Origin of the sequence: Peribacillus sp. NPDC097197 (assembly GCF_050278025.1) — a bacterium.
Lineage (GTDB): Bacteria > Bacillota > Bacilli > Bacillales > DSM-1321 > Peribacillus.
This window is the reverse complement of the sequence record NZ_JBNNST010000021.1, coordinates 1-56,065: the sequence shown is the minus strand read 5'-3', so window position 1 is coordinate 56,065 and position 56,065 is coordinate 1. Positions and strand designations below refer to the sequence as shown.

Sequence of the window (56,065 nt, the reverse complement as noted above, 5' to 3'; positions counted from 1 at the left end):
CACAGAACATGTACTCCTTGGACTTATTCGAGAAGGAGAAGGTGTAGCAGCCCGTGTGTTAAATAACCTTGGCGTCAGTTTAAATAAAGCAAGACAGCAAGTATTACAACTATTAGGTAGCAATGAGTCAGGTGGACATCAAGGTTCAACCGCCTCTAATGCAAGCACTCCAACCCTTGATAGTCTTGCTCGTGATTTAACGGCCATCGCTCGTGAAGACAGCTTGGACCCTGTCATTGGTAGAGGCAAGGAAATTCAGCGTGTCATCGAAGTGTTGAGCAGACGCACGAAGAATAACCCTGTATTAATTGGTGAGCCAGGGGTGGGTAAAACTGCTATTGCTGAAGGCCTAGCACAGCAAATCATCAATAATGAGGTTCCTGAAATCCTACGTGATAAACGTGTCATGACACTTGATATGGGGACGGTCGTAGCGGGGACGAAATACCGTGGTGAATTCGAGGATCGATTAAAGAAAGTGATGGACGAAATCCGTCAAGCAGGAAATATCATCTTGTTTATTGATGAATTGCATACATTGATTGGTGCTGGTGGGGCGGAAGGTGCCATCGATGCATCTAATATCCTTAAGCCATCATTGGCCCGTGGTGAACTGCAATGTATCGGTGCAACCACATTGGATGAGTACCGTAAATATATCGAAAAGGATGCTGCACTCGAACGCCGCTTCCAACCCATCCAAGTGGATGAACCAACAACAGAAGAGTCCATTCAAATTCTTAAAGGGTTACGTGACCGGTATGAAGCCCATCACCGTGTATCAATCACTGATGAGGCTATCGATGCGGCTGTTAAGTTATCTGATCGATATATTTCCGACCGTTTCCTTCCGGATAAAGCAATCGATTTAATTGATGAAGCAGGTTCGAAAGTCCGGTTGCGTTCATATACTACACCTCCAAACTTAAAAGAACTTGAAGTGAAATTAGATGAAGTCCGGAAAGAAAAGGACGCTTCCGTTCAAAGCCAGGAGTTTGAAAAGGCTGCATCGCTTCGTGATACGGAGCAACGCTTAAGAGAACAATTGGAAGAAACAAAGAAAACGTGGAAAGAGAAACAAGGGCAAGAAAATAGTGAAGTGACGGTGGAAGACATCGCACATGTCGTATCCAGCTGGACTGGAGTCCCGGTTACTAAATTGGCACAAACGGAGTCAGATAAACTTCTAAATATGGAATCTATTCTCCATGATCGTGTAATTGGTCAGGAAGAGGCTGTTATAGCCGTTTCCAAAGCAGTACGACGTGCAAGAGCGGGGCTGAAGGATCCTAAACGTCCAATCGGCTCATTCATCTTCCTAGGGCCAACAGGAGTCGGTAAAACGGAACTTGGTCGTGCATTGGCTGAATCCATGTTCGGTGATGAAGATGCCATGATCCGTATCGACATGTCGGAATATATGGAGAAACATTCAACTTCACGCCTAGTTGGTTCTCCTCCAGGCTATGTGGGATATGAGGAGGGCGGACAACTGACTGAAAAAGTACGTAGAAAGCCATACTCCGTCGTTCTACTTGATGAAATTGAAAAGGCACATCCAGATGTATTCAACATTCTTCTACAGGTCCTTGAAGACGGAAGATTGACGGATTCAAAAGGCCGTACTGTTGATTTCAGGAACACGATTCTGATTATGACATCGAATGTCGGAGCTTCTGCATTGAAGACTGATAAGTATGTAGGCTTCAATATTCAGGATACTGGTCAAGACTACAAAAATATGAAAGGGAAAGTGATGGAAGAATTAAAACGTGCTTTCCGTCCAGAATTCCTGAATCGTATTGATGAGACGATCGTCTTCCATTCATTAGAAAAGGATCATTTGAAACAAATCGTTACGTTGATGTCCAATCAGCTCATCTCCCGTTTGAAGGAACAGGAAATTTTCTTAGAGCTTACAGATGCAGCTAGAGAAAAAGTAGCATCTGAAGGATATGATCCGGAATATGGGGCACGTCCAATTCGCAGGGCACTACAAAAACATGTCGAAGATTACCTATCTGAAGAACTGCTCAAAGGAAATGTGAAAAAAGGGCAAACGGTCGTGATGGATGTCGTGGACAATAAATTTGCGGTCAGAAATGGCGATCCCGTCAACATAAGTGAATAAAGTCATTCTTTAACTTCGAGGTACACTCAGATTTCTCAGCAGTGTACCTCTGTTTTTATTCATGACGAAATTGTACCTAGAGGAACTACTCTATAAGATGAATCGAATAGAGAGTAAAAATAAATTTCTTAATAACTTTAAATAAGAAGGATTAAATAAAACCAATATATAATATCTTTTACATGAGTATTATGAGAAAGAGGAGTTACTATGGCAGCAAAAAAGAAAACGAAATTCATGTGTCAATCTTGTGGGTATGAGTCAGCAAAATGGATGGGAAAATGCCCTGGATGCGGGGAATGGAACAAGATGGTTGAAGAGACGGAGATTGTTAAGCCAGCTCGAAAGGGAGCATTTACCCATTCAGAAGTGAGGGGATCTGCAGAGCGTGAAAAGGCGACACCCATCACAACCATTCAGTCGGACAAAGAACCACGCATTACGACGGATTTGGCAGAATTGAATCGTGCACTTGGCGGTGGTATTGTCCAAGGATCACTTGTATTGATCGGCGGAGACCCGGGGATAGGCAAATCAACACTCCTTTTGCAAGTGTCTGCACAATTAGCTCATAAACAGAAGAAAGTATTATATATTTCTGGGGAAGAATCCATCAAACAAACGAAGTTAAGAGCGGATCGGTTAGGAGCGATGTCGGAGAACTTATTGGTGTATGCCGAGACCGATATGGACTATATCCAGCAGGCCATCCAAGAGGTAAAGCCAGACCTGGTTATCATTGATTCCATTCAAACCGTGTACCATTCGGAAGTGACTTCAGCCCCGGGAAGCGTTTCCCAAGTGAGGGAATGTACATCTTCTTTAATGCGCATTGCCAAGACCAATGGAATTGCCATTTTTATCGTGGGACATGTTACAAAAGAAGGGGCGATTGCCGGACCTCGTCTGCTTGAACATATGGTGGATACCGTTTTATATTTTGAGGGAGAAAGACACCATACATATCGGATAATCCGTGCAGTCAAGAATCGATTCGGTTCGACAAATGAAATGGGCATTTTTGAGATGAAGGAACATGGTTTGGAAGAAGTGGCGAATCCATCGGAAATCTTCCTTGAGGAGCGTTCCCAAGGTGCTTCAGGATCGACCGTTGTCGCCTCGATGGAGGGGACAAGACCAGTACTTGTCGAAATACAAGCCCTGATATCACCGACTAGTTTCGGAAACCCAAGGAGAATGGCCACTGGAATTGACCATAACCGAGTTTCACTTTTAATGGCAGTTTTAGAAAAGAGAGTCGGTTTGCTCCTGCAAAACCAAGATGCGTACCTAAAAGTCGCGGGGGGCGTTAAATTGGATGAACCAGCCATAGATCTGGCAGTTGCCATTAGTATTGCATCAAGTTTCCGTGACAAGTCCACGAATCCAGCCGATTGCATTATTGGTGAAGTGGGGTTGACGGGGGAAGTTAGGAGGGTCTCCCGGATTGAACAACGAGTTCAGGAGGCAGCGAAGCTCGGATTTGAACGGGTCATCATCCCAGCCAATAATATAGGGGGCTGGACTGCTCCAAAAGGCATCAAAATCATTGGGGTTTCATCAGTTTCTGAGGCGCTTCACCATACGCTAGGGGGTTAAGGATGACAGAGAAAAAAGGGTATGAGAAAACAAAGTTGGAGATTTTGCAAATTGTGGCCCCAGGCACACCTCTTCGAGAAGGAATTGAAAATGTATTAAGGGCGAATACGGGTGGATTGATTGTTGTGGGGTACAACGAAAAGGTACGAGCGATTGTGGATGGTGGTTTCCAAATTAACTGTGCCTGTACCCCAAGTACATTATATGAGTTGGCAAAAATGGATGGAGCCATCATTTTGAACGAGAAGGCCGACAAAATCATATTTGCCAATGCACAATTGGTCCCGGATAATAGTGCGCCATCTACAGAGACCGGAATGAGGCATCGAACAGCGGAAAGGGTAGCGAGGGAGACGAAATCATTAGTGATTGCCATTTCTCAGCGGAGGACTGTTATCACCCTATACCAGGGGAATTTTCGATATGCCCTTAAAGATATAGGAGTCATCCTCGCGAAAGCCAATCTGGCCATCCAGACCCTGGAAAAGTATAAGGTCGTGCTACAGCAGAGCATTTCGGTATTGGGAGCCCTCGAATTCGAGGAAATAGTAACGTACGAGGATCTTTTGCAAGTGTTCCACCGGTACGTGATGGTTCTTCGAATCAAAGCGGAGTTACTGACATACCTCAATGAACTGGGTACAGAAGGTAGGCTGATTCGCCTGCAGATGAATGAGATATTAGCAGATATCGAAACAGAAGGAAAATGGCTTATCAAAGATTACTCGTCCAATAAGGAAGATAATCCGGAGGAAACCATTCTTCGCCTTCAGGAACTTGCCATGCAGGAAAAGCTAGATGAGAGCATCCTGCTGAAGATACTGGGGTACCAGGGTCATATTCATGTAGATGCCCCTGTCCATGCCAGGGGGTACCGAATCCTTCATAAAATCCCCCGATTACCAGGTCTGATCATCGATAATCTAGTGAAACAATTTGATTGCTTTAAAGAAATCAATAAGGCGACGGTTGAGCAACTTGATGAAGTGGAAGGAATTGGGGAAGTTCGTGCGAATAAAATTAGAGAGGGTCTTCGGATATTAAAAAATCAACTTGTCACTAATCGAAGGATGTAAAGCGATCCACCACTTTCTAAATTTTCCTATTTTAGCTTGAAATTGAATAGTGTTTATTTTTGACACCCAAAACCCAGGATGCTAGGCTAAAATTACGATAAAGAGAAGGGACAATATGGATACATCACAGGAGTCCTTCAGGGAATTTCTTGATATATAGTGAAAACGAATTTTCAATGGTTTCATTTTTTTTGGATTGGTCAATAATGAGAAGAGGGAGGTGAAAGGGAATGTTAAAACGCATTATACAGGCATGTTTCTTAATAATTGGTGGGACACTTGGTATGCTACTTATTCCTGAATTATTAAGTGTTGTCCATGCAGATGATATTGCTTTATTAAACAATCCTTATGTTAGTGTACTGTTGGGTGCTATTATCTTTTATCTTATTACTTTTTGGGCAGTAGATCATGTGGTCTATTTTATGAAGTGGTTAGAAGAACAACTGGTTAAGTTTCCAATTACCGATATAATTTTTGGAAGTGTGGGCCTTTTAGTTGGTCTGCTTGCGGCGTTTTTAGTAGGGTCGGCCTTCAGTGCGATTCGAGTCCCCATTTTAAATACAGTCGTGCCTATTATTCTTACGCTTTTATTTGGATACCTAGGGTTTCAGGTCGGTTTTAAAAAGCGTGATGAACTGCTGAATCTTTTCTCCAAAAACAATAAGAAAAAAGCCTCTGACGGGGAAATGGCCGAAGAGGATGAGGAAGGCTACAGCAAACGGTTGAAGATCCTCGATACAAGCGTTATCATTGATGGGAGAATTGCGGATATTTGTCAGACCGGCTTCCTCGAAGGAACCATCGTGATACCTCAGTTTGTATTAAATGAGCTTCAACACATTGCGGATTCCTCTGATGCCTTGAAAAGAAACCGGGGTCGAAGGGGCTTGGATATCCTGAATAGGATTCAAAGAGACCTTCCGATTAAAGTGGAGATGTACGAAGGGGATTTCGAAGACATCCAGGAAGTCGATAGTAAATTAGTGAAGCTTGCCAAGATTTCAGGTGGCATGGTGGTCACTAATGATTTCAATTTAAATAAAGTATGCGAGTTCCAAAATGTAGCGGTCCTCAATATAAATGACTTAGCGAACGCCGTAAAACCCGTCGTACTACCCGGGGAAGAAATGAATGTACAGGTGATTAAGGATGGGAAAGAGCAAAATCAAGGTGTTGCCTATTTGGATGATGGGACGATGATCGTTGTCGAAGGCGGACGCGATTATATTGGAAAACGTATTGATGTCCTTGTGACAAGCGTTCTTCAAACATCAGCGGGTCGGATGATCTTTGCTAAACCTAAACTATTAGAAAAAGCATTATAAAGAAGAGTAGGAGAAACCGTTATGTTTTATGAAGTAGTGATACCTGCAGCCGGACAAGGAAAGAGAATGAAGGCCGGCAAGAACAAGCTTTTTATTGAACTATCGGGTACCCCGATCATTGTCTACACCCTTCGTGTCTTTGAAGAGGATCCAAACTGCCGGGGTATTTTCCTTTCGATAAACCCAACAGAAGAGGATTACTTCAAGGAAATGGTGGCTTCCTTCGGATTTAAGAAGGTCAAGAAACTCGTTGAAGGTGGTAAGGAACGTCAACAGAGCGTCCATAATGCATTGAAGTATGTGAGGGAAGAGATAATTCTAGTCCATGACGGGGCACGTCCTTTTATCGCCCAAGAGCAAATTAGTGAATTAACGTCCGCAGCCAGTCTCCATGGTGGAGCCATCATTGCAGTCCCCGTAAAGGATACGATTAAAAAAGCAAATGACAGGTCAGTCACGGAAACAGTGGAACGATCAAGCTTGTGGGCGGTACAGACACCACAAGCTTTTCGTGCATCCATATTAATTAACGCCCATGAAAAAGCGGAAGCGGAGTCGTATTTAGGTACGGATGATTCAAGCTTGCTAGAACGGATCGATGAACAGGTAGTCATTATTGAAGGCAATTATGATAATATTAAGATTACGACTCAGGAAGATTTATATTTTGCGGACGCGATTTTACATAAACAACAACTTGAAAAGTGAAGATAGGGGAGAATGAGATGTTTCGAATTGGCCAGGGATATGACGTACATCAGCTAGTTGAAGGTAGGCCTTTAATAATTGGAGGGATAACAATCCCGCATGAGAAAGGGTTACTTGGGCATTCAGATGCTGATGTATTGCTACATACGGTTGCAGATGCTTGTTTGGGTGCAATTGGTGCAGGTGATATCGGCAAGCATTTTCCGGATACCGATCCGGAATTTAAGGATGCTGATTCCGCTAAGTTATTGCAGTATATTTGGGCAATCGTCAAAAAAGAAGGTTATGAGTTGGGTAATGCAGACTGTACAATTATTGCCCAAAGCCCTAAAATGGCGCCGTATATTGAAGAAATGCGTGTAAGGATAGCAGAGCTTTTAGATGCTTCAGTGGATCAAATCAATGTGAAGGCGACTACGACGGAGAAACTTGGATTCACGGGCAGAAGCGAGGGAATCGCAGCACAGGCTGTTGTCTTGTTGGTTAAAACTAACTGATTGTCGTTTAGGTGGAAACCTTTATTCCCTTGAGGTTAAATGGTAAAATAGAACGAAGAAAAGAGAGACTGGGAGGTCTATATATATCATGAACAGCGATATTCGAGTTCGCTATGCACCAAGTCCGACTGGACATTTACATATAGGAAATGCGAGGACTGCTTTATTTAATTATCTGTATGCACGTCATAATGGTGGAAAATTCATTATCCGCATTGAAGATACTGACAAAAAAAGAAATATAGAGGGCGGCGAAGAAAGCCAACTGAAGTATTTAAAATGGCTTGGAATGGATTGGGATGAAGGCGTTGATATTGGCGGGGAGTTCGCACCGTATCGTCAATCAGAGCGGAACGACATTTATCAAGGGTTGTACCAAGAGCTTCTTGACAAAGGGTTGGCTTATAAATGCTATTGTACGGAAGAAGAGCTTGAAGCAGAACGTGAAGGACAGGTTGAAAGGAACGAAACACCCAAGTATTCCGGTAAGTGTCGTCATTTAACAGCGGAAGATCAAGCAAAACTAGAGGCTGAAGGCAGAAAACCGAGTATTCGATTCGCCGTTCCTTCGGGCAGAGTCCTTACTTTCAAAGATATGGTTAAGGATGATGTTTCATTTGAGACGGATGGCTTTGGCGATTTTGTCATTATCAAAAAAGATGGAATCCCGACGTATAACTTTGCGGTAGCGGTCGATGACCACCTAATGAAGATTTCGCATGTACTTCGCGGTGATGACCATATTTCTAATACACCTAAGCAATTAATGATTTATGAAGCATTCGGGTGGGAGCCTCCTGTGTTCGGACACATGACGTTGATCGTCAATGAAAGCCGGAAAAAATTAAGTAAGCGTGATGAATCAATTATCCAATTCATCGAACAATATGAAGAGTTGGGTTACTTGCCTGAAGCTTTATTCAACTTCATTGCTTTACTTGGATGGTCACCAGGCGGCGAGGAAGAGATCTTCCCTAAGGAAGAGTTCATTAAACTTTTCGAAGCGGACCGTCTATCCAAATCACCGGCCCTATTCGATAAGCAAAAACTCACTTGGATGAATAATCAGTATGTGAAGCAATTGGATGAGGAACGTGCAGTGCAATTGTCCATCCCTCACCTAGTGAAGGCCGGCAAGATTTCTGAAACACGTTCTCCGGAAGAAGAAGAGTGGGTGCGTGGTCTAGTTTCTCTTTATCAAGAACAGATGAGTTATGGGGCGGAAATCGTTGAACTTTCCGAACTATTCTTCAAAGATGATCTTGAATATGAGCCTGAAGCGAAAGAAGTCCTAGCGGAGGAACAAGTACCTGAAGTCATGGAAGCCTTCCTTAAAGAAATAGAAGGGCTTGAGGAATTTAAAGCTGACGAAATCAAGAAATCGATCAAAGCGGTACAAAAAAGCACAGGACATAAGGGTAAAAAGTTATTCATGCCAATCCGTGCGGCGGTGACTGGTCAAACTCATGGTCCTGACCTACCAAAAGCGATTTCCCTACTGGGCAAAGAAAAAATTAAACAACGCATTCTAAGTATTTAATATTAACAATTAGACAAAAATGTAATATAGTAATTAATAATCTTACAAAAGAACGCGTAGATAGGGAGAAGTAAGTAAACGAAGCTTATTAGAGAGAACCATAACCTGCTGAAAATGGTTCAAGCCTCTCGTTTTCCGAAATGCACCCTTGAGTCCTTTGCTGAACTAACCTCTAGTAGGCATAGGCGGAATGTCCTCCGTTACAGGATAAAAGTTGGGAATGGAACAAGTTGGCCTTTGGTCCTGCTATTCATTCCAAACAGAGTGGAACCGCGCTTCAAAGCGTCTCTGTCTATTTGGACAGAGACGCTTTTTTATATGCTTTAAAATAAGGGATGACTAAAAGGATATAGCATAGGGGGGAATCATCATGTTAAAGATGTTTAAAGAGGATATCGAAGTGGTTTTTGAACAGGATCCTGCAGCGCGTAGCTATTTAGAAGTTATTTTAACGTATGCAGGGTTGCATGCAATATGGAGTCATCGGATGGCTCATGTACTATACAAGAAAAAGTTCTTTTTCCTGGCCAGAAGTGTATCACAAATCAGTCGGTTTTTTACCGGGGTTGAGATTCACCCCGGGGCTACAATAGGTCGTCGTTTCTTCATCGATCATGGGATGGGGATTGTCATTGGTGAGACATGCGAGATTGGTGACAATGTCTCTGTCTTCCAAGGAGTGACACTTGGAGGAACGGGAAAGGAAAAAGGCAAACGTCATCCTACGATAAAAGATAACGTATTGATTGCCACGGGAGCCAAAGTGCTTGGCTCGATTACCGTCGGTGAAAATTCCAAAATTGGTGCAGGCTCGGTCGTTTTAAAGGAAGTGCCCGCTAATTCAACGGTGGTTGGCATTCCTGGAAAAGTCGTCATTCAAGATGGCATAAAAATCAAGAAAGATTTTAATCATTCAGATCTTCCTGATCCAATTGCTGACCGTCTAAAGGAAATGGATAGGGAAATTCATGCTTTGAAAACAGAGTTAGCAAAATGGAAGCAGCAAGAAAGGAGTTTATAAAAATGGCGATAAAAATATATAACACAGCGACTAGACAGAAGGAAACCTTCGTACCGATGGAAGAAGGAAAAGTGAAAATGTATGTATGCGGGCCTACAGTCTATAACTACATTCATATTGGGAATGCTAGGCCAGCAATCGTATTCGATACCGTGAGAAGATACTTGGAGTATAGAGGATACGATGTGCATTTCGTTTCGAATTTCACGGATGTTGATGATAAGCTAATTCGAGCTGCCAAAGAACTAGGGGAGGATGTCCCAACCATCTCAGAGCGTTTTATTCAAGCGTATTTTGAAGATGTTTCTGCTCTAGGTTGCAAAAAAGCGGATGAACATCCAACCGTAATGGAAAACATGGATACAATCATTGAATTCATTTCGACGTTGATTGAAAAAGGCTATGCGTATGAATCTGAAGGGGATGTGTATTTTCGGACTCGTAAATTCGATGGGTATGGAAAGTTGTCTCATCAATCCATTGATGAACTGCGGGTCGGAGCTCGTATTGAAGTCGGCGAGAAGAAGCAGGATGCACTTGACTTTGCCCTCTGGAAAGCGGCGAAGGCTGGCGAAATTTCTTGGGAAAGCCCATGGGGGATGGGGCGCCCTGGCTGGCATATAGAATGCTCAGCGATGGTTAAGAAGTACCTTGGTGATACGATTGATATCCATGCAGGCGGTCAGGATTTAGCTTTTCCCCATCATGAAAATGAAATTGCACAATCCGAGGCGTTAACGGGAAAATCCTTTGCGAATTATTGGATGCACAATGGATACATCAATATTGATAATGAAAAAATGTCGAAGTCATTAGGCAATTTTATTCTTGTTCATGACATCATACAGAAGTATGACCCACAAGTATTGCGTTTCTTCATGTTATCCGTACATTATCGTCATCCAATCAATTATAGTGAAGAAGTGCTTGAAAATGTAACGGCTGCTCTCGATCGCTTGAAAACATCCTATCAAAACCTGAAACATCGCCTTCAAGTAAGCGATGGGTTAACAGAAAATAATGAGGTATGGTTGCAGAAAATCGATGAACTGCACGAACAATTCATTAAGGAAATGGACGATGATTTCAATACGGCGAACGCGATATCCATTCTTTTTGAACTGTCTAAGCAAGCGAATTATTACTTGATGGAGAAGAATACTAACCAGGAAGTCATTAAAGCTTTTCTTGGTAAATTCCAAAATCTACTCTCCGTCCTGGGCTTTTCCCTTGAAGAGGAAGAGGGATTACTGGACGAGGAAATCGAGAGTTTAATTCAACAAAGGATTCAAGCTAGGAAAGACCGTAACTTTGGGTTGTCTGATGAGATTCGTGATCGTCTAAAGAGCATGAACATTATATTAGAGGATACCCCTCAAGGTACAAGATGGAAAAGAGGGTAACAGATGCTTCAATATGATAATAAGGTAGACGAAAAAATGTTAAATAGTCTTGCTCTAGCCTATATGGGAGATGCCGTATACGAAACCTACATACGGCATCACCTTATTCAAAACGGGGCAGTTAAGCCTAATCTGCTTCATAAAAAAGCGACATCTTTTGTATCGGCTAAAGCGCAGAGCAAAATCATTCACTTTTTTCTAGAGTCAGGTTGGTTATCAGAAGAAGAGACCGCTGTCGTCCGTAGAGGTCGTAATGCGAAGTCCGGGTCGGTTCCGAAGAATACAGATGTGCAAACGTATCGGTATAGCACTGCCTTTGAGGCGCTTATGGGCTTTCTGTATTTATCCGGCCGAATAGAAAGAATGGAAGACCTTGTTGAAAAATCAATTCAATTCATTGAAGAAGAAAAGGGGAAATAACCCATGAGTGAAGAATTTATCATTGGAAGAAACCCCGTCTTGGAAGCACTTCGCTCCGAACGGGATATTAATAAAATTTGGATATCAGAGGGCTCACAGAAAGGGTCCATGCTTCCGCTAATCGGACTTGCAAAAGAAAAAAAGGTATTCGTACAAATCGTACCTAAGAAAAAAATAGACCAAATGGTAGAAGGTATCCATCAAGGAGTCGTAGCGCAAGTCGCAGCTTACGATTATGTAGAGTTGGACGATTTATTTGCCAAAGCGGCTGAACGGGATGAGGCTCCCTTCTTCATGATTCTGGATGAAGTAGAAGATCCACATAATCTAGGGTCAATCATGAGAACAGCGGATGCGGTCGGAGCTCACGGAATCATCATTCCAAAGCGTAGAGCAGTTGGTTTAACGGCAACGGTTGCGAAAGCATCGACAGGGGCCATTGAGTATATTCCGGTTGCACGGGTCACGAATTTGGCAAGAGCAGTCGAAGAGTTAAAAGAACGCGGTGTCTGGATTGTGGGTACCGATGCGAAAGGTAGCGATGATTACCGGAACATGGACGGGAATATGCCTATTGGCCTTGTTATTGGAAGTGAAGGCAAGGGAATGGCACGGTTAATGAAAGAAAAATGTGATTTTCTAATTCGTCTTCCTATGGCCGGGAAAGTAACATCATTAAATGCATCGGTGGCAGCAGGTTTATTGATGTATGAGGTCTACAGAAAAAGAAACCCTCTAGGGCAATAACGAGATGAATATTCTGTTAGTGGACGGTTACAACATTATTGGAGCCTGGCCGGAACTGAGAGAATTGAAAGAAAGAGACCTTGCTGCAGCAAGAGACAGACTGATAGAAATGATGGCGGAATATCAGGCGTTTACTGGGTCCCGGGTCATTGTCGTATTCGATGCCCAATATGTCCAGGGAATAGCCCGTATTTTCAAGAATCATAAAGTCGACGTAATTTTCACGAAAGAAAATGAAACAGCCGATGAGAGAATAGAAAAGATGGCGATTGAACTGAATAATATCAAGACGCAGATTCAAGTGGCTACTTCAGACTTTACGGAGCAATGGGTCATCTTTGGCCAAGGGGCCCTAAGGAAATCTGCCCGTGAACTGCTAATGGATATGGAGGAAATTCAGGGAGAAATAAAAAAAGATGTCCAAAAAACAGCGGCGGTAAAACCTACGGCTAAAATTCCTTTAAGTGAAGAAGTAGCGGAAATATTCGAAAAATGGCGTCGGGGGAAAATTTGAACCATTGACGGGTATTTTTTACCTGCTGTATAATATTTCTATCTGAGTCAGGTCAGGGGGATATAATTTGGGTCTCAATTTCGGTATGAAACTGAACGAAAAGTATCTGCAGTTCGATGATGAAGAATTAATTGAGTTAGTACACACTGGAGACAGTGAAGCACTGGATTATCTGATTCAAAAGTATCGTAATTTTGTAAGAGCGAAGGCAAGGACATATTTTTTAATAGGTGCAGATAAGGAAGACATCGTTCAAGAAGGCATGATTGGTTTGTATAAGGCTGTCCGTGATTTTAAAGGCGATAAGCTTTCTTCTTTTAAAGCATTTGCCGAATTATGTATTACGAGACAGATCATTACCGCTATTAAAACAGCAACACGTCAAAAGCATATTCCGCTCAATTCCTATGTTTCCCTGGACAAGCCCATTTATGATGAGGAGTCCGACCGTACTCTCATGGATATTATATCGGGTACGAAGGTATTAGACCCAGAAGAACTGATTATCAATAAAGAAGAGTTTGACGATATCGAATTGAAAATGGCCGAGCTGCTGAGCGATTTGGAAAGAAAGGTATTAGCCCTTTATTTAGATGGGCAAACCTATCAGGAAATCTCAGAAGAGTTGAATCGTCATGTGAAGTCAATCGATAATGCCCTCCAGAGGGTGAAAAGAAAGCTCGAGCGTTATCTGGAAGTAAGGGAGATCAGTTTATAGTCCCTCCGCCTTTTCCGCTTTATTTCATCTGACACTAACTCCACTTGGATGATGCATTCACTTATGGTAGACATAGGCTGATAGAGTTGACATGGACTTAGGTGGCCTCACCTTGTTATTGACAATAAAAGCCAGCCGTGATAAGGTTTTATGGAAATAGTAGATAGGATAGGTGTATCAATTGCAAAAGAAAATCACACTAGCTTGCACCGATTGTGGTTCAAGAAATTATAATTATGAAAGCAATAAGTCAAACAACGCTGAACGACTAGAATTAAAGAAATTTTGCAGCACCTGTAATTCACATACGAATCATAGGGAAACAAAATAACCGTTTTATAAATAGATTGACAGAAGCAGTCTAATGCTTGGAGGATACATTCATGAAACGCTTAACCGAATTTTTCAGCGGAGTCACTCGTGAAATGCGTAAAGTAAGCTGGCCAAAACGTAAAGAATTAACCAAATATACAATCGTTGTAGTGACGACTGTGTTGTTTATGGCTTTATTCTTTTTAGTGGTCGATATGGGCATTTCCGAATTAATTCGCTTAGTTATTGAATAAGAGATTCGAAAATAAGGTATAATAGTGATAGAATAATATGTGTCAGCAGAAAAGCCCGGAAACGGGTTTTTTAATTTGTCTTTTTTAAGAAAAAGTTCAAACTCTAGCATTGCTGTTATTCTTTAGACAAGTCGGGATAGTGCAGGATGTTAATTTTGGCTAGATCGTTAGAAAATAAAGTTTCATAAAGAAAATGATTGATTGCAGGGAGGGAAGGACGTCACAGTCCTAAAAAATGGAAAAGAATTGGTATGTAGTTCACACCTATTCAGGTTATGAAAACAAGGTAAAGGCCAATCTGGAGAAGCGTGTTGAAACAATGGGGATGGAAGATAGAATCTTCCGCGTAGTAGTTCCTGAAGAAGAAGAAACCGAAGTCAAAGATGGCAAAACGAAAGTAACGAAGAAAAAGGTTTTCCCAGGATATGTACTGGTAGAAATTATCATGACCGATGATTCTTGGTATGTAGTCCGCAATACACCTGGTGTAACAGGTTTCGTAGGTTCATCAGGAGCGGGATCTAAACCGACAGCACTGCTTGATGAAGAAATAGAAGTTGTCCTTAAACGCATGGGTGTTGACGAAAGTAAATTTGACATCGACTTTGAAGTCGGCGACACTGTTCAAGTGAAAGAAGGACCATTTGCAACATTTGCTGGGCCTATCGAAGAACTTGATACAGATAAAGGAAAAGTCCGAGTTCTTGTTAATATGTTCGGCCGCGATACGCCGGTAGAACTAGACTTTAATCAAGTGGAAAAATTATAAACGGAAAAAAACTTGAAAAAGCCTTTTGGAAGTGGTAAAATTTCAAAGGTCAGTATGTTTCAAATTTTTAGGCCTCAACGATACAAGTATTCTTTATTAACATATAAAGAATTCAAGATGAGTGGGAGGGTATATCCCTATTACCACATCACGGACTTATAAGGAGGTGTGTCTCGTGGCTAAAAAAGTAATTAAAATGGTTAAATTGCAAATTCCTGCTGGTAAAGCGAATCCTGCACCGCCGGTTGGTCCTGCATTAGGTCAAGCTGGTGTAAACATCATGGGATTCTGTAAGGAGTTCAACGCTCGTACAGCAGACCAAGCTGGTCTAATTATTCCTGTTGAAATCACGGTATTTGAAGACCGTTCATTTACATTCATTACAAAAACTCCACCCGCTGCAGTACTACTTAAGAAAGCAGCAGGTATCGAGTCTGGTTCTGGTGAACCTAACCGTAAAAAAGTTGCTACAGTCAAGCGTGATCAAGTGCGCGAGATTGCTGAAACTAAAATGCCTGACCTAAACGCTGCAAACGTTGAAGCTGCAATGCGTATGGTTGAAGGTACTGCTCGCAGCATGGGTATTGTCATCGAAGACTAATCCATGTAATTGTTATTTGTTTCTACGGGGTTGCGATTGATACTCGCAACCTTTATTCGTGGGAGGTAATTCCGTTAAAACCACAATTTAGGAGGATTTATATCATGGCTAAAAAAGGTAAAAAGTATCTTGAAGCAGCTAAGCTTGTTGAAGTTTCAAAAGCATACGCTGTAACTGAAGCGATTGAAGTTGTTAAAAAAGCAAACTTCACAAAATTCGATGCGACTGTTGAAGTTGCTTTCCGTTTGGGTGTAGACCCTAAGAAAGCTGACCAACAAATTCGTGGAGCAGTTGTGCTTCCGAACGGAACTGGTAAAACTCAACGCGTATTAGTATTCGCAAAAGGCGAAAAAGCAAAAGAAGCTGAAGCTGCTGGTGCTGACTTCGTTGGCGAATCTGACTACATCAACAAAATCCAACAAGGATGGTTCGAATTCGACGTAATCGTTGCGACTCCTGACATGATGGGTGAAGTTGGTAAACTTGGTCGCGTATTAGGACCTAAAGGCTTAATGCCAAACCCTAAAACTGGCACAGTTACATTTGATGTAACGAAAGCTGTTAATGAGATCAAAGCAGGTAAAGTTGAATACCGCGTAGATAAAGCTGGTAACGTCCATGCTCCAATCGGTAAAGTATCTTTCGAAGATGCTAAACTAGTGGAAAACTTCACTACTATCTTTGATACATTAATGAAAGTTAAACCTGCGGCTGCTAAAGGAACTTACATGAAGAATATTTCTGTAACGACTACAATGGGCCCTGGTGTGAAAGTTGATTCTTCTTCTTTCAATAAATAATTTGACATTCCAAAACTATTGTTGTTATAATATGTTTTGTTGTGATAAATGAATATCATTTGTACCGAAGACAGTAGGTGCTCCACAAGAGCTTAATTCCCTGCCGAGGTAATTCGATAAAAATAGTCGTTGACTATGACCTTTGAAATTACTGCCTTCATGTCTGTATTAGAGATGAAGGCTTTTTCTTTGAAACGGTATAAATGTTTTCAAGCAAATCTACAGGAGGTGTAAGGATGAACGCAATTATTGAACAAAAGCAAACTATCGTTGCTGAGATTACTGGTAAATTAACAGCTAGCAAATCCACAGTTGTTGTTGACTACCGTGGATTGACTGTTGCTGAATTAACAGAACTTCGTAAGCAACTTCGTGATGCTGGCGTTGAGTTCAAGGTTTACAAAAACTCTTTAACTCGTCGTGCTGCTGAAAGTGCTGAACTTAGCTCTTTAAACGAATCTTTAACAGGACCAAACGCAATTGCATTCTCAAATGAAGATGTTATTGCGCCAGCTAAAATCCTTAACGATTTTGCGAAAAAACATGAAGCGTTAGAAATCAAAGCTGGAGTTATCGAAGGAAACGTAGCATCTGCTGAAGACATTAAAGCTCTTGCAGAACTACCTTCACGCGAAGGCCTACTTTCAATGTTGCTAAGTGTGCTACAAGCACCTATGCGCGGTCTTGCTCTTGCTACAAAAGCAGTTGCAGAACAAAAAGAAGAACAAGGCGCGTAAGCTAACCGCTTATCTTGCCTATTGATTCAAAAAAAACCAACCATTTCGAGGAGGAAATAACAATGACTAAAGATCAAATCATTGAAGCAGTTAAAAACATGACTGTTTTAGAATTAAACGACCTTGTAAAAGCAATCGAAGAAGAATTTGGCGTAACTGCTGCTGCACCTGTAGCTGTAGCTGCTGCTGGTGGCGCTGCTGCTGAAGAAAAAACTGAGTTTGATGTAGTTCTTACATCTGCTGGAGATTCAAAAATCAAAGTTATCAAAGCTGTTCGTGAAGCAACTGGTCTTGGACTTAAAGAAGCGAAAGAAGTTGTTGATAACACTCCAAAAGCAATCAAAGAAGGCGTTTCTAAAGAGGAAGCTGAAGAACTTAAAGCTAAACTTGAAGAAGTTGGAGCTGGCGTTGAAGTTAAGTAATCTTGCATAAACAAAAAGCTCGCTATCACTGGCGAGCTTTTTTCTCTTCATTTTTAAAGAAAAATGGTAGACGATTTAGTAAAGATGTACAAACTTTATGACAGGTAAGTATCCATTCTTCATATCTCTTCTCTCGTTAAATCTTCAATATTCCTTTCTGATAGGGGGAGATGACTCTGACAGAGCATTACTACTCACAAAAACCGGATGTCGAAAGCGATCCTAAATTTTGGGATTTTGTATTAAAAGGACGCACATTCCACTTTAAAAGTGATAATGGTGTTTTTTCAAAAAAAGAAGTTGATTTTGGTTCTCGTCTTTTGATAGAATCCTTCAATCTTAATAAAGCTGTAAAAGGGAATATTCTTGATGTTGGTTGCGGTTATGGCCCCATTGGAATATCAATTGCTGCGGCTTATCCCGAAAGAACGGTAGAAATGATAGATATAAATAGCCGGGCAGTTGAATTATCGAAGGAAAATGCCGCTACAAACGGAATCGCTAATGTTAAAGTGTACGAAAGCGACCGTTTTGAAAAGGTAGGATCTAAACAATTCGCTGCAATTCTTACGAACCCTCCCATTCGCGCAGGTAAAAGTGTAGTCCACGAAATTCTAGAAGAAAGTTATCGAAGTTTGGTGACTGGTGGAGAACTATGGGTTGTCATTCAAAAAAAGCAAGGCGCTCCTTCCGCCATGGATAAACTAGAGCTGTTATTTGGTAATGTCGAAGTGGCTGTAAAGAAAAAAGGCTACTACATACTATTATCCAAAAAAGTTTGACTCTAAATTTTCGCTATGTTAGTATTATAAAATGCATATATATAATTCCGTTACTATGCAATTTTTATACCATTGGTGTATAACCAATGGATAATATGGGAAAAATATATAAATAATAGTTCGTTTTATGAGAAATAGTGGTTTTTAAAATAAAAACCATTTTCTTTTTGTCTATGGATTAGATTGCTTTTTTCCGTGGCAAATAGATCCTTATAACGCTTGATTTAAGGGGTGAATCAGTTGACAGGTCAACTTGTTCAGTATGGACGACACCGCCAACGTAGAAGTTATGCAAGAATCAGTGAGGTTTTGGATCTTCCGAATCTGATTGAAATTCAAACGGCTTCTTATCAATGGTTTTTAGATGTAGGTTTAAAAGAAATGTTCCAGGACATTTCTCCTATTGAGGATTTTACAGGTAATTTGTCATTAGAATTCATCGATTACAGCCTTGCTGAACCGAAGTATTCTGTTGAAGAAACAAAAGAACGCGATGTTACGTATTCTGCACCACTTCGTGTGAAAGTGCGCCTTGTTAACAAAGAAACAGGGGAAGTAAAAGACCAAGATGTATTCATGGGTGACTTCCCACTTATGACTGAAACGGGCACGTTTGTCATCAATGGTGCTGAACGTGTAATCGTATCCCAATTAGTACGCTCACCGAGTGTTTACTATAATGGGAAAATGGATAAGAACGGTAAGCTAGGTTTCTCTGCGACCGTTATTCCTAACCGTGGTGCATGGCTCGAATATGAGACAGATGCCAAGGATGTAGTTTATGTTCGAATCGACCGCACTAGGAAATTACCTATCACGGTATTGATGCGTGCATTGGGCTTTGGAACTGATCAAGAGATCATTGATTTAATCGGTGATAATGAGTATCTTCGCAACACTCTTGAAAAAGACAACACGGAGAGTGTAGAAAAAGCATTGCTAGAAATCTATGAACGTCTTCGCCCGGGTGAACCACCTACAGTCGATAACGCGAAAAGTCTACTAGTATCCCGCTTTTTCGATCCAAAACGTTATGATCTAGCTAACGTAGGTCGCTATAAAATCAACAAAAAACTGCATATCAAGAATCGTCTATTCGGACAAAAGATCGCCGAGACTTTAATCGATCCTGAAACAGGGGAAATCATTGTCGAAAAGGGTACTTTGCTTGATAGAAGGACACTTGATAAAATTCTGCCTCATCTTGAAGCAGGAATCGGTTTTAAAACGTTCCACCCGTCTGGTGGCGTAGTAGAAGAAGAAACGCTTCTTCAACCAATCAAAGTCTTTGCTCCAAATGACGCTGAAGGCGAAAAAGTGATCAATATCATTGGTAATGCGTATGTAACCGATCAGGTTAAAAACATTACTCCAGCTGATATCATCTCTTCTATTAGCTATTTCTTTAACTTGCTTCATGGCGTGGGAATTACGGATGATATTGACCATCTAGGAAATCGTCGTCTGCGTTCCGTTGGTGAATTGCTGCAAAACCAATTCAGAATTGGTTTATCTCGTATGGAGCGTGTCGTGCGTGAAAGAATGTCTATTCAAGACACGAATACGATCACTCCACAGCAATTGATTAACATTCGTCCTGTTATAGCATCCATTAAAGAATTCTTTGGTAGCTCACAGCTTTCACAATTCATGGACCAAACGAACCCATTGGCCGAATTGACGCATAAACGTCGTCTATCTGCATTGGGACCTGGTGGTTTGACTCGTGAGCGTGCTGGTTTCGAAGTACGTGACGTTCATTACTCCCACTATGGCCGTATGTGTCCGATTGAAACGCCTGAGGGACCGAATATTGGATTGATTAACTCCCTATCAAGTTTTGCAAAGGTTAACCCTTATGGATTCATTGAAACACCATACCGACGTGTTGACCATGAGACAGGGAAAATTACGAGCAAAATCGATTACTTAACGGCTGATGAAGAAGATAACTACGTAGTTGCCCAAGCGAATGTTCGTCTATCCGATGATGGAACATTCCTTGATGATATGGTTGTTGCACGTTTCCGCGGTGAAAATACCGTTGTTCCGCGTGACCGCGTAGATTATATGGACGTATCGCCTAAACAAGTCGTATCTGCAGCGACAGCATGTATTCCTTTCTTGGAAAATGATGACTCCAACCGTGCCCTAATGGGAGCGAACATGCAACGTCAAGCAGTACCTTTATTACAACCAGAGGCACCAAGAGTTGGAACAGGTATGGAATATGTTTCAGCGAAAGACTCTGGGGCAGCTGTCATCTGTAAACACCCTGGTATCGTCGAACACGTGGAATCACGTGAAGTATGGGTACGCCGGGTAAGTGAGGTTGACGGTCAACAAGTAAAAGGAAACCTTGATAAATACCGTTTATTAAAATTCATTCGTTCTAACCAAGGAACGTGTTATAACCAACGTCCTATCGTTAGTGTTGGTGACAATGTTGTCAAAGGTGAAATTCTTGCCGATGGTCCTTCAATGGAAAAAGGTGAATTAGCACTTGGACGAAATGTATTAGTTGCCTTCATGACTTGGGATGGATACAACTATGAAGATGCCATCATCATGAGTGAACGTCTAGTTAAAGATGATGTGTACACTTCCATCCATATTGAAGAATATGAATCTGAGTCTCGCGATACGAAATTGGGACCTGAAGAAATCACTCGTGATATTCCGAACGTCGGAGAAGATGCGCTTCGCAACCTTGATGAGCGTGGAATAATCCGTGTCGGTGCTGAAGTAAAAGACGGTGACCTTCTAGTAGGTAAAGTAACTCCTAAAGGGGTAACGGAACTAACGGCGGAAGAACGTCTCTTACATGCAATCTTTGGTGAAAAAGCGCGCGAAGTACGGGATACATCATTGCGTGTTCCCCACGGCGGCGGCGGAATCGTCCTCGATGTTAAAGTGTTTAACAGAGAAGATGGCGACGAGCTACCACCTGGTGTAAATCAACTTGCACGTGTATATATCGTTCAAAAACGTAAAATACATGAAGGCGATAAAATGGCCGGACGTCATGGTAACAAAGGTGTAATCTCAAGGATCCTTCCTGAAGAAGATATGCCTTACATGCCTGATGGAACACCGGTTGACATCATGTTAAACCCACTGGGTGTACCTTCCCGTATGAATATCGGTCAGGTACTTGAGCTTCACTTAGGTATGGCAGCCCGTGCACTAGGCATTCACGTAGCATCACCGGTATTTGATGGAGCTACTGAGGAAGACGTTTGGAGTACGATTGAAGAAGCTGGCATGTCACGTGATGCAAAAACGGTACTTTACGATGGCCGTTCAGGTGAAGCATTCGATAACCGTGTGTCTGTTGGTGTCATGTACATGATTAAACTTGCACATATGGTCGATGATAAACTTCATGCTCGTTCAACTGGACCTTACTCCCTTGTTACGCAACAACCACTTGGTGGTAAAGCGCAATTCGGTGGACAACGTTTTGGTGAGATGGAAGTATGGGCACTTGAAGCATATGGAGCTGCTTATACATTACAAGAAATCCTTACCGTTAAATCAGATGATGTCGTGGGCCGTGTGAAAACATACGAAGCGATTGTCAAAGGCGAAAATGTCCCTGAGCCTGGTGTTCCTGAGTCATTCAAAGTATTGATTAAGGAACTTCAAAGCTTAGGATTAGATGTTAAAATCATGAATGCTGAAGACCGCGAAATTGAAATGCGTGATTTAGAAGATGAAGAAGACCCTAATCAGTCAGACAAATTAAGCCTAGATGCAGAAACAAAAGATATGGTTGCTACTGAAGCAGGAGCACCATCAAAAGAGTAAATAATTTAAATAAATAAATCTATATATTATCAGCTCTGACTGGCAGCAAGGTTTTTCTTTAAAGATCCTGCTGCCTTGTCGGAGTCTTATTGATTCAATCACCCATCATCCGGTTTAGATTGCCCGAATGAATGAAGGCAATCAGGGTAAAACCTGGAGATTAAAAGGGAGGTAGGCCCCTTGTTAGATGTTAATAATTTTGAGTATATGAAAATTGGTCTTGCTTCACCAGACAAGATTCGTTCTTGGTCTCATGGGGAAGTTAAAAAACCAGAAACAATCAACTATCGTACGTTAAAACCAGAAAAAGACGGTTTATTCTGTGAGAGAATTTTCGGACCTCAAAAGGACTGGGAATGTCACTGTGGTAAATATAAACGTGTTCGTTATAAAGGCGTAGTTTGTGACCGTTGTGGGGTTGAAGTCACGCGTGCTAAAGTCCGTCGTGAACGAATGGGTCATATTGAGCTGGCAGCACCAGTTTCACATATTTGGTATTTCAAAGGAATTCCGAGTCGTATGGGTCTTGTCCTGGATATGTCTCCACGGGCATTAGAAGAAGTTATTTACTTCGCATCTTATGTGGTAACTGAAACTGGCGATACAACTTTAGAAAAGAAACAACTTCTTTCTGAAAAAGAATATCGTACATACCGTGAAAAATACGGTAAGAAGTTCCAAGCTGCAATGGGTGCGGAAGCTATTAAAAAACTTTTACAAGACATTGATACGGAAAAAGAAGTAGAAACGTTGAAAGAAGAGCTTAAGACAGCTCAAGGACAACGTAGAACTCGTGCAATCAAACGCTTGGAAGTATTAGAAGCCTTCCGTAATTCTGGTAACGAGCCTTCATGGATGATTCTTGATGTGCTTCCAGTTATACCACCAGAACTTCGTCCAATGGTTCAATTAGATGGCGGTCGTTTTGCGACATCTGACTTAAATGATCTATATCGTCGTGTTATTAACCGTAACAATCGTTTGAAAAGATTGCTTGATCTTGGCGCTCCAAGCATTATCGTCCAAAATGAAAAGCGTATGCTTCAAGAAGCCGTTGACGCTTTAATCGATAATGGACGTCGTGGTCGCCCAGTAACTGGCCCGGGTAACCGCCCATTGAAATCTTTATCACACATGTTAAAAGGTAAACAAGGTCGTTTCCGTCAGAACCTTCTTGGTAAACGTGTCGATTACTCTGGTCGTTCTGTAATCGTAGTTGGTCCTAACCTGAAAATGTACCAATGTGGTCTGCCGAAAGAGATGGCGATTGAATTATTCAAACCATTCGTTATGAAGGAACTCGTTCAAAGAGGATTAGCTCATAACATCAAATCTGCAAAACGAAAAATTGAACGACTATCTCCTGAGATTTGGGATGTACTTGAAGAAGTCATTAGGGAGCATCCAGTATTACTTAACCGTGCACCAACTCTTCATAGACTTGGTATTCAAGCGTTTGAGCCAACATTGGTTGAAGGCCGTGCAATTCGTTTGCATCCGTTAGTATGTACAGCATATAACGCTGACTTTGATGGTGACCAAATGGCCGTCCACGTTCCTTTATCTTCTGAAGCTCAAGCTGAAGCACGTATGCTAATGCTTGCTGCCCAGAACATCTTGAATCCTAAAGATGGAAAACCAGTCGTTACTCCTTCTCAAGATATGGTATTAGGTAACTACTACCTAACATTAGAAAGAGAAGGCGCTATCGGTGAAGGTATGATCTTTAAAGATACTAGTGAAGCGTTGCTTGCATACCAAAATGGTTATGTTCACTTACATTCTCGTTGCGCAGTGCATGCATCATCACTGAATAATGAAACGTTCACGGAAGAACAAAACAGCCAGCTTCTAATCACTACCGTTGGTAAATTGGTCTTTAATGAAATTTTGCCAAAATCATTCCCATATATTAACGAACCTACACGTTATAACTTGGAAACTAAAACTCCAGAGAAATATTTCGTGGAAAAAGGCGCTAATATCCCTGAATTGATTAAAGCACAACCAGCTATTGATCCATTCAAGAAGAAAATTCTTGGTAATATCATTGCGGAAGTGTTTAAACGTTTCAAAATCACCGAAACATCTAAAATGCTTGACCGGATGAAAAATCTTGGATTCAAATATTCGACAAAAGCAGGTATCACTGTTGGTGTAGCTGATATTGTTGTATTAAAAGAAAAACAAGAAATCATTACGGAAGCTCAAACAAAAGTGGATAACGTCCTAAAACAATTTAGACGTGGTCTAATTACCGAAGATGAGCGTTATGATCGCGTCATTTCGATCTGGAGCGCAGCAAAAGATACTATTCAGTCTAAACTGATGAAATCTCTTGACCGACGCAATCCGATCTTCATGATGAGTGACTCCGGTGCCCGTGGTAATGCTTCCAACTTCACGCAGCTTGCGGGTATGCGTGGACTGATGGCCAACCCGGCTGGACGTATCATCGAATTACCGATCAAATCAAGTTTCCGTGAAGGTTTAACAGTGTTAGAGTACTTTATCTCTACACATGGTGCTCGTAAAGGTCTTGCCGATACAGCCCTTAAAACTGCCGATTCTGGTTACCTTACACGTCGTCTAGTAGACGTAGCCCAAGATGTTATCATCCGTGATGATGACTGTGGAACAGACCGCGGCTTGAAAATTTCTGCCTTGAGAGAGGGAACAGAAATAATCGAGCATCTTGAAGAACGTTTAATTGGCCGATATGCAAGAAAAGCCATTAGACATCCAGAAACAGATGAAGTAATTGTGGCTGAAAATGACCTTATCACTGAGGATCTAGCAGCTTATATTGCATCTCTAGGTATTGAAACTGCATGGATTCGCTCTGCCTTTACATGTAACACCAGTCATGGTGTATGTAAGAAATGTTACGGACGTAACTTGGCTACCGGTCAGGAAGTTGAAGTGGGAGAAGCAGTTGGTATCATTGCTGCCCAATCAATCGGTGAACCTGGTACTCAGTTAACAATGCGTACATTCCATACAGGTGGGGTTGCCGGAGACGATATTACTCAAGGTTTACCTCGTATCCAAGAAATATTTGAAGCGAGGAACCCTAAAGGTCAAGCAGTTATTTCTGAAATTGAGGGAACTATCGTTTCAATCAATGAAATCCGCGATAAACAACAAGAAATCGTGGTCCAAGGTGCGGTTGAATCACGTACTTATACAGCGCCATACACAGCGCGTTTAAGAGTGTCTGTTGATACTTTCGTTCGTCGAGGCGAGGAGTTAACAGAGGGTTCTATCGATCCTAAAGAATTGTTGAAAGTTACGGATGTTCTTACTGTTCAGGAATACTTACTTCATGAAGTACAGAAAGTATACCGGATGCAAGGGGTAGAAATCGGCGATAAACATATCGAGGTTATGGTTAGACAAATGATGCGTAAAGTTCGTGTTCTTGATGCAGGGGAAACTGAAGTTCTTCCAGGTACGCTATTGGATGTTAACCAGTTCACCGTGGCAAACACAAACGCATTGCTAACCAGCAAGCTACCTGCTACAGGTCGTCCTGTATTACTAGGAATTACAAAAGCATCACTTGAAACGGATTCCTTCTTGTCTGCAGCATCATTCCAAGAAACAACTAGAGTATTGACTGATGCAGCAATTAAAGGAAAACGCGACGAATTGCTTGGACTGAAAGAAAATGTTATCATCGGTAAACTTGTTCCAGCTGGAACAGGTATGCCTCGCTACAGAAAAGCTAACCCTGTTGTCGTAGAGAATCCTGAGACAGTATCGGTTGACTAAAGGATAATTAGACCCAGCTCATATAAATACTGAAGAACTTGATCCCCCTAACGATAATGGGGGATTGAGGTTCGGATTAAATGAGCTGGTTTCTTTTTATTAATAAAGAGTAATCAGTTAAAAATTAGTTATGATAGAACCAATTTGGTAGACTTAAAAACCTATAGAATGATTTAACTGGAAAACCTTTTGCTTAAATAATTTTTTGAAACAAGTTGACAGCATCTGACTAAAAATGATACTATAGCAAAGGTGCTCCTATGTTACCCTGTAACTTTGGAGGATATGGACCATGTCTTATGAAAAAGTAATACAGGCAAAGTCAGTGGTTATAGGAACGAAACAAACAGTTAGAGCTTTGAAGAACAATTTAATTCAAGAAGTTATCATCGCTGATGATGCAGATATATACTTGACTGGGCGTGTTGTTGAGACCGCTAAACTAGTGGATGTTCCTATCACATATGTTGATTCGATGAAAATGCTTGGAAAAGCATGTGGTATTGATGTCGGAGCAGCAACTGTTGCCATTAAAAAGTAAAAATGTTTTTGCAATACTATTTGCAAGGACTTTGTTTTTACCCATTTATGAACCACCTGGATGTGTGGTACTAGACATGAAATTGCGAAGGGAGGAAAAATGTAATGCCTACTATTAATCAATTAGTGCGTAAAGGACGCGAGTCTAAAGAGGTTAAATCTAACTCTCCAGCACTTAACAAAGGCTACAACAGCTTTAAGAAAGCACAAACTAACGTATCATCTCCGCAAAAACGTGGTGTTTGTACTCGTGTGGGAACTATGACACCGAAAAAACCAAACTCCGCTTTACGTAAATATGCGCGTGTACGTTTAACTAACGGTATCGAGGTAACAGCTTATATCCCAGGTATCGGTCACAACTTACAAGAACACAGCGTGGTACTAATCCGCGGTGGACGTGTAAAGGATTTACCAGGGGTACGTTACCATATCGTACGTGGTGCTCTTGATACAGCAGGAGTTAACAATCGTATGCAAAGCCGTTCTAAATACGGTACTAAGCGTCCGAAAGCAGCAAAAAAATAATCCGAGAAAGGAGGAAATATAATGCCTCGTAAAGGACCCGTAACAAAAAGAGATGTATTACCAGATCCAATTTATAAATCTAAACTTGTGACTCGCTTAATCAACAAATTAATGGTTGATGGACAAAGAGGAAAATCACAAAAAATACTTTACTCTGCATTTGAGTTAATTAAAGAACGTACTGGCAATGAGCCAATCGAAGTGTTTGATCAAGCACTTAAAAACATCATGCCTGTATTAGAAGTAAAAGCACGCCGTGTGGGTGGAGCTAACTACCAAGTACCAGTTGAGGTACGTCCAGACCGTAAATCAACTCTAGGTCTTCGTTGGTTAGTAAACTACTCTCGCCTTCGTGGAGAAAAAACGATGGAAGAGCGTTTAGCTTTCGAAATCATGGATGCTGCAAACAACACTGGAGCAGCTGTTAAGAAACGTGAAGATACGCACAAAATGGCAGAAGCTAACAAAGCATTTGCTCACTATCGCTGGTAAGATCAATAACAATAAAATCCTTATAATAGGAAGGAGAAAGACAAATGGCAAGAGAGTTCTCCTTAGCAAATACTCGTAATATCGGTATCATGGCACATATTGATGCTGGTAAAACGACTACAACAGAACGCGTTCTTTACTATACTGGTAAAATCCACAAAATTGGTGAAACACACGAAGGTGCTTCACAAATGGACTGGATGGAGCAAGAACAAGAACGTGGAATCACGATCACATCCGCTGCAACAACTGCACAGTGGAAAGGTCACCGCGTAAACATCATTGATACACCGGGACACGTAGACTTCACAGTTGAAGTTGAACGTTCTCTACGTGTACTTGATGGAGCTGTAGCTGTACTTGATGCCCAATCAGGTGTTGAGCCTCAAACTGAAACAGTTTGGCGCCAAGCTACAACATACGGTGTACCACGTGTCGTATTCGTTAACAAAATGGACAAAATCGGTGCGGATTTCCTTTATTCAGTAGGAACTATCCACGATCGTTTGCAAGCAAACGCTCACCCGGTCCAATTACCAATTGGTGCTGAAGATAATTTTTCCGCTATCATTGACTTAATTGAAATGAAAGCTCATTTCTACTCAAATGATTTAGGAACTGATATCACTGTTGGTGAAATTCCTGCAGAACACCTTGAATTAGCTGAAGAGTACCGTGAGAAATTAATCGAAGCGGTGGCTGAAGTTAATGAAGACTTAATGGAAAAATACCTTGGTGGCGAAGAAATCAGCATTGCTGAATTAAAAGCTGCTATCCGTACTGCAACCGTTAATGTTGAATTCTTCCCAGTTATCTGTGGTTCAGCGTTCAAAAATAAAGGTGTTCAATTAATGCTTGATAACGTTATTGACTTCCTTCCATCTCCATTAGACGTACCTGCAATCAAAGGTACTCTTCCGGATACTGAAGAAGAAGTAGAACGTCACTCAGATGATTCTGAACCGTTCTCTGCTTTAGCGTTTAAAGTTATGACAGACCCTTATGTTGGTAAGCTTACATTCTTCCGTGTGTACTCTGGTACATTAGAATCTGGATCATATGTAATCAACTCAACAAAAGGTAAACGTGAACGTATTGGACGTATCCTTCAAATGCATGCAAACAGCCGTGAAGAGATTTCTACAGTATATGCTGGGGATATCGCTGCAGCTGTTGGTTTGAAAGATACGACTACTGGTGATACACTATGTGATGATAAGGATCAAGTTATCCTTGAATCAATGGTATTCCCAGAACCAGTTATCTCACTTTCTGTTGAACCAAAATCGAAAGCAGACCAAGACAAAATGTCTCAAGCTTTACAAAAGCTTCAAGACGAAGATCCAACATTCCGTGCGCATACTGACCAAGAAACTGGTCAAACAATTATCGCTGGTATGGGCGAACTTCACTTGGACATACTTGTTGACCGTATGCGTCGTGAATTCAGAGTGGAAGCTAACGTAGGTGCTCCTCAAGTTGCTTACCGTGAAACTTTCCGTGGTTCAGCTAAAGTTGAAGGTAAATTCGTTCGTCAATCTGGTGGACGTGGACAATTCGGACACGTTTGGATTGAATTTGGACCAAACGAAGAAGGTAAAGGATTCGAATTTGAAAATGCTATCGTCGGTGGTGTAGTACCTCGTGAGTATATTCCTGCAGTACAAGCTGGATTAGTTGATTCACTTGACCGTGGAGTACTTGCTGGTTACCCATTAGTTGATATTAAAGCAAAATTATTCGACGGATCTTACCATGACGTTGACTCCAATGAAATGGCATTTAAAATCGCTGCATCAATGGCGCTTAAAAATGCTGCTTCAAAATGTAAGCCGGTTATCCTTGAACCTATCATGAAAGTGGAAGTTGTAATCCCTGAAGATTACCTAGGCGATATCATGGGAGATATTACATCTCGTCGTGGACGCGTAGAAGGTTTGGAAGCTCGCGGAAACACTCAAATGGTTAAAGCGATGGTTCCACTATCCGAAATGTTCGGTTATGCAACTTCATTACGTTCAAACACTCAAGGACGCGGAACATTCTCTATGCACTTCGATCACTATGAAGAAGTACCTAAGAGCATTTCTGAAGAAATCATCAAAAAAAATAAAGGTGAATAATTGATTTTCATCTCTTATTAAAGTATAACTACTTATGTAAGCTGTGTTGGAAGAATTTATCTTCTTTCACAGCCCTTATATACTTAAACTATTTTTATATTTTTAAGGAGGAATTCCTAATGGGAAAAGCTAAATATGATCGTTCAAAACCGCATGTTAACGTTGGAACAATTGGACACGTTGACCATGGTAAAACAACTCTAACTGCTGCAATCACTACTGTACTTGCTAAAGCTGGTGGAGCAGAAGCACGCGCGTATGACCAAATTGATGGTGCGCCAGAAGAAAGAGAACGTGGTATCACAATCTCTACTGCACACGTTGAGTACGAAACAGCTACTCGTCACTATGCACACGTTGACTGCCCAGGACATGCTGACTATGTTAAAAACATGATCACTGGTGCTGCACAAATGGATGGTGGTATCTTAGTAGTTTCTGCTGCTGATGGCCCAATGCCTCAAACTCGTGAGCACATCCTTCTTTCTAAACAAGTTGGTGTTCCTTTCCTAGTTGTATTCATGAACAAATGCGACATGGTTGATGACGAAGAACTTCTTGAATTAGTAGAAATGGAAATTCGTGATCTTCTTTCTGAATACGATTTCCCTGGCGATGACGTTCCAGTTATCAAAGGTTCTGCTCTTAAAGCTCTTGAAGGAGATGCTGCTTGGGAAGAAAAAATTCATGAATTAATGGCTGCTGTTGACGAGTACATTCCAGAACCAACTCGTGACACTGACAAACCATTCATGATGCCAGTTGAGGATGTATTCTCAATCACTGGTCGTGGAACAGTTGCTACAGGACGTGTTGAACGTGGACAAGTTAAAGTCGGTGACGTTGTAGACATCATCGGTTTCAACGACGAAGCAAAACCAACAACTGTAACTGGTGTTGAAATGTTCCGTAAACTTCTTGATTATGCTGAAGCTGGTGACAACATCGGAGCTCTACTTCGTGGTGTTGCTCGTGAAGATATCCAACGTGGACAAGTACTTGCTAAGCCAAATACAATCACTCCACACAGCAAATTCAAAGCTGAAGTTTATGTTCTTTCTAAAGAAGAAGGTGGACGTCATACTCCATTCTTCACAAACTACCGTCCGCAGTTCTACTTCCGTACAACTGACGTAACTGGTATTTGTAACCTTCCTGAAGGCGTAGAAATGGTTATGCCTGGAGATAACATTGAAATGTCAGTAGAACTTATCGCTCCTATCGCTATCGAAGAAGGTACTAAATTCTCTATCCGTGAGGGTGGACGTACTGTAGGCGCTGGTGTAGTTGCTACAATCCAAGAATAATCGATTCTAAATCGAATATTGGAAGGGACGCCTTCCGGAAGAAGCAGATGGGACGCCGTCTGCTTCTTTTTTTTGCCTTTAGGATTATAATAGAAGAAACTGGTTAGAAATAGAGATATAGAATCTACTTGTAAATCCTAAAGATTGTATGTATAATAATAAAAGTGTGTTGCACAAGAAAGATTTAAGTTTAACTTGCATTTAACTTGTGTGTTATGTATAATAGACAATGTTGGTCTTTGACTGCGATGATATGGAAGGTTGCTGACACACCCGGCCGCTTTGCCATGGCGAGTGTGTGGGAAATTTCCATTGAGAAGGTCTATTTTATAAAATAGGCGAAAAGGAGGGAAAATTATGGCAAAACAAAAAATTCGTATTCGTTTGAAAGCATATGATCACAGAATCCTTGATCAATCTGCTGAGAAAATTGTTGAAACTGCAAAACGTTCTGGTGCGACTGTTGCTGGTCCAATTCCATTGCCAACTGAAAGATCTATCTATACGGTCCTTCGTGCGGTTCATAAATACAAAGACTCTCGCGAACAATTCGAAATGCGTACGCATAAACGTCTAATCGATATCGTTAATCCAACTCCGCAAACAGTTGATTCATTGATGCGTTTAGATTTACCGTCAGGCGTTGACATCGAAATTAAATTATAATTTATATAATAAGAACAATTACTCTAGGAGGTGTGACTTATGACCAAAGGAATCTTAGGAAGAAAAATCGGTATGACTCAAGTTTTTGCTGAAAATGGCGAACTTATCCCGGTAACAGTAATCGAAGCTGCTAACAATGTAGTACTTCAAAAGAAAACTGTTGAAACTGACGGTTATGAAGCAATTCAAGTTGGTTTTGAAAACAAACGCGAAAAGCTTTCTAACAAACCTGAAAAGGGACACGTTGAAAAAGCAAATACTACTCCTAAGCGCTTCATTCGCGAATTCCGCGGAACGGATCTTGCTTCATACGAGATCGGTCAAGAAGTCAATGTTAGTATTTTCGCTGAAGGCGATTTAGTAGATGTAATAGGAATTTCAAAAGGTAAAGGTTTCCAAGGTGCTATTAAACGCCACGGACAATCTCGCGGACCGATGACTCATGGTTCTCGTTACCACCGTCGCCCAGGTTCAATGGGTCCTGTTGCTCCAAACCGCGTATTCAAAGGTAAACTATTACCAGGACGTATGGGTGGGGAACAAGTTACTGTTCAAAACTTAGCTATCGTTAAAGTTGATGTTGAACGTAATCTACTATTGGTCAAAGGTAATGTACCTGGTGCTAGAAAAGCGCTGATCAAAGTTAAAACTGCTGTTAAAGCAAAGTAATTTCTGAGAAAGGAGGAGCAATAGAATGCCAAAAGTTACATTGTTCAACCAAACAGGTTCACAAGTTGGCGACATCGAGCTAAACGAATCCATCTTTGGTATCGAACCTAATAATCATGTATTATTTGAAGCAATCATCATGCAACGAGCTTCCTTACGTCAAGGAACTCATAAAGTTAAAAACCGTTCTGAAGTTGCAGGCGGTGGACGTAAACCTTGGAAACAAAAAGGAACTGGACGTGCGCGTCAAGGTTCTATCCGTTCTCCACAATGGCGTGGCGGTGGTATCGTTTTTGGACCAACTCCAAGATCATACTCTTACAAGTTGCCTAAAAAGGTACGTCGCTTAGCTATTAAATCTGCATTGTCTGCAAAGGCATTGGAAGAAAACATCTTAGTACTTGAAAGCTTGACTTTCGAAGCTCCAAAAACGAAAGAATTTGTAGCTGTACTAAAAAATCTTTCTGTAGATACTAAAACGTTGATCGTTACTGACGGTTTAGATGAGAAGGTTGCTCTTTCTGCACGTAACATCCCAGGTGTTACTGTGGTTGAAGCTGTTGGTCTTAATGTTCTTGATGTTGTTTCACACAACAAATTGATCTTGACTAAATCAGCTGTCGAAAAAGTAGAGGAGGTGCTTGCATAATGGATGCACGCGATATCATTAAGCGCCCCGTAATCACAGAAGCTTCTTCAGACGCTATGGCTGAAAAGAAGTATACTTTTGAAGTTGATGTTAGAGCTAACAAAACTCAAGTTAAAGATGCGGTTCAAGAAGTTTTCGGCGTAAAAGTTGAAAAGGTAAATATCATGAACTACAAAGGTAAATTCAAACGCATGGGCAAACATGCAGGCTATACTAACAAGCGCCGTAAAGCTATTGTTAAATTAACTGCTGACAGCAAAGAAATCGAGCTATTCGAAGCTTAATTCATTAGAGAAGGAGGGAAATACAAATGGCGATTAAGAAGTATAAACCTACCTCTAACGGTCGACGTAATATGACAACTTCGGATTTTGCTGAGATTACTACAGACAAACCCGAAAAATCATTACTTGCTCCTTTACACAATAAAGGCGGCCGTAATAACCAAGGTAAGTTAACAGTTCGTCATCAAGGTGGCGGCCACAAGCGTCAATACCGTATCATCGATTTCAAACGGAATAAAGATGGTATACCAGGACGCGTTGCTACTATTGAGTACGATCCAAATCGTTCTGCAAACATTGCATTAATTAATTACGTTGATGGAGAAAAACGTTATATCCTAGCTCCTAAAAACCTAGAAGTAGGTTTGGAAGTTATGTCTGGCCCAGAAGCCGATATTAAAGTGGGTAACGCACTTCCTCTAATTAACATCCCAGTTGGTACAGTAATTCATAACATCGAATTAAAACCAGGAAAAGGTGGACAATTAGTCCGTTCTGCAGGTACATCTGCACAAGTACTTGGTAAAGAAGGTCGTTATGTTCTTGTACGTTTAAATTCCGGTGAGGTTCGTATGATTCTTGCTACTTGCCGTGCTACAATCGGTCAAGTTGGTAACGAACAACATGAACTTATCAACATTGGTAAAGCTGGTCGTAATCGTTGGTTAGGTAAACGCCCAACTGTACGTGGATCAGTAATGAACCCGAATGATCACCCACACGGTGGTGGTGAAGGTAAAGCACCAATCGGACGTAAATCACCAATGTCTCCTTGGGGTAAACCAACTCTTGGATTCAAAACACGTAAGAAGAAAAATAAATCCGATAAATTTATCGTTCGTCGTCGTAAAAAATAACGGGGTTGAGCTACGGTTCATTAATCGGACCGTAGAACGATCACGAAGGGAGGTACTCGCATGGGTCGTAGCTTAAAAAAAGGGCCTTTTGTTGATGATCATTTATTGGTAAAAGTTGAAAAATTAAATGAAGCAGACAAGAAACAGGTAGTAAAAACTTGGTCTCGTCGCTCAACAATCTTCCCGCAATTCATCGGACATACAATCGCTGTTTATGACGGTCGTAAGCATGTGCCGGTTTATGTAACAGAAGACATGGTAGGTCACAAACTAGGCGAATTCGCGCCTACACGCACTTATAAAGGTCACGCAAGTGATGACAAGAAAACAAGACGTTAATGAGAGGAGGGCATCTCATGCAAGCAAAAGCTGTCGCTAGAACAGTTCGTATTGCTCCTCGTAAAGTGCGTTTAGTCGCAGACTTAATTCGAGGAAAACAAGTAGGTGAAGCAGTAGCGATTCTTCGCTTAACACCAAAATCTGCTTCTCCAGTCGTAGAAAAAATTCTGAAATCTGCTATCGCAAATGCAGAACATAACTACGAAATGGATATCAATAACCTAGTCGTTTCAGAGGCATACGTTAACGAAGGACCAACATTAAAACGTTTCCGTCCTCGCGCTCAAGGTCGTGCGAGTGCAATTAACAAACGTACTAGTCATATTACAATCGTTGTATCAGAAAAGAAGGAGGGGTAATCTGTGGGTCAAAAGGTAAATCCAGTCGGTATGCGTATCGGGATCATCCGTGATTGGGAATCCAAATGGTACGCTGATAAAGACTACGCAGTTCTTTTGCATGAAGACCTTAGAGTTCGTGAGTATATCGCGAAACGTCTAAGTGATGCTTCTGTATCCAAGGTTGAAATCGAACGTGCAGCTAACCGCATCAATGTATCAGTTCATACTGCTAAACCAGGTATGGTTATCGGTAAGGGCGGCACTGAAGTTGAAGCACTTCGTAAAGCATTAAACCAATTAACTGGCAAAAGAGTTCACATCAATATCATCGAAATCAAAAGAGCAGATCTTGATGCGAAATTGGTTGCTGAGAACATCGCTCGTCAATTAGAAAATCGTGTTTCATTCCGTCGTGCTCAAAAACAAGCTATTCAACGTACAATGCGTTCAGGCGCTAAAGGAATCAAAACTCAAGTTTCTGGTCGTCTTGGCGGTGCAGATATTGCTCGTGCTGAACACTACAGCGAGGGAACAGTTCCACTTCACACACTTCGTGCTGACATAGATTATGCTCATGCTGAAGCAGATACTACTTACGGGAAGCTAGGCGTGAAAGTTTGGATCTACCGTGGAGAAGTTCTTCCTACTAAGAAGAAATCTGAGGAAGGAGGAAAATAATATGTTATTGCCAAAACGCGTAAAATACCGTCGTGAACATCGCGGTAAGATGAGAGGGATGGCTAAAGGCGGACGTGAAGTTCATTTCGGAGAATTTGGACTTCAAGCTCAAGAAGCTTCCTGGATCACTAACCGTCAAATCGAAGCAGCTCGTGTAGCGATGACTCGTTACATGAAGCGTGGAGGTAAAGTTTGGATCAAGATCTTCCCAAACAAACCTTACACTGCTAAGCCGCTTGAAGTACGGATGGGTTCCGGTAAAGGTGCTCCTGAAGGTTGGGTAGCAGTCGTTAAACCGGGCAAAGTATTGTTTGAAATCTCTGGTGTATCTGAAGAGGTGGCAAGAGAAGCATTGCGCCTTGCAGCACACAAACTTCCAATCAAATGTAAGTTTGTAAAAAGAGAGGAAATTGGTGGTGAAACAAATGAAAGCTAATGAAATCAAAGATCTAACCACTGCTGAAATTGAACAAAAACTAAAATCTCTTAAAGAAGAACTATTTAATCTTCGTTTCCAGTTAGCTACTGGACAACTTGAAAATACAGCTCGCATCCGTGAAGTTCGCAAATCGATCGCTCGTATGAAAACAGTTGTTCGTCAAAGAGAGATCGGTGTCACTAATCGATAATGAATGGAGGTTTGCATAATGAGCGAACGCAACCAACGCAAAGTCTACACTGGCCGCGTAGTATCCGACAAAATGGATAAAACCGTAACAGTCGTTGTAGAAACCTATAAAAAGCATTCTTTATACGGTAAACGCGTAAAATACTCTAAAAAGTTAAAAGCTCATGACGAGCTGAATGAAGCTAAAGCAGGCGATGTAGTACGTATCATGGAAACTCGTCCACTTTCAGCTACAAAACGTTTCCGTCTTCTAGAAGTAGTAGAAAAATCAGTAATCATTTAATTTTGTTCGGATTAAGTTAATTCCGAAGGGAGGTACCGTACATGATTCAACAAGAATCTCGTTTAAAAGTCGCTGACAATTCAGGTGCACGTGAAGTTCTAGCTATTAAAGTACTAGGTGGTTCTGGACGTAAATATGCTAATATCGGCGATGTTATAGTTTGTACCGTTAAACAAGCAACACCTGGAGGCGTTGTTAAAAAAGGTGAAGTCGTTAAGGCTGTTGTTGTTCGTACAAAACGTGGTATGCGTCGTCCTGACGGTTCTTACATTCGTTTCGATGAGAACGCATGTGTAATTATCCGTGACGATAAGAGCCCACGTGGAACTCGTATTTTTGGACCTGTTGCTCGTGAATTACGTGATAACAGTTTCATGAAGATCGTTTCTCTAGCTCCAGAAGTTTTATAATAGTTAAATTTCGTAAAGCCTTTCAAGGAGGTGCCAAGCTAATGCATGTTAAAAAAGGTGACAAAGTCGTAGTCATCTCTGGTAAGGACAAAGGCAAACAAGGAACAATTCTTGAAGCATATCCGAAACAAAATCGTGTGCTTGTTGAAGGAATTAATATTGTGAAAAAGCACTCTAAGCCATCTCAAGTTAATCCACAAGGTGGAATTATCAGCCGAGAAGCTGCTATTCACGCATCCAATGTAATGCCTCTTGATCCGAAAACAGGTAAACCGACTCGTGTTGGATATAAGATTGAAAACGGCAAGAAAGTACGCGTAGCTAAAATATCAGGTGAATCTTTAGATAAATAAGTCATAAATGAAGGGAGGTACACGAAGCAATGAGCCGCCTTAAAGAAAAATATAACAGCGAAATTACACCATCATTAATGGGTAAATTCAACTATCAATCAGTAATGCAAGTACCAACTATTGAAAAGATCGTTATTAACATGGGTGTTGGTGACGCAGTATCTAACTCAAAAGCTTTAGATACAGCAGTTGAAGAATTAACACTTATCGCTGGTCAAAAACCAGTAATAACTAAAGCTAAAAAATCAATCGCAGGATTCCGTTTGCGTGAAGGTATGCCTATCGGAGCGAAGGTTACACTACGTGGAGAACGTATGTATCAATTCCTTGATAAGCTAGTATCTGTATCTTTACCACGTGTACGTGATTTCCGCGGCGTTTCAAAGAAATCTTTTGACGGACGTGGGAACTATACATTAGGTATTAAAGAACAACTTATCTTCCCTGAGATTGATTACGATAAAGTGAGCAAAGTTCGTGGTATGGATATCGTTATCGTAACGACTGCCAACACTGACGAAGAAGCTCGTGAACTACTTACTCAAGTTGGAATGCCGTTCCAAAAGTAATCTCTAAATAAAGGGAGGCGAAATCGTGGCTAAAAAGTCTATGATCGTAAAGCAAAAACGCGAACAAAAGTTTAAAGTACAAGAATATACACGTTGCGAACGTTGCGGCCGTCCACATTCTGTAATACGTAAATTTAAACTATGTCGTATTTGTTTCCGCGAACTTGCACATAAAGGACAAATTCCTGGCGTTAAAAAAGCTAGCTGGTAAAACCCGAGTTTGGGAAGGAGGTAAAATAAAATGGTCATGACAGATCCTATTGCAGATATGCTTACTCGCATCCGTAATGCGAATATGGTTCGTCACGAAAAGCTAGAAGTTCCTGCTTCAAAGATCAAAAAGGAAATTGCTGAGATCTTAAAGCGTGAGGGCTTCGTACGTGACTTTGAATTAATCGAAGACAACAAACAAGGTATCATCCGTATCTTCTTAAAATACGGTGCAAACAACGAACGTGTTATCACTGGTCTTAAACGTATCAGCAAACCTGGTTTGCGTGTATATGCAAAAACTGGAGAGGTACCACGCGTTCTAAACGGTTTAGGTATCGCAATTGTTTCTACTTCTCACGGAGTTTTAACAGACAAGGAAGCTCGCTCTAAACAAGTTGGCGGAGAAGTTTTAGCATACGTTTGGTAATACATTTTCACAAGAATGGAGGTGCACAATATGTCTCGTATAGGTAAAAAACCTGTTGAAATCCCTGCAGGCGTAACAGTTACTGTAAACGGAAGTGAAGTAACTGTTAAAGGCCCTAAAGGTGAATTAACTAGATCATTTAATCCTGATCTTACAATCGTTGTTGAAGAGAACGTGGTAACTGTTACACGCCCGTCTGACGAGAAAGCTCACCGTTCTTTACACGGTACTACTCGCGCTCTTATCGCTAACATGATTGAAGGAGTTTCAAAAGGATTCGAAAAGTCACTAGAACTTATTGGGGTTGGGTACCGTGCTCAAAAGCAAGGTACTAAGCTTATCCTTAACGTAGGATATTCTCACCCTGTAGAAATAGAACCAGAAGCAGGCGTTGAAGTCGAAGTTCCTTCTAATACAAAAGTAATCGTTAAAGGTGCTAGTAAAGAACGTGTAGGTGCTCTTGCAGCTAACATTCGTGATACTCGCCCACCTGAACCGTATAAAGGTAAAGGTATCCGTTACGTTGGCGAATTCGTTCGTCGTAAAGAAGGTAAAACTGGTAAGTAATGCTGCTTAAGTAAACGAAAGGAGTGACGTAAATGATTACGAAGCTTGATAAAAATGCTACTCGTCAGAAACGCCATGCACGTGTACGTGCAAAGATTTCTGGAACGGAAGCTCGTCCTCGTTTAAATGTGTTCCGTTCAAACAAACACATTTACGCACAATTGATTGACGATGCAAAAGGCGTAACATTAGCAAGTGCTTCAACTCTTGATAAAGAGATTAGCATTGAAGCTGGTAGCAACGCTGAAGCAGCTCAAAAAGTTGGCGAACTTATTGCGAAACGTGCTATTGAAAAAGGTTTAAAAGCTGTGGTATTTGACCGCGGTGGTTACCTCTTCCATGGTCGTGTTAAAGCATTAGCTGACGCTGCTCGTGAAAACGGCTTAGAATTTTAATGGATAAGGAGGGACATATACAGATGCGTAGCATTGATCCTAATAAATTAGAACTTGAAGAACGCGTAGTTACCGTAAACCGTGTAGCTAAAGTTGTTAAAGGCGGACGTCGTTTCCGTTTCACTGCACTAGTTGTTGTAGGTGATAAAAACGGTCATGTTGGATTTGGTACTGGTAAAGCTCAAGAAGTTCCGGATGCAATCCGTAAAGCTATTGAGGATGCTAAGAAAAATCTAATTACTGTACCAATGGTAGGAACTACAATTCCTCACCTTGTGAATGGTCACTTTGGCGCTGGTCACATTCTTTTGAAACCAGCTTCTGAAGGTACAGGAGTTATTGCTGGTGGTCCTGTTCGTGCGGTCCTTGAATTAGGCGGAATTAGTGATATCTTGTCTAAATCATTAGGTACTAACACACCTATTAATATGGTTCGTGCAACAATCGAAGGATTGAAGCAATTAAAACGTGCTGAGGACGTAGCTAAGTTACGTGGTAAATCAGTACAAGAACTGTTAGGATAAGGAGGGAAATCGTATAATGGCTAATAAATTAGAAATTACCCTCACTCGCAGCTTGATCGGTCGTCCTGAAGATCAACGTGTTACAGTTAACACTTTGGGTTTACACAAAATGCATCAAACGGTTGTTCAAGATGACAACCCTGCGATTCGTGGTATGATTACCAAAGTATCTCATCTTGTTACTGTAAAAGAACAATAAAATAATTTTTAACTTAACAAGGAGGTGCCAACATGAAACTTCATGAGTTAAAATCTGCAGAAGGTTCTCGTAAAGAACGTAAACGTAAAGGTCGCGGTATTGGATCTGGTAACGGTAAAACAGCAGGTAAAGGACACAAAGGACAAAACGCTCGCTCTGGCGGCGGTGTACGCCTTGGATTTGAAGGGGGTCAAACTCCTCTATTCAGACGTTTGCCTAAACGTGGATTTACCAACGTTAACCGTAAAGACTATGCTATCGTAAATCTTGATACGTTAAATCTTTTCGAAGACGGTACTGAAGTAACTCCAGCTCTTTTACTTGAGACTGGTATCGTAAGTAAAGAAAAAGCAGGAATCAAGATTCTTGCTAAAGGAAACATTGAGAAAAAGCTTACTGTTAAAGCTCACAAATTCTCTTCTACTGCAAAAGAAGCTATCGAAGCTGCTGGCGGTAACACAGAGGTGATCTAATGTTTCGCACGATCTCCAATTTTATGCGCGTGGGTGAAATAAGAAATAAGATAATTTTTACCCTTCTCATGTTAATCGTCTATCGCATCGGTACATTTATTCCTGTACCGCATGTGAATGCCGGTTTTCTTGCTGAACAGGACCAAATGAGCGTCATCGGTCTTTTAAATACCTTTGGCGGCGGAGCACTGCAAAACTTCTCTATTTTGGCGATGGGGATCATGCCGTATATCACGGCATCAATCATCGTACAGCTATTACAGATGGACGTTGTTCCAAAGTTCACTGAATGGTCGAAACAAGGGGAGGCAGGGCGCCGTAAATTGGCTCAATTCACACGTTACTTCACTATTGTCCTTGGATTTATCCAAGCTTTGGGTATGTCTTATGGATTTAACAATATGTCGGGTGGCTCGTTAATTGAATCTCCTGGGGTTGCAACATACTTGCTTATTGCGACTGTCTTAACGGCAGGAACAGCTTTTCTTTTGTGGTTAGGAGAGTTGATTACTGCTAAAGGTGTCGGTAATGGGATTTCCATTATTATCTTTGCTGGTATTGTATCTAGTTTGCCTAATACGGCCAACCAGATCTATGCACAGCAGTTTGAAAATGCTGGGGACCAACTATTCTTACGAATTGTAACCATTATCCTTATCATAGTAGCAGTATTAGCAATCGTGGTTGCTGTAATCTTCATTCAGCAAGCATTACGTAAGATTCCAATCCAATATGCCAAACGTGCTGCGGTGGGTCGTACGCAAATGGGTGGTCAATCTACCCATTTACCATTGAAAGTAAATGCTGCGGGTGTTATCCCGGTAATCTTCGCAACTGCATTTATTATCACTCCAACAACGATCGCCTCTTTCTTCGGGAAGAATAGCGTGACTACTTGGATTTCAACAAACCTTGATTATACTAAGCCAATTGGCATGATCATATATGTTGCTCTTATTATTGCCTTCTCATATTTTTATGCGTTCATTCAGGTTAATCCTGAGCAAATGTCTGAAAATCTGAAAAAGCAAGGTGGCTATGTGCCAGGGATTCGTCCAGGTAAGAGTACACAAGAATATTTAACTAGTGTTTTATATCGCTTAACGTTCGTTGGCTCTTTATTCTTAGCAGCCATTGCCGTTTTACCGGTATTCTTCATAAAGCTTGCTGATCTTCCACAATCTGCTCAGATTGGCGGAACTAGTTTGCTAATCGTAGTCGGGGTTGCCCTTGATACGATGAAACAGCTAGAAGCACAACTAGTGAAGAGACACTATAAAGGCTTTATAAAGTAATGAGTTCTGGGAACGATATGTTCCCTTTACCCATTATAGAGTTTGAGGGGGAAGAACATTGAATCTAGTTTTAATGGGGCTACCGGGTGCTGGTAAAGGTACTCAAGCCGAAAAAATCGTAGAAAAATATAACATCCCTCATATTTCTACTGGAGATATGTTCCGAACAGCTATCAAAGATGGAACAGAATTAGGTCTAAAGGCTAAATCATTCATGGATAAGGGCGAATTGGTTCCTGATGAAGTAACCATCGGCATTGTTCGTGAGCGTTTAAGCAAGGAAGATTGCGTAAAAGGATTTCTACTTGATGGTTTCCCACGTACTGTGGCACAAGCAGAAGCTCTTGAAAACATTCTTGCTGATTTAGATCGAAAAATTAATTTTGTAATTAATATCAATGTTGATAAAAGCATCTTAATGGAAAGATTGACAGGTCGTCGCATTTGCAAATCTTGCGGTTCGACATATCACCTTGTTTTCAATCCTCCAACAAAAGAAGATGTATGTGACCGTTGCGGCGGAGATTTATATCAACGTGCTGACGATAATGAAGAAACGGTTCAAAATCGCTTAGATGTGAATTTGAAACAAACTAAGCCACTTCTTGATTTCTACGGAGAAAAAGGGTACTTGGTCGACATTAATGGACAGCAAGATATTAATAAGGTATTTGAAAACATTGATGTGCTACTTGATCCATTGCAAAAATAATCATTCTTGATAATTTATGAAATCCTGCCATTTTAAAACTTCCTGTTTAAATATGGTGCATTCCTTTCATACAAAGGGTATAATGGATTTCGCAACGGCATTTACACATTTATCGATCAGGTTCTTGCACTTGGTATTCCCTGAATTGGGCGATTACGTTTTAAGTAATCTTCATGGACATATCCGGTCGGCAAAATTGTTGAAGAAATGCAACGACTCTAGTAGATTTCCTAAAGAGTCGTGATATAGAGGGTAGAAAGTAGCTATGCCAGGCGTGCGCCTTTCAAACATCTCCCATGCTATTCAAGCCTATGTCGAGACTAATTGCTTCTCTTTTTTTGAGAGTATGTCGGTCACGGAATCGGTCAAGACTTACATGAGGACCCATAAAATCCTCATTTCGGTCCAGCTGATAAGGTCCTCAGTTAAAGCCTGGTTCTACAAAAATGGTGAATACTTGATGCAGAATTGTAAGACTTTTGAGGATAATTGGACTGGAGTAAAGTTGACGGAAAGATGTGTACCTGTAATAGGTTCACGCATAGAGAAGGGAGAATCACTTTAATGGCGAAAGACGATGTAATTGAAGTAGAAGGCACAGTACAAGAGACTTTGCCAAATGCAATGTTTAAGGTAGAATTAGAAAATGGTCATACTGTTTTAGCTCATGTATCCGGTAAAATTCGTATGCACTTTATTCGCATTTTGCCTGGAGATAAAGTTACGGTTGAGCTTTCCCCGTATGATCTAACTCGCGGCAGAATCACATACCGGTTTAAATAATTCCGGTTACGCTCCGATCTGTATAAGGAGGTTAGATAGCAATGAAAGTCAGACCATCAGTCAAACCAATCTGCGAAAAGTGTAAAGTTATCCGCAGAAAAGGTAAAGTTATGGTTATTTGCGAAAACCCTAAACATAAACAAAAACAAGGCTAAATAGAAGGAGGTGCACTCAAGCATGGCACGTATTGCTGGAGTAGATATTCCCCGTGACAAACGAATTGTTATCTCATTAACATATATATATGGTATTGGAAAACAAACAGCGATTAAAATTCTTGCAGAAGCTGGTATCTCTGAAGAAACTCGCGTTCGTGATTTAACGGAAGACGAATTAAACAAAATTCGTGATATCATTGACAAGTTAAAAGTAGAAGGCGATCTACGTCGTGAAATTTCCCTTAACATCAAACGTTTAATGGAAATCGGTTCATACCGTGGTTTACGTCACCGTCGTGGTCTTCCTGTTCGTGGACAAAACACAAAAAACAATGCACGTACGCGTAAAGGACCTCGTCGTACAGTAGCTAACAAGAAAAAATAATTAGTAAAGGAGGTTACTTTTCATGGCACGCAAAACTAATACACGTAAACGTCGTGTGAAAAAGAATATAGAAACTGGTATTGCACATATTCGTTCAACATTCAACAACACTATCGTTACTATCACTGATGCACATGGTAATGCTATTTCTTGGTCAAGTGCTGGAGCATTAGGATTCCGTGGATCTCGTAAATCTACTCCTTTCGCTGCACAAATGGCTGCAGAAACTGCTGCTAAAACATCTATTGAACATGGTATGAAAACTCTTGAAGTTACAGTTAAAGGACCAGGTGCAGGACGTGAAGCTGCTATTCGTGCACTTCAAGCTGCTGGACTAGAAGTAACTGCAATTAAAGATGTAACTCCAGTACCACATAACGGATGTCGTCCGCCAAAACGTCGCCGTGTTTAATTTTTCTGTATAGATTTTGTATTCCTGTCAATAATGGGATATAATACTGAGTTTGCGTTCTTACAGAAGATTAATTTTTCAGTTGTTGCGCACAGCGGGAACGTATACATGGGGAATTTCGGTTAAGTGACAAGCTTACTTACCGGGGTTTTGACGTTTTGAAGGAGGGTTTGTTGATGATCGAAATAGAAAAACCAAAAATCGAAACGGTTGAAATCAACGACGATGCCAAATTCGGTAAATTCGTCGTAGAGCCACTAGAGCGTGGGTATGGTACAACATTGGGTAACTCCTTACGTCGTATCCTATTATCCTCACTCCCAGGTGCTGCTGTCACAGCTATACAAATTGATGGAGTGCTACATGAGTTCTCAACTATTGAAGGCGTCGTAGAAGATGTAACTTCAATCATCCTTAATGTGAAAAAGCTAGCTCTAAAGATTTATTCCGATGAGGAAAAGACGCTAGAAATTGACGTTTCGGGTGAAGGAGTCATTACGGCTGCAGATATCACTCATGATAGTGATGTAGAAATTCTTAACCCGGATTTATATATTGCTACAATCGGTAAAAACGGTCATATGCGCATGCGCTTATCTGCACGTCGCGGCCGCGGCTACACTCCTGCTGTTCAAAACAAGAGAGAAGATCAACCTATTGGTGTAATTCCAATTGATGCTCTTTACACTCCAGTTTCACGCGTAGCTTTCCAAGTGGAAAATACACGTGTAGGACAGTTGTCTAACTTTGACAAGTTAACGTTCGATGTTTGGACTGATGGCAGTACGGGTCCGCAAGAAGCGGTAGCACTTGGAGCTAAGATTTTAACAGAGCATTTAAATATCTTTGTTGGGTTAACTGATGAAGCTCAAAATGCAGAAATCATGGTTGAAAAAGAAGAAGACCAAAAAGAGAAAGTTCTTGAGATGACTATCGAAGAATTGGATCTTTCTGTTCGCTCTTATAATTGCTTGAAACGTGCTGGAATCAATACCGTTCAAGAGCTTGCTCATAAAACGGAAGAAGATATGATGAAAGTTCGTAATCTAGGTCGTAAATCACTTGAAGAAGTGAAAGCGAAACTAGAAGAATTAGGCTTAGGTCTTCGTAAAGACGACTGATAACATGGCGGAATCATCCATTATGTTGTGAGCCTTGTACTAGACACACAATATAGAACTTCAACAAAGGAGGGAATCTCTAATGGGTTACAGAAAGTTAGGACGCACTAGCGCACAACGTAAAGCATTACTTCGTGATTTAGCTACGGATCTTATTATCCATGAGCGCATCGAAACTACTGAAGCACGTGCTAAAGAATTACGTTCTGTAGTAGATAAAATGATCACTCTTGGTAAACGTGGTGACTTGCATGCACGCCGTCAAGCTGCATCTTTCATCCGTAACGAAATCGCTGACGCTGAGAAAGGCACTGATGCCCTTCAAAAGCTATTCAGTGACGTTGCTCCACGTTATGAAGAACGTCAAGGCGGATACACTCGTATCATGAAAGTTGGTCCACGCCGCGGTGACGGTGCACCAGTCGTGGTTATTGAATTAGTTTAATAACAACGATGAAAAAGGGCAGGACAAAGGAATATACTCACTTGTTCTTTGCCCTTTTTCTTTTTTTATTTTTAATTCTGTATGTTAGAAATTCGCATTGAGTGTTACGATGGCTGGCGAAACCTTATATATAAGGGAGCCTTCACGTCTAGCTCAAGCATCCCTTCCCGCTTTTGATAAGCGATTCAATAAGATAACCTGTTTTTCGTAACAGGACTGCTCTAAGCTGCTCTTAATTTACCGAAAATTCTTTCGGTGGAAGGGGTGCAGCGTTTTTTTATATGTTCAGAAATAAATATAGCTAGTTCATTGATGTTTTTAGTATTGAGCCGAGTTAGTAAGATGAGTGCAGTCGAGGATGAGGAGGGCCACATGAGTAAGAAGCTGGTTTCTTTAAATAATATTATATTCAAATATGAGGGGCAGTCTCGAAACGCCTTAGATGATGTTTCTTTTGATATTTATCAAGGGGAGTGGCTTGCAATTGTTGGTCATAACGGTTCCGGCAAGTCGACTTTAGCGAAATTGTTGAATGGACTTCAGTTCGCCCACTCAGGTGCAATTTTGATTAATGATCAAACATTGACAGAAGAAACAGTTTGGGACGTACGAAAAAAGATTGGTATGGTTTTTCAAAATCCCGATAATCAGTTTGTAGGCACTACAGTTCAGGATGATGTGGCTTTTGGTTTAGAAAACGCCGGTGTTTCTCAGCAGGTTATGGTGGAGCGTGTTCATGGTGCACTAAATAAGGTTAAAATGAATGCCTTTCTTAATCAAGAGCCGCACCATCTATCCGGCGGTCAAAAGCAGAGAGTGGCTATAGCCGGTGTTATTGCCTTGCAACCAGATATAATCATTTTAGATGAGGCAACTTCCATGCTTGACCCAAGAGGCCGTGAAGAAGTGCTTGAAACGGTTAGACAATTAAAGCAGGAAAATGAGATTACCGTAATATCCATTACCCATGACCTTGAGGAAGCTGCGAAAGCTGACAGGATGATAGTCATGAATCAAGGCCGGTTATTCCGTGAAGGGACTCCAGAGGACATCTTTAAACTAGAGGATGAATTGATTGCGCTTGGACTGGATATACCTTTTTCGGTGAAACTAAGCAAAGAACTGCAGAAAAATGGCATCCGTGTCGTGAATGGGCATTTGACAGAGGAAGAGTTGGTGAAGGATTTATGCGAATTACACTCGATGATGTAGAGTACCGCTACCAGGTGAATACTCCATTTGAACATTTGGCCCTTCATGATGTCAATATATCGATGGAATCGGGGACGTATACAGCAATCATCGGTCATACGGGTTCAGGTAAATCCACGCTACTGCAGCATCTAAATGCTCTCCTGAAACCGACTAAGGGGCAGGTCATCATTGGCGACCGTACGATAGAAGCTGGAAGAAAAGAAAAGCTTTTGAGACCAATTAGAAAAAAAGTAGGGATAGTCTTTCAGTTTCCCGAACATCAACTTTTTGATGAAACGGTCGAGAAGGATATATGTTTTGGGCCGATGAATTTTGGAGTCTCTGAAGCAGAGGCTAAAGAACTGGCCAAAAAGGCCATCGTTCAGGTAGGCCTTAGTGAAGATATCCTTGATAAGTCTCCTTTCGATTTATCCGGTGGACAAATGCGTCGAGTGGCGATTGCTGGTGTCTTAGCGATGGAACCTGAAGTATTAGTATTAGATGAGCCGACGGCTGGGCTTGACCCGCGTGGTAGGAAAGAAATCATGGATATGTTCTATCAATTGCATAAAGTGAGAGGCTTATCGACTATATTGGTGACCCATAGTATGGAAGATGCCGCTAAGTACGCGGACGATATCATCATTATGCATCAGGGAACCGTTTTTCGGAAAGGAACGCCTCAAGAAATCTTTTCTCAACCGGAACAATTGATTGAGTTGGGATTAGATGTGCCGGACACGGTTCGCTTTCAACTTAAACTTCAGAAAGAGTTGGGTGTTCGCTTTGATCATCCCTGTCTCAACATCGAGGATTTGGCGATAGAAATCGATAAAGCCATGAAACGGGGGAACCGCTGATGCTTGATAAAATGATTATCGGGCGATATGTCCCTGCTGACTCTGTGGTGCATAAAATGGATCCGAGGGCAAAGCTATTGCTGGTGTTCCTTTTTGTCTGCGTGATTTTTTTGGCGAATAATGTAGTTTCTTACGCCCTTCTTGCAGCATTCACAGTATTGCTGATTGCCTTATCCAAGATTCCGCTTCGTTATCTTTATAATGGTTTAAAACCTATTCTATTCTTAATCATCTTCACCTTCCTTCTCCATATCTTTTTTACGAAGGAAGGGGAATTACTCTACGAATTTGGGTGGATTGAGATATACGAAGGCGGTTTAATTCAGGGCTTATTCATATCTGTAAGATTCACGTTATTGATATTGGTTACGTCGCTCCTAACTTTGACAACTACCCCTATCTCCATAACGGATGGAATGGAGGAACTTTTAGGACCTCTTAAGAAGTGGAAAATGCCCGTTCATGAGTTGGCATTGATGATGTCGATTGCCCTTCGGTTTATCCCGACACTTATGGAAGAAACGGACAAAATCATGAAGGCACAAACAGCAAGAGGGGTGGATTTCTCTTCAGGTCCCATTAAGGATCGAGTTAAGTCCATTGTGCCATTACTGGTCCCTTTGTTTGTCAGTTCCTTCAAACGGGCGGAAGAGTTAGCAACTGCCATGGAATCCAGGGGATACCGTGGCGGGGAGGGCCGTACGAAATACCGGCAATTAAATTGGAAAATCAGTGATAGCCTGTTAATGGTATCAATGGCTGTACTTACAGTCATGTTATTCATATTACGTTCATAAGAGGTAAGAGTAAATGCCAAAGTATAAATGTGTAATCGCCTATGATGGTACGGAATTTGCTGGTTATCAGGTACAGCCAGAGAAAAGAACGATACAACGTGAATTCGAGGCGGTATTAGCCCAAATCCACAAGGGGACAGTTGTCAAAGTGACTGCTTCGGGAAGGACAGATTCAGGGGTTCATGCCAAGGGGCAGGTTCTTCACTTCGATTCGCCTCTTGTCTTTCCTACGGATAATTGGGTGAAGGCATTCAGTGCCCTTCTTCCAGATGATATCATTGTGTTGGAAGTTGAGGTCGTTCCTGATGATTTCCATGCACGATTCCACACAACAGGCAAGGAATACCGGTATATCATTGACCGCTCTACCCTAAGAAATCCATTTCAGCGCAATTACGCCTATCATTACCCTTATCCAATAGATGAGGGTGCAATGACCGAAGCCATTTCGTATTTAGTGGGAACCCATGATTTTACAAGTTTTTGTTCGGCGAAGACGGAAGTGGTGGATAAAGTAAGGACCATTCAGGAGATTGATTTCCAAGAGACTGATGGATTTTTAGTTTTTCGCTTCGTTGGAGAAGGATTCTTGTATAATATGGTTCGTATCTTGGTCGGAACGCTGCTTGAAGTCGGCAGCGGGAAAATAGCACCTCGGGAAATGATAGATATTTTGAACAAAAAGGATCGCAGCTTCGCAGGTAAAACAGCACCCGGACATGGATTGTATTTATGGAAAGTATTTTACAAATAATTTTTTTCGTGCCAAACCAAGTTTTTTACAAGTAATGAAAAGACTTGAATCCGTGAATGGCGCTATGGTTATGGCCTAACGCCATGTAGAATCTTTTCGTGGAGTGATCGATTCTTTTTTTAAGACAACTTATCCTAGTGTAACATTCGCTTGACAATGAAACTGGGAGAAGTTAATATAATATGGTATGTATTTTAATCCCACGATAAGCCCCGGAAGTTTATTGTGATTGAAAATAAATATAAAAAATTAAAAGTTTTTTAGGAGGTTAACCATGCGTACGACATTTATGGCGAAAGCTAATGAAGTAGAACGTAAATGGTATGTGATTGACGCTGAAGGCAAAACTTTAGGTCGCCTTTCTACTGAAGTAGCATCCATCTTACGTGGTAAACATAAACCAACTTTTACACCGAACATCGACACTGGTGATCATGTAATCTTAATCAATGTAGAAAAAATCCACTTGACTGGTAAAAAATTGACTGACAAAATTTATTACCGTCACACTATGCACCCAGGCGGTCTTAAAACTAGAACTGCTCTTGAGATGCGTACAAACTACCCTGAGAGAATGCTTGAACTTGCTATCAAAGGTATGCTTCCAAAGAATTCTCTTGGTCGTCAAATCTACAAAAAATTACACGTATACGCTGGAGCTGAGCACCCACACGCTGCTCAACAACCAGAAGTTTACGAATTACGCGGATAATTACTAAGGAGGTTACTATCTTGGCACAAGTTCAATATTATGGTACTGGTCGCCGTAAGAGCTCAGTAGCTCGTGTACGTTTAGTACCAGGCGAAGGTCGCATCGTTATCAACGGTCGTGACATTAATGAATATATTCCTTTCGCAGCATTACGTGAAGTTGTAAACCAACCACTAGTTGCTACAGAAACTACTGGAAATTACGACGTTCTTGTAAACGTTAGCGGTGGTGGATACACTGGACAAGCTGGAGCAATCCGTCACGGTATCGCTCGTGCATTGCTTCATGTAGACCCAGAATTCCGTCCAGCTCTTAAAACTGCTGGATTACTAACACGTGACCCACGTATGAAAGAACGTAAAAAATACGGTCTTAAAGGCGCACGTCGTGCACCTCAGTTCTCAAAACGTTAATCGTTTGGAACTTCAAAAAGCTCCAGCCACTCTTATGTGGCTGGAGCTTTTTTTGTTATCTTGCCGACTAAGGATTACTCTCATTAAATATTTCCAAAGGAATCAATGAATCGTTCAGGGTGTTACGTCAAAAACTAATGGCATCATGGGAAATAATTTGGGAAATGGGGTCTGACCCCGGAGGTGAATGGATGAGTGTGGTTATAGGTTTGCAGGAGATGCAACGAGAACGGCAGTTGAAGTTTGAACGTAGGTTACTTAGGGAGCTATCAATCGAGGATATGAGGGGGAGGATAAAACGGTACTTTGGCGAGGAATACCTGGACGTTCTGGAAGAGGGGTACTTTGATGTGGCTATAGAGGCGTATCTATTAGGGGCAAACTATAGCAAATTTGGGTATTACGGAGAGTCGGAAGATGATGTGAGGGCCCGGTGCAAAAGGGAAGAAAAGTTTTTGATCGATACTCTCTTCAATTTCATCTTATATTGGCGTGAAGTCACGGTAAGCAATGCTATTGATGAAGGGGTATTTTATTGCTGTGAAGGGTTTGTAGGAGAATGGTGGAAGGATGGGTTTAAGACGGGTGAAAAGCGTTATAAGATGAAGCTTCATTAAGCTGAAGGAGATCCCTGAAAAGTATCAGTTCTTTTTCCGTGGGTTGTCCCATATTTTATAGATAAAGGGACTTGTGGGAGGAGAACGGTGATGCGTAGAAAACTGAAATATACAGGGATCTCTATCGGATTGTTTGTCCTTTTTTTGATTGTGACTTTCAAATTCGTTGAAGATGATTCTTGGGAGTCTTGGAACCTTCCGTTGACGGGTAAGGTCATCATTCTGGATGCGGGTCATGGGGGGATGGACGGAGGGGCGAATGTTCAGGATGTAATGGAAAAAGAAATTGCGCTTTCGGTTACGCTAAAGGTAAGGGACTATTTGCAGGAACAAGGTGCCCTTGTTATGTTGACACGGGAAAAAGATGTGGATTTGGCAACGGAAGATACAAAAGGGATCCGTAAACGAAAACAGGAAGATCTCAGGAACCGGGTTGAAATGATCAATGATTCGGAAGCGGACTTATTTTTAACCATCCACCTGAACGCATTTCCATCTGCCTCCTCAAAAGGGGCTCAAACTTTTTATACAAACCGGTTCGAGGAAAATAAACAGGTGGCCAAGTTTATCCAGACCGAAATTATAAGAAACTTAGAAAATACAACACGGGATGCAAAAACGATCAACCATGTATATTTGATGAATTATGCCAAGAAACCTGGGGCGTTGGTGGAGATTGGGTTCCTCTCTAATACCGAGGAGCGCGAAAGGTTAATGAGTGATAAATACCAAGAGAAGATTGCAAGTTCGATATATATGGGTATTCTGCGGTATTTCACTGAGGAGAAGCTATCGGAACCGGATTGACACCTTGTAAGGTCTTGGTGGGTGTACAAGGCCTTTTTGTTATGGTGAAAAAGGGGTTAACCCCCTGGTGCAGATAATAAGCTTTATTTCCGGATTATGTTATACTACAATTGGGAAAAGAAAACGAATACAAAGGGGTGCTCGACTTGTTAACTGAAGAGAAAGTACTAAATTTATTAAAGGATCTTAAGGACCCTTTTCTACATAAAAGCCTTGAAGAAACAAATGGAATTTTAGAAATAAAAATAAAGCCTGAGAAAAGTCATGTGAGCGTTAAGCTTGCTATCGCAAAGACAGGAACTGCCGAGCAAATGGAAATGCAAACAGAAGTTGTCGGTCTCTTGAAAGGGAACGGGGCGGATTCGGTAGGAATACGTTTCGCAGAACTATCGGAAGAAGAATTGGCTAAACATCGTGACAGTATGCCTGAGGAAGAGAAAGACTTAGGGTTGCTTGGACCAAATAACAAAACACAATTCATCGCCATCGCAAGTGGTAAAGGTGGAGTGGGTAAATCCACGATTTCGGTTAACTTAGCCACATCCCTTGCTCGTCTTGGTAAAAAGGTTGGACTGGTTGATGCTGATATATATGGGTTCAGTGTACCGGATATGATGGGGATCACAAAAAGACCCGTCGTACGCGGGGAGAGAATCATCCCTGTCGAGCGTTTTGGCGTTCAGGTTATTTCGATGGGCTTCTTTGTGGAAGATAACGCGCCTATTATATGGAGAGGGCCAATGCTCGGGAAAATGTTAAACAGTTTCTTTAATGAAGTGGAATGGGGCGAATTGGATTATTTGGTACTGGATTTACCACCTGGTACAGGAGATGTCGCATTAGATGTTCATACGATGCTTCCTTCATGTAAAGAAATCATCGTCACAACTCCACATCCGACTGCGGCTTTTGTGGCAGCAAGGGCAGGAGCCATGGCCATTAAAACCGAACATGAGGTTATCGGTGTAATCGAAAATATGTCTTATTTCGAAAGCAAGACCACTGGTGAGAAGGAATTCGTATTTGGTAAAGGTGGAGGGGCGAAGCTTGCAGAAGAACTTCGTACAGAGGTCTTAGGACAACTACCTCTTCAACAACCAGATTGGAATGAAGAAGATTTCGCACCTTCTATATATGCGGCTGACCATAGATTAGGTAAGATTTATGAAGATATTGCGAATAAAGTCATTGAAAAATTGAAATAAAAATAAAGGCTACTTCCCATCGTATTTGGAAGTAGCCTTTATTTTTTTATTCCTTTGACTTATCCTCGGTTTTGGATTTCTCCGCCTTTTCTGTAGCCTTAGTAGCGGCCTTGTCTAAGCTTTCTTGCATTTTAGCTTGAACGAGAGGGCCTTCCATCGTCTCGATGATCGTCTTCTTATATACGGCTCTCATTTCTTTCGTTTTCAGTAACTTGTTCATTTCTTTTTCTAAATCGGGTTCTTGTAAGACCTCTATTAGCATTCCTCGATACTGTGGGTCTTTCATCAAGTCTTTTAATAGCCTTTTGTGTTCTTCTTTTAGAGCTTTGGCGTAGGCTGCGGTGAATTCAGGATCTTTAAAGGCCTTTTTCCAGAACTCCTTTCCTTTATCAGAGGTAACAGTCTCTTCAATGGATTTTTTTATGATATCCGAGTTCATAATAAGTTCAGTTTTTGTTTTATCATCAGCAATGGTATCCTGGATGGCTTTTTTTCCCTCATCTGTTTTCAAGATATCGACGACCATCTTCTTTGTTTCCTCATAATCCATTTTTCCTTCACTCGTTCCATTCTGCGAACAGCCCGTACAAAAGAACAAGAATGAAGCAAGGAACAAAGTAAACCCCATTTTCATACGTAGAGCCCCCCTCTTTAATCTTCCATACTGTTAATATGGTTTCTTTGCAGGATATTATCCATTGGTATAATAAGTGGATTTTTCCAAATATGGTTGGTACAATTAATGAAAGAAATAGAAATGTATGGAGGAAAAGGATGAACAGCCGTAATTTAGTTCGATTGTTTATGACAACATTACTTATAGGTGGAGTAACGGGCGGAGTTGTGGGATTTATAGCCCGGTGGAGTGAGTTTGAATCGTATTTCACATCGTTAGAAATTACATCCATACTTTCAACGTTTGTTTGGTTGTTTGGAGTGGGATTGATTTTCAGTGTAATAAGCCAAGCTGGCTTTTTTGCTTATTTAACGATACATCGTTTCGGTCTGGGAATTTTTAAAAGTGTGTACTTGTGGAATGCGGTGCAAATTGTACTGATTATCTTTGTTTTATTTGATTTAGTCTATTTACGGTATATTAAGTTTGAATCCGGTGAGGGGCTTGGCTCATATATCTCATCAGCTGTGGTAGTACTGTTGATCGGGTTGGTGACGGCCTATTTTAAAATGAAGCAAACGAATAGACAAGCTTTTATTCCTGCATTGTTCTTCATGGTGGTGGCGACAGTATTGGAGTGGGTGCCAGTCTTAAGGACCAATGATGACGGATGGCTCTATTTTATGTTATTTCCCCTGCTTGTCTGTAATGCCTATCAATTAATGATTTTAAACAAATTGATCAATCAATCCCAAAAGGAGTTGGCAGGCAAAAAAGCGAGGATGCAAGTCCCTAAGAAGAATTTTAATACTGATGGAATAGGAGGTAAGTAAAATCGCTGAAAGCGGAGATGCTTGCCGACATAAAAAAACCTGACTATCCTATGGTCAGGTTTTTTATGTTCTTAAATTGTGCTTAGTCGATTACTTAATTTCCTCACTTCTTGCTGAAGAATTAGAAATCATCTCTGAAACATTAACGAAATTCAGGTCTTTTGCACGAAGTTCCTTTATTAAATCAGGCAATGCCTTATTCGTTTGTTTTGCAGAATCCGAGGCATGCAATAAGATGATATCCCCTTTATGGGCTTTGTTAACATTTTGGACGATCTGTTCAACGCCTGGATTGGTCCAATCTTTTGAATCTATGCTCCAATGGACCACGGTATAACCGAAATTCTCACTGATTTTAAGAAGTCGCTTATCGAAGTGACCGGTGGGCGCACGTAAAAGCTCGATATTTTTAACATTTAGCTTTTTGAATACTTCCTGCGCTTTGGAAATATCCCGGATGATTTCCTGATCTTTGAGATCGGAGTAATCTTTATAGTCATAACCTAGGATTCCTATTTCATATCCTTCTTTTTCAATGGTGGCTACCATGTCTGGGTGGCGCTCAGCCCAAGAACCTGAAAGAAAAAAGGTGGCCGATTTAATTTTTTCCCTCTTTAATGTTTCTAATATAGGAGCGGCTTTCTCATCCCCCCAGCCAATATTGAATGTGATAGCAATATTCTTATCCCCTTTATAAACGGCTTTTGGCCCATCCTCTGTAGAGAAAACTGGGGCATGTATGATATTTTGCACGAAAAGAAACCAAGCGGTGAATAAAGCCGTAAGTATAATTAACGAATACTGTTTAATGTTTTTTGCCTGAAGCACCATGAAGAATTTCATTCACCCATCCCCTTGTCCAAATGCTCTTGTCACATATTTATGCGCGCATTGTAGAGATATGCAAAAAAATATAATATGAAACTTTATATAAATGGGGAGAGTGGGGAAAGATGGTTTGTGGAGGTGTTAGATATATGCTGGGTCTTCTAATCAATGAAAAGGAAAAGGAGGAATTGATGTATCTCCTTAAAAGAGAGATGGATGAAATTTTATTCGATTTACAAGATGGGAGGATTGACCATGTAGTGAAAAGGGCTATCAATGAGAAGTATAAGATCCTATTCAATCTGTTTAAAAGAATGGGGACGGAAAGAGAATGTCTAGCGTATGTGAGAGAAAAACAAAACACAGAAAAAAATTAAGAATAATATTTTGAAAATCTATTGACTATTAATTTATTCGCTGGTATATTATAAAAGTTGCTGCAAGACATTAGCTTTTAAAAAGAGTTTAAAAAACTTTTTAAAAAAAGTTATTGACGAAACAGTAATAACATGATAAGATATTAAAGTCGCTGAAACAGAGTGACACAAATTGCTCTTTGAAAACTGAACAAAACAAAGCGCCAACGTAAATTTTGAGTGAGCACACACTATAAAAAAGCAAAATGAGCAAGTCAAACATTT

The 56,065-nt window shown here is 41.1% G+C and carries 70 protein-coding genes and 2 other annotated features (1 of these 72 cut by a window edge); of the genes, 68 read left to right on the top strand and 2 right to left on the bottom strand.

Annotated elements, in window-relative coordinates; translation table 11 throughout:
• From clpC to ACQKL6_RS18835, 66 genes are all read left to right on the top strand, one after another.
• On the top strand, positions 1-2,131 hold the 3' portion of the coding sequence (clpC, locus tag ACQKL6_RS19160) for an ATP-dependent protease ATP-binding subunit ClpC (protein WP_402959587.1). Its footprint begins 311 nt before the window's first position; the window shows 2,131 of its 2,442 coding nt (coding positions 312-2,442); its start codon lies off the left edge, out of view; its stop codon occupies positions 2,129-2,131.
• 210 nt (positions 2,132-2,341) lie between these two features.
• Complete coding sequence (gene radA / locus ACQKL6_RS19155) at positions 2,342-3,730, top strand: DNA repair protein RadA (RefSeq protein ID WP_403125376.1); 1,389 nt, start codon at positions 2,342-2,344, stop codon at positions 3,728-3,730.
• A gap of 2 nt (positions 3,731-3,732) precedes the next feature.
• Positions 3,733-4,806: a DNA integrity scanning diadenylate cyclase DisA gene (gene disA, locus ACQKL6_RS19150; RefSeq protein ID WP_402875752.1), complete on the top strand. Its 1,074-nt coding sequence runs from the start codon at positions 3,733-3,735 to the stop codon at positions 4,804-4,806.
• Between the two features lie 230 nt (positions 4,807-5,036).
• Positions 5,037-6,134, top strand: a complete 1,098-nt coding sequence (locus ACQKL6_RS19145; protein WP_402959583.1) for a PIN/TRAM domain-containing protein — start codon at positions 5,037-5,039, stop codon at positions 6,132-6,134.
• 21 nt (positions 6,135-6,155) lie between these two features.
• On the top strand, positions 6,156-6,842 hold the full coding sequence (gene ispD, locus ACQKL6_RS19140; protein ID WP_402875748.1) for a 2-C-methyl-D-erythritol 4-phosphate cytidylyltransferase: 687 nt from the start codon (positions 6,156-6,158) through the stop codon (positions 6,840-6,842).
• A gap of 17 nt (positions 6,843-6,859) precedes the next feature.
• Positions 6,860-7,339 carry a 2-C-methyl-D-erythritol 2,4-cyclodiphosphate synthase gene (gene ispF, locus ACQKL6_RS19135; RefSeq protein WP_402875747.1) on the top strand — a complete coding sequence of 160 codons (480 nt, stop codon included), beginning with the start codon at positions 6,860-6,862 and terminating at the stop codon, positions 7,337-7,339.
• Between the two features lie 88 nt (positions 7,340-7,427).
• A complete protein-coding gene (gltX, locus tag ACQKL6_RS19130) occupies positions 7,428-8,879 on the top strand; it encodes a glutamate--tRNA ligase (RefSeq protein WP_402875745.1) in 1,452 nt (483 codons plus the stop codon).
• Between the two features lie 48 nt (positions 8,880-8,927).
• Positions 8,928-9,172: a binding site (T-box leader), on the top strand.
• Positions 9,173-9,249: 77 nt separating this feature from the next.
• A complete protein-coding gene (cysE, locus tag ACQKL6_RS19125) occupies positions 9,250-9,900 on the top strand; it encodes a serine O-acetyltransferase (protein WP_427592151.1) in 651 nt (216 codons plus the stop codon).
• 2 nt (positions 9,901-9,902) lie between these two features.
• Complete coding sequence (cysS, locus tag ACQKL6_RS19120; protein ID WP_402991656.1) at positions 9,903-11,303, top strand: cysteine--tRNA ligase; 1,401 nt, start codon at positions 9,903-9,905, stop codon at positions 11,301-11,303.
• A gap of 3 nt (positions 11,304-11,306) precedes the next feature.
• Complete coding sequence (locus ACQKL6_RS19115; RefSeq protein WP_402875740.1) at positions 11,307-11,723, top strand: Mini-ribonuclease 3; 417 nt, start codon at positions 11,307-11,309, stop codon at positions 11,721-11,723.
• Between the two features lie 3 nt (positions 11,724-11,726).
• On the top strand, positions 11,727-12,470 hold the full coding sequence (gene rlmB / locus ACQKL6_RS19110; RefSeq protein ID WP_402875738.1) for a 23S rRNA (guanosine(2251)-2'-O)-methyltransferase RlmB: 744 nt from the start codon (positions 11,727-11,729) through the stop codon (positions 12,468-12,470).
• Between the two features lie 4 nt (positions 12,471-12,474).
• Positions 12,475-12,984, top strand: a complete 510-nt coding sequence (locus ACQKL6_RS19105) for an NYN domain-containing protein (RefSeq protein WP_402875735.1) — start codon at positions 12,475-12,477, stop codon at positions 12,982-12,984.
• Between the two features lie 85 nt (positions 12,985-13,069).
• Entirely contained in the window at positions 13,070-13,702 is a 633-nt protein-coding gene (sigH, locus tag ACQKL6_RS19100) for an RNA polymerase sporulation sigma factor SigH (RefSeq protein ID WP_402875764.1), read from the top strand.
• Between the two features lie 181 nt (positions 13,703-13,883).
• Entirely contained in the window at positions 13,884-14,033 is a 150-nt protein-coding gene (rpmG, locus tag ACQKL6_RS19095) for a 50S ribosomal protein L33 (protein WP_402875733.1), read from the top strand.
• A 52-nt stretch (positions 14,034-14,085) separates the two neighbouring features.
• Positions 14,086-14,268: a preprotein translocase subunit SecE gene (gene secE, locus ACQKL6_RS19090; RefSeq protein WP_402875732.1), complete on the top strand. Its 183-nt coding sequence runs from the start codon at positions 14,086-14,088 to the stop codon at positions 14,266-14,268.
• Between the two features lie 235 nt (positions 14,269-14,503).
• Positions 14,504-15,037, top strand: a complete 534-nt coding sequence (nusG, locus tag ACQKL6_RS19085; RefSeq protein ID WP_402875730.1) for a transcription termination/antitermination protein NusG — start codon at positions 14,504-14,506, stop codon at positions 15,035-15,037.
• Between the two features lie 175 nt (positions 15,038-15,212).
• On the top strand, positions 15,213-15,638 hold the full coding sequence (gene rplK, locus ACQKL6_RS19080; RefSeq protein WP_402875728.1) for a 50S ribosomal protein L11: 426 nt from the start codon (positions 15,213-15,215) through the stop codon (positions 15,636-15,638).
• A gap of 104 nt (positions 15,639-15,742) precedes the next feature.
• Entirely contained in the window at positions 15,743-16,438 is a 696-nt protein-coding gene (gene rplA / locus ACQKL6_RS19075; protein WP_402875727.1) for a 50S ribosomal protein L1, read from the top strand.
• A 46-nt stretch (positions 16,439-16,484) separates the two neighbouring features.
• Positions 16,485-16,635, top strand: a sequence feature (ribosomal protein L10 leader region).
• A gap of 39 nt (positions 16,636-16,674) precedes the next feature.
• Entirely contained in the window at positions 16,675-17,175 is a 501-nt protein-coding gene (gene rplJ, locus ACQKL6_RS19070; protein WP_402875726.1) for a 50S ribosomal protein L10, read from the top strand.
• A 62-nt stretch (positions 17,176-17,237) separates the two neighbouring features.
• Entirely contained in the window at positions 17,238-17,597 is a 360-nt protein-coding gene (gene rplL / locus ACQKL6_RS19065) for a 50S ribosomal protein L7/L12 (protein WP_402875724.1), read from the top strand.
• 176 nt (positions 17,598-17,773) lie between these two features.
• Positions 17,774-18,379, top strand: a complete 606-nt coding sequence (locus ACQKL6_RS19060) for a class I SAM-dependent methyltransferase (protein WP_427651747.1) — start codon at positions 17,774-17,776, stop codon at positions 18,377-18,379.
• A gap of 240 nt (positions 18,380-18,619) precedes the next feature.
• Complete coding sequence (rpoB, locus tag ACQKL6_RS19055) at positions 18,620-22,189, top strand: DNA-directed RNA polymerase subunit beta (protein ID WP_402875722.1); 3,570 nt, start codon at positions 18,620-18,622, stop codon at positions 22,187-22,189.
• A 180-nt stretch (positions 22,190-22,369) separates the two neighbouring features.
• Positions 22,370-25,963, top strand: coding sequence for a DNA-directed RNA polymerase subunit beta' (gene rpoC, locus ACQKL6_RS19050; RefSeq protein ID WP_402875721.1), 3,594 nt, complete (start codon positions 22,370-22,372; stop codon positions 25,961-25,963).
• A 292-nt stretch (positions 25,964-26,255) separates the two neighbouring features.
• Positions 26,256-26,504 carry a 50S ribosomal protein L7ae-like protein gene (locus ACQKL6_RS19045; protein WP_402875719.1) on the top strand — a complete coding sequence of 83 codons (249 nt, stop codon included), beginning with the start codon at positions 26,256-26,258 and terminating at the stop codon, positions 26,502-26,504.
• A 104-nt stretch (positions 26,505-26,608) separates the two neighbouring features.
• Positions 26,609-27,031 (top strand): 30S ribosomal protein S12, encoded by a 423-nt coding sequence (gene rpsL / locus ACQKL6_RS19040; RefSeq protein ID WP_402875717.1) that lies wholly within the window; start codon positions 26,609-26,611, stop codon positions 27,029-27,031.
• A gap of 21 nt (positions 27,032-27,052) precedes the next feature.
• Positions 27,053-27,523, top strand: a complete 471-nt coding sequence (rpsG, locus tag ACQKL6_RS19035; protein WP_402875716.1) for a 30S ribosomal protein S7 — start codon at positions 27,053-27,055, stop codon at positions 27,521-27,523.
• A 44-nt stretch (positions 27,524-27,567) separates the two neighbouring features.
• Positions 27,568-29,646: an elongation factor G gene (gene fusA / locus ACQKL6_RS19030; protein WP_402875714.1), complete on the top strand. Its 2,079-nt coding sequence runs from the start codon at positions 27,568-27,570 to the stop codon at positions 29,644-29,646.
• Between the two features lie 119 nt (positions 29,647-29,765).
• Positions 29,766-30,953, top strand: a complete 1,188-nt coding sequence (gene tuf, locus ACQKL6_RS19025) for an elongation factor Tu (RefSeq protein WP_402875712.1) — start codon at positions 29,766-29,768, stop codon at positions 30,951-30,953.
• A 357-nt stretch (positions 30,954-31,310) separates the two neighbouring features.
• On the top strand, positions 31,311-31,619 hold the full coding sequence (gene rpsJ / locus ACQKL6_RS19020) for a 30S ribosomal protein S10 (RefSeq protein ID WP_402875709.1): 309 nt from the start codon (positions 31,311-31,313) through the stop codon (positions 31,617-31,619).
• Between the two features lie 39 nt (positions 31,620-31,658).
• Entirely contained in the window at positions 31,659-32,288 is a 630-nt protein-coding gene (gene rplC, locus ACQKL6_RS19015) for a 50S ribosomal protein L3 (RefSeq protein ID WP_402875708.1), read from the top strand.
• Between the two features lie 25 nt (positions 32,289-32,313).
• Positions 32,314-32,937: a 50S ribosomal protein L4 gene (gene rplD / locus ACQKL6_RS19010; RefSeq protein ID WP_402875706.1), complete on the top strand. Its 624-nt coding sequence runs from the start codon at positions 32,314-32,316 to the stop codon at positions 32,935-32,937.
• Entirely contained in the window at positions 32,937-33,221 is a 285-nt protein-coding gene (rplW, locus tag ACQKL6_RS19005) for a 50S ribosomal protein L23 (RefSeq protein ID WP_402875704.1), read from the top strand. Before rplD ends, rplW begins: the two co-directional genes overlap by 1 nt.
• A 26-nt stretch (positions 33,222-33,247) precedes the next feature.
• The gene (gene rplB / locus ACQKL6_RS19000) at positions 33,248-34,078 is read left to right on the top strand and encodes a 50S ribosomal protein L2 (protein ID WP_402875702.1); all 831 of its coding nucleotides are present in this window, start codon (positions 33,248-33,250) and stop codon (positions 34,076-34,078) included.
• 60 nt (positions 34,079-34,138) lie between these two features.
• The gene (rpsS, locus tag ACQKL6_RS18995; RefSeq protein WP_034305018.1) at positions 34,139-34,417 is read left to right on the top strand and encodes a 30S ribosomal protein S19; all 279 of its coding nucleotides are present in this window, start codon (positions 34,139-34,141) and stop codon (positions 34,415-34,417) included.
• Positions 34,418-34,434: 17 nt separating this feature from the next.
• Entirely contained in the window at positions 34,435-34,776 is a 342-nt protein-coding gene (rplV, locus tag ACQKL6_RS18990) for a 50S ribosomal protein L22 (RefSeq protein WP_061440384.1), read from the top strand.
• 3 nt (positions 34,777-34,779) lie between these two features.
• Positions 34,780-35,436 (top strand): 30S ribosomal protein S3, encoded by a 657-nt coding sequence (rpsC, locus tag ACQKL6_RS18985; RefSeq protein ID WP_402875700.1) that lies wholly within the window; start codon positions 34,780-34,782, stop codon positions 35,434-35,436.
• A 1-nt stretch (position 35,437) separates the two neighbouring features.
• Positions 35,438-35,872 carry a 50S ribosomal protein L16 gene (rplP, locus tag ACQKL6_RS18980; RefSeq protein ID WP_427651746.1) on the top strand — a complete coding sequence of 145 codons (435 nt, stop codon included), beginning with the start codon at positions 35,438-35,440 and terminating at the stop codon, positions 35,870-35,872.
• Positions 35,862-36,065: a 50S ribosomal protein L29 gene (gene rpmC / locus ACQKL6_RS18975; protein WP_034305010.1), complete on the top strand. Its 204-nt coding sequence runs from the start codon at positions 35,862-35,864 to the stop codon at positions 36,063-36,065. The genes rplP and rpmC overlap by 11 nt, the downstream gene beginning before the upstream one ends.
• Before the next feature lie 18 nt (positions 36,066-36,083).
• A complete protein-coding gene (rpsQ, locus tag ACQKL6_RS18970; RefSeq protein WP_402875696.1) occupies positions 36,084-36,347 on the top strand; it encodes a 30S ribosomal protein S17 in 264 nt (87 codons plus the stop codon).
• Positions 36,348-36,388: 41 nt separating this feature from the next.
• A complete protein-coding gene (rplN, locus tag ACQKL6_RS18965) occupies positions 36,389-36,757 on the top strand; it encodes a 50S ribosomal protein L14 (RefSeq protein WP_402875694.1) in 369 nt (122 codons plus the stop codon).
• Between the two features lie 41 nt (positions 36,758-36,798).
• Positions 36,799-37,110: a 50S ribosomal protein L24 gene (gene rplX / locus ACQKL6_RS18960; RefSeq protein ID WP_402875692.1), complete on the top strand. Its 312-nt coding sequence runs from the start codon at positions 36,799-36,801 to the stop codon at positions 37,108-37,110.
• Positions 37,111-37,139: 29 nt separating this feature from the next.
• Positions 37,140-37,679 carry a 50S ribosomal protein L5 gene (gene rplE, locus ACQKL6_RS18955; RefSeq protein WP_402875691.1) on the top strand — a complete coding sequence of 180 codons (540 nt, stop codon included), beginning with the start codon at positions 37,140-37,142 and terminating at the stop codon, positions 37,677-37,679.
• A gap of 25 nt (positions 37,680-37,704) precedes the next feature.
• Complete coding sequence (locus ACQKL6_RS18950; RefSeq protein WP_402875689.1) at positions 37,705-37,890, top strand: type Z 30S ribosomal protein S14; 186 nt, start codon at positions 37,705-37,707, stop codon at positions 37,888-37,890.
• Between the two features lie 30 nt (positions 37,891-37,920).
• Positions 37,921-38,319: a 30S ribosomal protein S8 gene (gene rpsH / locus ACQKL6_RS18945; RefSeq protein ID WP_285769160.1), complete on the top strand. Its 399-nt coding sequence runs from the start codon at positions 37,921-37,923 to the stop codon at positions 38,317-38,319.
• Positions 38,320-38,349: 30 nt separating this feature from the next.
• Positions 38,350-38,886 (top strand): 50S ribosomal protein L6, encoded by a 537-nt coding sequence (rplF, locus tag ACQKL6_RS18940; protein WP_402875686.1) that lies wholly within the window; start codon positions 38,350-38,352, stop codon positions 38,884-38,886.
• Between the two features lie 32 nt (positions 38,887-38,918).
• Positions 38,919-39,281 (top strand): 50S ribosomal protein L18, encoded by a 363-nt coding sequence (gene rplR / locus ACQKL6_RS18935; protein WP_402875684.1) that lies wholly within the window; start codon positions 38,919-38,921, stop codon positions 39,279-39,281.
• A 23-nt stretch (positions 39,282-39,304) separates the two neighbouring features.
• A complete protein-coding gene (rpsE, locus tag ACQKL6_RS18930; RefSeq protein WP_402875683.1) occupies positions 39,305-39,805 on the top strand; it encodes a 30S ribosomal protein S5 in 501 nt (166 codons plus the stop codon).
• Between the two features lie 16 nt (positions 39,806-39,821).
• Positions 39,822-40,004, top strand: a complete 183-nt coding sequence (gene rpmD, locus ACQKL6_RS18925) for a 50S ribosomal protein L30 (protein ID WP_402875681.1) — start codon at positions 39,822-39,824, stop codon at positions 40,002-40,004.
• A 32-nt stretch (positions 40,005-40,036) separates the two neighbouring features.
• On the top strand, positions 40,037-40,477 hold the full coding sequence (gene rplO / locus ACQKL6_RS18920) for a 50S ribosomal protein L15 (RefSeq protein WP_402875679.1): 441 nt from the start codon (positions 40,037-40,039) through the stop codon (positions 40,475-40,477).
• Complete coding sequence (gene secY, locus ACQKL6_RS18915; protein ID WP_402875677.1) at positions 40,477-41,772, top strand: preprotein translocase subunit SecY; 1,296 nt, start codon at positions 40,477-40,479, stop codon at positions 41,770-41,772. Before rplO ends, secY begins: the two co-directional genes overlap by 1 nt.
• A 58-nt stretch (positions 41,773-41,830) precedes the next feature.
• Positions 41,831-42,484, top strand: coding sequence for an adenylate kinase (locus ACQKL6_RS18910; protein ID WP_402875676.1), 654 nt, complete (start codon positions 41,831-41,833; stop codon positions 42,482-42,484).
• Positions 42,485-43,048: 564 nt separating this feature from the next.
• Complete coding sequence (infA, locus tag ACQKL6_RS18905) at positions 43,049-43,267, top strand: translation initiation factor IF-1 (RefSeq protein ID WP_028390440.1); 219 nt, start codon at positions 43,049-43,051, stop codon at positions 43,265-43,267.
• Between the two features lie 41 nt (positions 43,268-43,308).
• Positions 43,309-43,422: a 50S ribosomal protein L36 gene (rpmJ, locus tag ACQKL6_RS18900; RefSeq protein ID WP_003156543.1), complete on the top strand. Its 114-nt coding sequence runs from the start codon at positions 43,309-43,311 to the stop codon at positions 43,420-43,422.
• A 22-nt stretch (positions 43,423-43,444) separates the two neighbouring features.
• On the top strand, positions 43,445-43,810 hold the full coding sequence (rpsM, locus tag ACQKL6_RS18895; RefSeq protein ID WP_063235804.1) for a 30S ribosomal protein S13: 366 nt from the start codon (positions 43,445-43,447) through the stop codon (positions 43,808-43,810).
• A 22-nt stretch (positions 43,811-43,832) separates the two neighbouring features.
• On the top strand, positions 43,833-44,222 hold the full coding sequence (gene rpsK / locus ACQKL6_RS18890) for a 30S ribosomal protein S11 (RefSeq protein WP_040372575.1): 390 nt from the start codon (positions 43,833-43,835) through the stop codon (positions 44,220-44,222).
• A gap of 176 nt (positions 44,223-44,398) precedes the next feature.
• Positions 44,399-45,343, top strand: a complete 945-nt coding sequence (locus tag ACQKL6_RS18885) for a DNA-directed RNA polymerase subunit alpha (protein ID WP_402875674.1) — start codon at positions 44,399-44,401, stop codon at positions 45,341-45,343.
• Positions 45,344-45,425: 82 nt separating this feature from the next.
• Positions 45,426-45,788 carry a 50S ribosomal protein L17 gene (gene rplQ / locus ACQKL6_RS18880; protein ID WP_061440393.1) on the top strand — a complete coding sequence of 121 codons (363 nt, stop codon included), beginning with the start codon at positions 45,426-45,428 and terminating at the stop codon, positions 45,786-45,788.
• 372 nt (positions 45,789-46,160) lie between these two features.
• Positions 46,161-47,000 (top strand): energy-coupling factor ABC transporter ATP-binding protein, encoded by an 840-nt coding sequence (locus ACQKL6_RS18875; protein WP_402875672.1) that lies wholly within the window; start codon positions 46,161-46,163, stop codon positions 46,998-47,000.
• Positions 46,976-47,842 (top strand): energy-coupling factor ABC transporter ATP-binding protein, encoded by an 867-nt coding sequence (locus tag ACQKL6_RS18870; RefSeq protein WP_402875671.1) that lies wholly within the window; start codon positions 46,976-46,978, stop codon positions 47,840-47,842. The genes ACQKL6_RS18875 and ACQKL6_RS18870 overlap by 25 nt, the downstream gene beginning before the upstream one ends.
• Positions 47,842-48,639 carry a cobalt ECF transporter T component CbiQ gene (cbiQ, locus tag ACQKL6_RS18865; protein WP_402875670.1) on the top strand — a complete coding sequence of 266 codons (798 nt, stop codon included), beginning with the start codon at positions 47,842-47,844 and terminating at the stop codon, positions 48,637-48,639. Before ACQKL6_RS18870 ends, cbiQ begins: the two co-directional genes overlap by 1 nt.
• A gap of 13 nt (positions 48,640-48,652) precedes the next feature.
• Entirely contained in the window at positions 48,653-49,393 is a 741-nt protein-coding gene (gene truA / locus ACQKL6_RS18860) for a tRNA pseudouridine(38-40) synthase TruA (RefSeq protein WP_402875669.1), read from the top strand.
• Positions 49,394-49,667: 274 nt separating this feature from the next.
• On the top strand, positions 49,668-50,105 hold the full coding sequence (gene rplM, locus ACQKL6_RS18855) for a 50S ribosomal protein L13 (RefSeq protein ID WP_034304960.1): 438 nt from the start codon (positions 49,668-49,670) through the stop codon (positions 50,103-50,105).
• Between the two features lie 20 nt (positions 50,106-50,125).
• Entirely contained in the window at positions 50,126-50,518 is a 393-nt protein-coding gene (gene rpsI, locus ACQKL6_RS18850) for a 30S ribosomal protein S9 (protein WP_402875668.1), read from the top strand.
• A gap of 191 nt (positions 50,519-50,709) precedes the next feature.
• Entirely contained in the window at positions 50,710-51,135 is a 426-nt protein-coding gene (locus ACQKL6_RS18845; RefSeq protein WP_402959573.1) for a DUF2521 family protein, read from the top strand.
• Positions 51,136-51,225: 90 nt separating this feature from the next.
• A complete protein-coding gene (gene cwlD / locus ACQKL6_RS18840; RefSeq protein ID WP_427651745.1) occupies positions 51,226-51,942 on the top strand; it encodes an N-acetylmuramoyl-L-alanine amidase CwlD in 717 nt (238 codons plus the stop codon).
• 146 nt (positions 51,943-52,088) lie between these two features.
• Entirely contained in the window at positions 52,089-53,147 is a 1,059-nt protein-coding gene (locus ACQKL6_RS18835) for a P-loop NTPase (protein ID WP_402875664.1), read from the top strand.
• A gap of 46 nt (positions 53,148-53,193) precedes the next feature.
• Here ACQKL6_RS18835 and gerD read toward each other — a convergent pair whose 3' ends face one another.
• Positions 53,194-53,781 (bottom strand): spore germination lipoprotein GerD, encoded by a 588-nt coding sequence (gerD, locus tag ACQKL6_RS18830; protein WP_402959569.1) that lies wholly within the window; start codon positions 53,779-53,781, stop codon positions 53,194-53,196.
• A 140-nt stretch (positions 53,782-53,921) separates the two neighbouring features.
• Between gerD and ACQKL6_RS18825 the strand changes: the two genes are divergently transcribed.
• Positions 53,922-54,596, top strand: coding sequence for a KinB-signaling pathway activation protein (locus tag ACQKL6_RS18825; protein ID WP_402875660.1), 675 nt, complete (start codon positions 53,922-53,924; stop codon positions 54,594-54,596).
• Between the two features lie 90 nt (positions 54,597-54,686).
• Here the strand turns inward: ACQKL6_RS18825 and pdaB are convergent, their stop codons facing one another.
• A complete protein-coding gene (gene pdaB / locus ACQKL6_RS18820; protein WP_402875658.1) occupies positions 54,687-55,439 on the bottom strand; it encodes a polysaccharide deacetylase family sporulation protein PdaB in 753 nt (250 codons plus the stop codon).
• A gap of 134 nt (positions 55,440-55,573) precedes the next feature.
• Between pdaB and ACQKL6_RS18815 the strand changes: the two genes are divergently transcribed.
• Positions 55,574-55,801: a hypothetical protein gene (locus ACQKL6_RS18815; protein WP_402875656.1), complete on the top strand. Its 228-nt coding sequence runs from the start codon at positions 55,574-55,576 to the stop codon at positions 55,799-55,801.
• Positions 55,802-56,065: the final 264 nt, after the last annotated feature.

Excerpts from the sequence above, each read along its gene's own strand:
- truA (WP_402875669.1), top strand. The coding sequence starts at position 48,653 with ATGCCAAAGTATAAATGTGTAATCGCCTATGATGGTACGGAATTTGCT.
- secY (WP_402875677.1), top strand. The coding sequence starts at position 40,477 with ATGTTTCGCACGATCTCCAATTTTATGCGCGTGGGTGAAATAAGAAAT.
- rplW (WP_402875704.1), top strand. The coding sequence starts at position 32,937 with ATGGATGCACGCGATATCATTAAGCGCCCCGTAATCACAGAAGCTTCT.
- gerD (WP_402959569.1), bottom strand. The coding sequence starts at position 53,781 with ATGAAAATGGGGTTTACTTTGTTCCTTGCTTCATTCTTGTTCTTTTGT.
- ACQKL6_RS18825 (WP_402875660.1), top strand. The coding sequence starts at position 53,922 with ATGAACAGCCGTAATTTAGTTCGATTGTTTATGACAACATTACTTATA.
- rplV (WP_061440384.1), top strand. The coding sequence starts at position 34,435 with ATGCAAGCAAAAGCTGTCGCTAGAACAGTTCGTATTGCTCCTCGTAAA.
- rplR (WP_402875684.1), top strand. The coding sequence starts at position 38,919 with ATGATTACGAAGCTTGATAAAAATGCTACTCGTCAGAAACGCCATGCA.
- disA (WP_402875752.1), top strand. The coding sequence starts at position 3,733 with ATGACAGAGAAAAAAGGGTATGAGAAAACAAAGTTGGAGATTTTGCAA.
- rplJ (WP_402875726.1), top strand. The coding sequence starts at position 16,675 with ATGAACGCAATTATTGAACAAAAGCAAACTATCGTTGCTGAGATTACT.
- secE (WP_402875732.1), top strand. The coding sequence starts at position 14,086 with ATGAAACGCTTAACCGAATTTTTCAGCGGAGTCACTCGTGAAATGCGT.
- rplX (WP_402875692.1), top strand. The coding sequence starts at position 36,799 with ATGCATGTTAAAAAAGGTGACAAAGTCGTAGTCATCTCTGGTAAGGAC.
- rpsQ (WP_402875696.1), top strand. The coding sequence starts at position 36,084 with ATGAGCGAACGCAACCAACGCAAAGTCTACACTGGCCGCGTAGTATCC.
- tuf (WP_402875712.1), top strand. The coding sequence starts at position 29,766 with ATGGGAAAAGCTAAATATGATCGTTCAAAACCGCATGTTAACGTTGGA.
- cbiQ (WP_402875670.1), top strand. The coding sequence starts at position 47,842 with ATGCTTGATAAAATGATTATCGGGCGATATGTCCCTGCTGACTCTGTG.
- rplE (WP_402875691.1), top strand. The coding sequence starts at position 37,140 with ATGAGCCGCCTTAAAGAAAAATATAACAGCGAAATTACACCATCATTA.
- ACQKL6_RS18875 (WP_402875672.1), top strand. The coding sequence starts at position 46,161 with ATGAGTAAGAAGCTGGTTTCTTTAAATAATATTATATTCAAATATGAG.
- ACQKL6_RS18815 (WP_402875656.1), top strand. The coding sequence starts at position 55,574 with ATGCTGGGTCTTCTAATCAATGAAAAGGAAAAGGAGGAATTGATGTAT.
- ACQKL6_RS19045 (WP_402875719.1), top strand. The coding sequence starts at position 26,256 with ATGTCTTATGAAAAAGTAATACAGGCAAAGTCAGTGGTTATAGGAACG.
- gltX (WP_402875745.1), top strand. The coding sequence starts at position 7,428 with ATGAACAGCGATATTCGAGTTCGCTATGCACCAAGTCCGACTGGACAT.
- rpsL (WP_402875717.1), top strand. The coding sequence starts at position 26,609 with ATGCCTACTATTAATCAATTAGTGCGTAAAGGACGCGAGTCTAAAGAG.
- rlmB (WP_402875738.1), top strand. The coding sequence starts at position 11,727 with ATGAGTGAAGAATTTATCATTGGAAGAAACCCCGTCTTGGAAGCACTT.
- rpsS (WP_034305018.1), top strand. The coding sequence starts at position 34,139 with ATGGGTCGTAGCTTAAAAAAAGGGCCTTTTGTTGATGATCATTTATTG.
- rplF (WP_402875686.1), top strand. The coding sequence starts at position 38,350 with ATGTCTCGTATAGGTAAAAAACCTGTTGAAATCCCTGCAGGCGTAACA.
- ACQKL6_RS18870 (WP_402875671.1), top strand. The coding sequence starts at position 46,976 with ATGCGAATTACACTCGATGATGTAGAGTACCGCTACCAGGTGAATACT.
- rplL (WP_402875724.1), top strand. The coding sequence starts at position 17,238 with ATGACTAAAGATCAAATCATTGAAGCAGTTAAAAACATGACTGTTTTA.
- rpsM (WP_063235804.1), top strand. The coding sequence starts at position 43,445 with ATGGCACGTATTGCTGGAGTAGATATTCCCCGTGACAAACGAATTGTT.
- rpmC (WP_034305010.1), top strand. The coding sequence starts at position 35,862 with ATGAAAGCTAATGAAATCAAAGATCTAACCACTGCTGAAATTGAACAA.
- rpmD (WP_402875681.1), top strand. The coding sequence starts at position 39,822 with ATGGCTAATAAATTAGAAATTACCCTCACTCGCAGCTTGATCGGTCGT.
- fusA (WP_402875714.1), top strand. The coding sequence starts at position 27,568 with ATGGCAAGAGAGTTCTCCTTAGCAAATACTCGTAATATCGGTATCATG.
- rplN (WP_402875694.1), top strand. The coding sequence starts at position 36,389 with ATGATTCAACAAGAATCTCGTTTAAAAGTCGCTGACAATTCAGGTGCA.
- pdaB (WP_402875658.1), bottom strand. The coding sequence starts at position 55,439 with ATGAAATTCTTCATGGTGCTTCAGGCAAAAAACATTAAACAGTATTCG.
- cwlD (WP_427651745.1), top strand. The coding sequence starts at position 51,226 with ATGCGTAGAAAACTGAAATATACAGGGATCTCTATCGGATTGTTTGTC.
- rpsE (WP_402875683.1), top strand. The coding sequence starts at position 39,305 with ATGCGTAGCATTGATCCTAATAAATTAGAACTTGAAGAACGCGTAGTT.
- sigH (WP_402875764.1), top strand. The coding sequence starts at position 13,070 with ATGAAACTGAACGAAAAGTATCTGCAGTTCGATGATGAAGAATTAATT.
- rplQ (WP_061440393.1), top strand. The coding sequence starts at position 45,426 with ATGGGTTACAGAAAGTTAGGACGCACTAGCGCACAACGTAAAGCATTA.
- rplM (WP_034304960.1), top strand. The coding sequence starts at position 49,668 with ATGCGTACGACATTTATGGCGAAAGCTAATGAAGTAGAACGTAAATGG.
- rplC (WP_402875708.1), top strand. The coding sequence starts at position 31,659 with ATGACCAAAGGAATCTTAGGAAGAAAAATCGGTATGACTCAAGTTTTT.
- ACQKL6_RS19145 (WP_402959583.1), top strand. The coding sequence starts at position 5,037 with ATGTTAAAACGCATTATACAGGCATGTTTCTTAATAATTGGTGGGACA.
- rpsK (WP_040372575.1), top strand. The coding sequence starts at position 43,833 with ATGGCACGCAAAACTAATACACGTAAACGTCGTGTGAAAAAGAATATA.
- rplD (WP_402875706.1), top strand. The coding sequence starts at position 32,314 with ATGCCAAAAGTTACATTGTTCAACCAAACAGGTTCACAAGTTGGCGAC.
- ACQKL6_RS19115 (WP_402875740.1), top strand. The coding sequence starts at position 11,307 with ATGCTTCAATATGATAATAAGGTAGACGAAAAAATGTTAAATAGTCTT.
- nusG (WP_402875730.1), top strand. The coding sequence starts at position 14,504 with ATGGAAAAGAATTGGTATGTAGTTCACACCTATTCAGGTTATGAAAAC.
- rplB (WP_402875702.1), top strand. The coding sequence starts at position 33,248 with ATGGCGATTAAGAAGTATAAACCTACCTCTAACGGTCGACGTAATATG.
- cysE (WP_427592151.1), top strand. The coding sequence starts at position 9,250 with ATGTTAAAGATGTTTAAAGAGGATATCGAAGTGGTTTTTGAACAGGAT.
- rplP (WP_427651746.1), top strand. The coding sequence starts at position 35,438 with ATGTTATTGCCAAAACGCGTAAAATACCGTCGTGAACATCGCGGTAAG.
- rpsH (WP_285769160.1), top strand. The coding sequence starts at position 37,921 with ATGGTCATGACAGATCCTATTGCAGATATGCTTACTCGCATCCGTAAT.
- ACQKL6_RS19105 (WP_402875735.1), top strand. The coding sequence starts at position 12,475 with ATGAATATTCTGTTAGTGGACGGTTACAACATTATTGGAGCCTGGCCG.
- rplO (WP_402875679.1), top strand. The coding sequence starts at position 40,037 with ATGAAACTTCATGAGTTAAAATCTGCAGAAGGTTCTCGTAAAGAACGT.
- ispD (WP_402875748.1), top strand. The coding sequence starts at position 6,156 with ATGTTTTATGAAGTAGTGATACCTGCAGCCGGACAAGGAAAGAGAATG.
- rpsG (WP_402875716.1), top strand. The coding sequence starts at position 27,053 with ATGCCTCGTAAAGGACCCGTAACAAAAAGAGATGTATTACCAGATCCA.
- rpsJ (WP_402875709.1), top strand. The coding sequence starts at position 31,311 with ATGGCAAAACAAAAAATTCGTATTCGTTTGAAAGCATATGATCACAGA.
- ispF (WP_402875747.1), top strand. The coding sequence starts at position 6,860 with ATGTTTCGAATTGGCCAGGGATATGACGTACATCAGCTAGTTGAAGGT.
- ACQKL6_RS18885 (WP_402875674.1), top strand. The coding sequence starts at position 44,399 with ATGATCGAAATAGAAAAACCAAAAATCGAAACGGTTGAAATCAACGAC.
- rplA (WP_402875727.1), top strand. The coding sequence starts at position 15,743 with ATGGCTAAAAAAGGTAAAAAGTATCTTGAAGCAGCTAAGCTTGTTGAA.
- radA (WP_403125376.1), top strand. The coding sequence starts at position 2,342 with ATGGCAGCAAAAAAGAAAACGAAATTCATGTGTCAATCTTGTGGGTAT.
- infA (WP_028390440.1), top strand. The coding sequence starts at position 43,049 with ATGGCGAAAGACGATGTAATTGAAGTAGAAGGCACAGTACAAGAGACT.
- cysS (WP_402991656.1), top strand. The coding sequence starts at position 9,903 with ATGGCGATAAAAATATATAACACAGCGACTAGACAGAAGGAAACCTTC.
- ACQKL6_RS18845 (WP_402959573.1), top strand. The coding sequence starts at position 50,710 with ATGAGTGTGGTTATAGGTTTGCAGGAGATGCAACGAGAACGGCAGTTG.
- rpmJ (WP_003156543.1), top strand. The coding sequence starts at position 43,309 with ATGAAAGTCAGACCATCAGTCAAACCAATCTGCGAAAAGTGTAAAGTT.